This is a genomic window from Tumebacillus flagellatus (assembly GCF_000714935.1).
Taxonomy (GTDB): Bacteria; Bacillota; Bacilli; order Tumebacillales; family Tumebacillaceae; genus Tumebacillus; species Tumebacillus flagellatus.
In genome coordinates this window covers 1-47208 of sequence record NZ_JMIR01000036.1, presented here as the reverse complement: position 1 = coordinate 47208, position 47208 = coordinate 1, and the positions used below count along the sequence as shown (strand labels likewise).

At 57.4% G+C, this 47208-nt stretch carries 40 protein-coding genes, 1 pseudogene and 2 riboswitches; of the genes and pseudogenes, 15 read left to right on the top strand and 26 right to left on the bottom strand.

From position 1 onward, the window contains the following. The first annotated feature begins 332 nt into the window (after positions 1-332). Together EL26_RS24130 and EL26_RS24125 are read left to right on the top strand one after the other, a co-directional pair. On the top strand, positions 333-1985 hold the full coding sequence (locus tag EL26_RS24130; RefSeq protein ID WP_052036599.1) for a stalk domain-containing protein: 1653 nt from the start codon (positions 333-335) through the stop codon (positions 1983-1985). A 70-nt stretch (positions 1986-2055) separates the two neighbouring features. Continuing rightward, positions 2056-2541: a hypothetical protein gene (locus tag EL26_RS24125; RefSeq protein WP_052036598.1), complete on the top strand. Its 486-nt coding sequence runs from the start codon at positions 2056-2058 to the stop codon at positions 2539-2541. Between the two features lie 28 nt (positions 2542-2569). Here the strand turns inward: EL26_RS24125 and EL26_RS19345 are convergent, their stop codons facing one another. The 13 genes from EL26_RS19345 to purE all read right to left on the bottom strand — a co-directional run bounded on the left by EL26_RS19345 (position 2570) and on the right by purE (position 16698). Beyond that, a complete protein-coding gene (locus EL26_RS19345; protein ID WP_052036597.1) occupies positions 2570-3469 on the bottom strand; it encodes an EamA family transporter in 900 nt (299 codons plus the stop codon). Positions 3470-3597: 128 nt separating this feature from the next. Then, on the bottom strand, positions 3598-4518 hold the full coding sequence (locus tag EL26_RS19340) for an AlbA family DNA-binding domain-containing protein (RefSeq protein WP_038092923.1): 921 nt from the start codon (positions 4516-4518) through the stop codon (positions 3598-3600). Between the two features lie 145 nt (positions 4519-4663). Continuing rightward, positions 4664-5971: a glucose-6-phosphate isomerase gene (locus EL26_RS19335; protein WP_038092921.1), complete on the bottom strand. Its 1308-nt coding sequence runs from the start codon at positions 5969-5971 to the stop codon at positions 4664-4666. A 196-nt stretch (positions 5972-6167) separates the two neighbouring features. Then, positions 6168-7430: a phosphoribosylamine--glycine ligase gene (gene purD / locus EL26_RS19330; protein WP_038092918.1), complete on the bottom strand. Its 1263-nt coding sequence runs from the start codon at positions 7428-7430 to the stop codon at positions 6168-6170. 21 nt (positions 7431-7451) lie between these two features. Continuing rightward, entirely contained in the window at positions 7452-8999 is a 1548-nt protein-coding gene (gene purH / locus EL26_RS19325) for a bifunctional phosphoribosylaminoimidazolecarboxamide formyltransferase/IMP cyclohydrolase (protein ID WP_038092915.1), read from the bottom strand. Between the two features lie 53 nt (positions 9000-9052). Further along, entirely contained in the window at positions 9053-9652 is a 600-nt protein-coding gene (gene purN / locus EL26_RS19320) for a phosphoribosylglycinamide formyltransferase (RefSeq protein ID WP_038092912.1), read from the bottom strand. Then, on the bottom strand, positions 9649-10689 hold the full coding sequence (gene purM, locus EL26_RS19315) for a phosphoribosylformylglycinamidine cyclo-ligase (RefSeq protein WP_038092909.1): 1041 nt from the start codon (positions 10687-10689) through the stop codon (positions 9649-9651). The genes purN and purM overlap by 4 nt, the downstream gene beginning before the upstream one ends. A 16-nt stretch (positions 10690-10705) precedes the next feature. Beyond that, positions 10706-12154, bottom strand: coding sequence for an amidophosphoribosyltransferase (purF, locus tag EL26_RS19310; RefSeq protein ID WP_052036596.1), 1449 nt, complete (start codon positions 12152-12154; stop codon positions 10706-10708). Further along, positions 12139-14385: a phosphoribosylformylglycinamidine synthase subunit PurL gene (gene purL, locus EL26_RS19305; protein ID WP_038092906.1), complete on the bottom strand. Its 2247-nt coding sequence runs from the start codon at positions 14383-14385 to the stop codon at positions 12139-12141. The genes purF and purL overlap by 16 nt, the downstream gene beginning before the upstream one ends. Further along, the gene (gene purQ, locus EL26_RS19300; RefSeq protein ID WP_038092903.1) at positions 14366-15058 is read right to left on the bottom strand and encodes a phosphoribosylformylglycinamidine synthase subunit PurQ; all 693 of its coding nucleotides are present in this window, start codon (positions 15056-15058) and stop codon (positions 14366-14368) included. Before purQ ends, purL begins: the two co-directional genes overlap by 20 nt. A gap of 4 nt (positions 15059-15062) precedes the next feature. Continuing rightward, on the bottom strand, positions 15063-15311 hold the full coding sequence (gene purS, locus EL26_RS19295; RefSeq protein WP_038092900.1) for a phosphoribosylformylglycinamidine synthase subunit PurS: 249 nt from the start codon (positions 15309-15311) through the stop codon (positions 15063-15065). After that, positions 15308-16030, bottom strand: coding sequence for a phosphoribosylaminoimidazolesuccinocarboxamide synthase (gene purC, locus EL26_RS19290; RefSeq protein WP_038092898.1), 723 nt, complete (start codon positions 16028-16030; stop codon positions 15308-15310). Before purC ends, purS begins: the two co-directional genes overlap by 4 nt. A 155-nt stretch (positions 16031-16185) precedes the next feature. After that, positions 16186-16698: a 5-(carboxyamino)imidazole ribonucleotide mutase gene (gene purE, locus EL26_RS19285; RefSeq protein WP_038092894.1), complete on the bottom strand. Its 513-nt coding sequence runs from the start codon at positions 16696-16698 to the stop codon at positions 16186-16188. A gap of 195 nt (positions 16699-16893) precedes the next feature. Next, a riboswitch (purine riboswitch) is annotated at positions 16894-16995 on the bottom strand. 167 nt (positions 16996-17162) lie between these two features. Here purE and EL26_RS19280 point away from each other — a divergent pair. From EL26_RS19280 to EL26_RS26520, 6 genes are all read left to right on the top strand, one after another. After that, entirely contained in the window at positions 17163-17591 is a 429-nt protein-coding gene (locus EL26_RS19280; protein WP_038092891.1) for a hypothetical protein, read from the top strand. A gap of 288 nt (positions 17592-17879) precedes the next feature. Continuing rightward, the gene (locus EL26_RS19275) at positions 17880-18887 is read left to right on the top strand and encodes a hypothetical protein (RefSeq protein WP_038092889.1); all 1008 of its coding nucleotides are present in this window, start codon (positions 17880-17882) and stop codon (positions 18885-18887) included. A gap of 17 nt (positions 18888-18904) precedes the next feature. After that, positions 18905-19408, top strand: a complete 504-nt coding sequence (locus EL26_RS19270) for a hypothetical protein (protein ID WP_038092886.1) — start codon at positions 18905-18907, stop codon at positions 19406-19408. A 244-nt stretch (positions 19409-19652) separates the two neighbouring features. After that, positions 19653-20693 (top strand): hypothetical protein, encoded by a 1041-nt coding sequence (locus EL26_RS19265; protein ID WP_152559333.1) that lies wholly within the window; start codon positions 19653-19655, stop codon positions 20691-20693. Positions 20694-20806: 113 nt separating this feature from the next. Beyond that, positions 20807-21208, top strand: a complete 402-nt coding sequence (locus EL26_RS19260; protein ID WP_038092881.1) for a hypothetical protein — start codon at positions 20807-20809, stop codon at positions 21206-21208. 75 nt (positions 21209-21283) lie between these two features. After that, positions 21284-21406 (top strand): hypothetical protein, encoded by a 123-nt coding sequence (locus EL26_RS26520; protein ID WP_274518902.1) that lies wholly within the window; start codon positions 21284-21286, stop codon positions 21404-21406. A gap of 50 nt (positions 21407-21456) precedes the next feature. Here EL26_RS26520 and EL26_RS19255 read toward each other — a convergent pair whose 3' ends face one another. The 5 genes from EL26_RS19255 to EL26_RS19235 form a co-directional block, all read right to left on the bottom strand. Continuing rightward, complete coding sequence (locus EL26_RS19255; RefSeq protein ID WP_038092942.1) at positions 21457-22848, bottom strand: NCS2 family permease; 1392 nt, start codon at positions 22846-22848, stop codon at positions 21457-21459. A gap of 48 nt (positions 22849-22896) precedes the next feature. Beyond that, a complete protein-coding gene (guaA, locus tag EL26_RS19250) occupies positions 22897-24432 on the bottom strand; it encodes a glutamine-hydrolyzing GMP synthase (protein WP_173424632.1) in 1536 nt (511 codons plus the stop codon). Positions 24433-24545: 113 nt separating this feature from the next. Continuing rightward, positions 24546-24645, bottom strand: a riboswitch (purine riboswitch). A gap of 61 nt (positions 24646-24706) precedes the next feature. Next, positions 24707-26953, bottom strand: a complete 2247-nt coding sequence (locus EL26_RS19245; protein ID WP_038092878.1) for a transglutaminase TgpA family protein — start codon at positions 26951-26953, stop codon at positions 24707-24709. Then, positions 26937-28163, bottom strand: coding sequence for a DUF58 domain-containing protein (locus tag EL26_RS19240; RefSeq protein WP_038092875.1), 1227 nt, complete (start codon positions 28161-28163; stop codon positions 26937-26939). The genes EL26_RS19245 and EL26_RS19240 overlap by 17 nt, the downstream gene beginning before the upstream one ends. 2 nt (positions 28164-28165) lie before the next feature. Beyond that, the gene (locus EL26_RS19235; protein ID WP_052036595.1) at positions 28166-29158 is read right to left on the bottom strand and encodes an AAA family ATPase; all 993 of its coding nucleotides are present in this window, start codon (positions 29156-29158) and stop codon (positions 28166-28168) included. Positions 29159-29445: 287 nt separating this feature from the next. Between EL26_RS19235 and EL26_RS24120 the strand changes: the two genes are divergently transcribed. The 3 genes from EL26_RS24120 (at position 29446) to EL26_RS19220 (ending at position 35243) form a co-directional block, all read left to right on the top strand. Continuing rightward, positions 29446-33708, top strand: coding sequence for an S-layer homology domain-containing protein (locus tag EL26_RS24120; protein WP_161780758.1), 4263 nt, complete (start codon positions 29446-29448; stop codon positions 33706-33708). A 148-nt stretch (positions 33709-33856) separates the two neighbouring features. Beyond that, positions 33857-34765: a DMT family transporter gene (locus tag EL26_RS19225; RefSeq protein ID WP_038092872.1), complete on the top strand. Its 909-nt coding sequence runs from the start codon at positions 33857-33859 to the stop codon at positions 34763-34765. An 82-nt stretch (positions 34766-34847) separates the two neighbouring features. Continuing rightward, positions 34848-35243 (top strand): VOC family protein, encoded by a 396-nt coding sequence (locus tag EL26_RS19220; RefSeq protein ID WP_038092867.1) that lies wholly within the window; start codon positions 34848-34850, stop codon positions 35241-35243. Positions 35244-35272: 29 nt separating this feature from the next. On the opposite strand, the pseudogene EL26_RS19215 reads toward EL26_RS19220, so the two are convergent. Beyond that, positions 35273-35647: pseudogene (locus EL26_RS19215) on the bottom strand (aldo/keto reductase); the annotation flags it as partial. 152 nt (positions 35648-35799) lie between these two features. Between EL26_RS19215 and EL26_RS19210 the strand changes: the two are divergent. Together EL26_RS19210 and EL26_RS19205 are read left to right on the top strand one after the other, a co-directional pair. Continuing rightward, positions 35800-36162, top strand: coding sequence for a winged helix-turn-helix transcriptional regulator (locus tag EL26_RS19210; RefSeq protein WP_038092864.1), 363 nt, complete (start codon positions 35800-35802; stop codon positions 36160-36162). A gap of 104 nt (positions 36163-36266) precedes the next feature. Then, positions 36267-37643: a TIGR00366 family protein gene (locus EL26_RS19205; protein WP_152559332.1), complete on the top strand. Its 1377-nt coding sequence runs from the start codon at positions 36267-36269 to the stop codon at positions 37641-37643. Positions 37644-37741: 98 nt separating this feature from the next. Here EL26_RS19205 and EL26_RS19200 read toward each other — a convergent pair whose 3' ends face one another. From EL26_RS19200 to EL26_RS19190, 3 genes are all read right to left on the bottom strand, one after another. After that, on the bottom strand, positions 37742-38278 hold the full coding sequence (locus EL26_RS19200) for a hypothetical protein (protein WP_038092861.1): 537 nt from the start codon (positions 38276-38278) through the stop codon (positions 37742-37744). After that, on the bottom strand, positions 38275-39351 hold the full coding sequence (locus EL26_RS24115; RefSeq protein WP_052036593.1) for a murein hydrolase activator EnvC family protein: 1077 nt from the start codon (positions 39349-39351) through the stop codon (positions 38275-38277). Before EL26_RS24115 ends, EL26_RS19200 begins: the two co-directional genes overlap by 4 nt. Positions 39352-39460: 109 nt before the next feature. Beyond that, positions 39461-41434 carry a hypothetical protein gene (locus tag EL26_RS19190; protein WP_038092859.1) on the bottom strand — a complete coding sequence of 658 codons (1974 nt, stop codon included), beginning with the start codon at positions 41432-41434 and terminating at the stop codon, positions 39461-39463. Positions 41435-41539: 105 nt separating this feature from the next. Here EL26_RS19190 and EL26_RS26515 point away from each other — a divergent pair, with 105 nt between their 5' ends. Further along, positions 41540-41671, top strand: a complete 132-nt coding sequence (locus EL26_RS26515) for a hypothetical protein (protein WP_274518901.1) — start codon at positions 41540-41542, stop codon at positions 41669-41671. 175 nt (positions 41672-41846) lie between these two features. Beyond that, positions 41847-42884: an adenylate/guanylate cyclase domain-containing protein gene (locus EL26_RS24110; protein ID WP_238546152.1), complete on the top strand. Its 1038-nt coding sequence runs from the start codon at positions 41847-41849 to the stop codon at positions 42882-42884. 78 nt (positions 42885-42962) lie between these two features. Here EL26_RS24110 and groL read toward each other — a convergent pair whose 3' ends face one another. From groL to EL26_RS19165, 4 genes are all read right to left on the bottom strand, one after another. Further along, the gene (gene groL, locus EL26_RS19180; protein WP_038092856.1) at positions 42963-44591 is read right to left on the bottom strand and encodes a chaperonin GroEL; all 1629 of its coding nucleotides are present in this window, start codon (positions 44589-44591) and stop codon (positions 42963-42965) included. A 75-nt stretch (positions 44592-44666) separates the two neighbouring features. Next, positions 44667-44951, bottom strand: coding sequence for a co-chaperone GroES (groES, locus tag EL26_RS19175; protein WP_038092853.1), 285 nt, complete (start codon positions 44949-44951; stop codon positions 44667-44669). Positions 44952-45256: 305 nt separating this feature from the next. Beyond that, entirely contained in the window at positions 45257-46024 is a 768-nt protein-coding gene (locus EL26_RS19170; protein ID WP_038092851.1) for a DUF4230 domain-containing protein, read from the bottom strand. Positions 46025-46221: 197 nt separating this feature from the next. Further along, complete coding sequence (locus tag EL26_RS19165; RefSeq protein ID WP_038092848.1) at positions 46222-46782, bottom strand: hypothetical protein; 561 nt, start codon at positions 46780-46782, stop codon at positions 46222-46224. Positions 46783-47208: the final 426 nt, after the last annotated feature.

The window sequence follows — 47208 nt, the reverse complement described above, 5'->3', positions numbered from 1 at the left end:
CTTCTGGCTCGAATCGTTCTTCATCTATCACTCGTTTAGTTTTCAAGGATCAATTATCTTTCAAGCATCGCTCAGCGGCGACGTTTATTAGACTAACACGAAGCTCGTCCATTTGTCAACACCTATTTTCAAAACCACCGTCGCATCTCGCGGCGACAAGAGCAATCTTAGCATGCCCGCACACGCGCCTCAACTCCGCCGGCGAAACAAAACCCGGCAAATTCTCCCCCTCCGCCGCCTGTCTCCTACTTTTTTCTCACGCATAAAGGAGATTGCTCATATTCCGTTGAATTGGAAGTTACATCCACTTTACGAAGGAGTTTTCCTACTCTATGAAAAAAACCATCCCCGGCCTTCTGCTCGGGTCGCTGCTTCTGACCGCCGTTCCGAATGCCGCCGTCTACGCGTCCGTCCCGGATGCTGTCGGCATTACGATCAACAACAAAGTCGTCCATCTCACCACCATGCCCGTCCAACTGGACGGTCGAGTGCTCGTACCGTTGCGCGCCGTCTCCGAAGCGATCGGCGCAGAAGTCAAGTGGGACGCTGCCACGCAAACCGCCACGATCACCCGCGGACGCGACAAAGTCGAGATGACGCTCGGCAACACCACCGCCAAGAAAAACGAACAACCCGTCACCCTCGACGTCGCACCGCAGCTGATCGACGACGCGACGATGATCCCCGTCCGCTTCCTCGTCGAAGGGCTGAACCTGCAAGCGAAATGGGACGAAGCCACAAAAACGGTGATCATCGACACCCATACCGCTTCCGGCACCGCGCCGACGCCCGCGCCGAAGCCGCAAACGCAGCTCTCGATCAAGGAGATCGCCAAAAACTTCGACCGCGTCGTCATGATCAACATCTACGACAAAAAAGGAAAACTGCTCGGCTCCGGTTCCGGCATGGTCGTCTCCAATGACGGCAAGATTCTCACCAATCATCACGTGCTGGCTGAAGCGGCGACGGCGAAGGTCGTTTTTGACGACAACACGATGTTCCCGGCTACCAAAGTGCTGCTCGACGATGCCGACCGCGACCTCGCGCTGATGCAAATCGACGTCTCGAACTTGCAAGCCGTCTCGTTTGGCAACTCGGACGCGCTCGATGTCGGCGACAACGTCGTGGCGATCGGCTCCCCGCTCGGCATGCAAAACACGCTCTCTGCCGGCCTCGTCTCCGGCATGCACCGCAAATTCGACATCTCCAAGAAAACCGACAAAACCCCCAAGGAAGTGGAATTCCTGCAAACCAACGCTCCCTATACGTTCGGCTCCTCCGGCGGCGCGCTGTTCAACATGTACGGCGAAGTCGTCGGCGTCACCTCGAACTCCGCGGCGTATGTCGGCGGCGAGTTGAACTTGGCGATCCCGTCCAACGACGTCATCCGATTCTTGGCGCAACCGGAAGTCCCGCAAAGCTTCGCAGACTTTGAGGCTGCTCTTGCCGCGAAAGGGGCCAGCGACGAGAACCCCCTCAACGGCAACGATCCGAGCGACGAAAACGACCCGCCGGAATGGAACGCTGCCATCAAAGTCGAGGACGCGCTGAACAAAGACCACTCGAAATGGACCGACCCCGCCACCGGCCAAGAACTCAACGCCAGATTCATGGTGATGCCGTCCTATAACAAAGAAAAGCAAGTCATCGGTCAAAACATCGACCTCGATCTGCGCGACTACGACCCGTACGGCGCAACGGGCGAACTCAACCGCCAAGCGCTGTCCGACTTGCTCCAGCAAGCCGCTTCCTGGGCGCATGCGGCCGGGGCGACCAACCCGCTGATCAGAATCTTCACCTCGTTTGACGAGAAGACCTTCAACGCGCGCATCAAATCGCAGACGTACAATCCGCGCACCGACACTTACCGCGTTTCGGAACTGCAAATCGGCTGGGCTCTGCTCGACGACGCGACCGGCACGATCACGTACCAATTGGATCCGAACAACGACCACAGCAAACAAACCGTTCAACTGAACAAGTAAACAGACGTTTAGAAAAACTCCTCCCTGTCCATGCTGTTGTATGAATGCAGCACCAAGGAGGAGTTTTGTCATGTTTCACAAAAAAATGATCCGTCTGCTCGCCGTCCTCGCCCTGAGCGCCACCCTGTTCGGATGCTCCAAAGACTCGACTCCGAAAACATCGGACCCCATGGACGACATGGCGGGCATGGACATGAGCACACCGGAGCCGGCCGCTTCGGCCGCCTCCGCACCGCCGGCGTCCGTCGATTCGGTCGCAGCCGCTCAAAAACCGACGCTTCACATGAACGTCGACGTCAACAAAGACACCGCCACGGTGCACTTTGACGTCACCAACTTCAAAATCTCGCCGGAGCACTACAGCCAAGCGCCGGTGCCGGGCGAGGGTCACATCCACCTGTTCATCGACGGCTCGCCGACCAAAGTGGCGGTCAAGGACAAAGTCTATCAACTCGACGGTTTGTCCCCCGGCCACCACACGCTCAAAGCGTCGTTGCACACGAACAACCACCAGCCGTACAACGTGGAGGACACGGCGGAATTCGACGTCAAGTAACGCCGCCCAAGAAAAAAGAAACCCGACCTCAAGTGGCCGGGTTCTTTTTTCGTGCTCCCAGAAAGCGCAATTCCGTAACGACAATCCCCGCCAAAATCAACAGGATGCCCGCCCATTGCGCGCCAAACACTTCCTCATGCAACAGCCAAAACGCCGAAACCACCGCCACCGGCAGTTCCACCGCGCCGAGCACGGCCGCCAGCGGACCGCCGATTCTCGGAATGCCGACGTTGAAAAACAGCGGCGGGATGACTTGTCCGAGCCCGCCGATGATCAGCGCCCACACCCACAGCCCTTCCCCCAGCGACCCGTTCCAGAGGAACTTCGGCGGGAAGATCAAAAACACCGTCAGCGTCGAAGCGATGGAGATCACCGCCGAGTTCACAAACGGCGAGCTCCCCGGCCGCACGTACGACGTGAAGTACAAAAACGCGCTGTACGTCACCGACGAGAGCAGCCCCAGCACGATACCGAGCACCGAAACGCCCATCCACTGGGTGTGGAACAGGTCGACCGCCAGCAACGTCCCGATAAAAATCAACACCAACGCCGTCCATTTGATCGGCGTGGGCTTGTTGCGGGTGATGAGATAGTCGATCACCATCACCACCCACGTAAATTGAAACAGCAACACGATCGCCAGCGACGCCGGCAAATACGAGAGCGAAAGATAATAAAAAACAGAAGTCCCCGTCGAGAGCACCCCGAGGAACACGAGCAGCCCGAGGTCGCGCCCTGTCATCCCGCGCAGACGGCGCAATTGGAACAGCGCGATCAACACGAGGATCGACATCGCGGCGCCGTACTGCGAACTGGTCACATCCGCCGGAGAGAATCCTGCGTCATACGCCATCTTCACCGCGGGCGAGATCAAGCCGTAAGAGGCCCCTCCCAACAATACGAGGAGGATTGCAATCATGCGGTTCATGGTTTGTCCACCTTTGCTTATCATTTCGGTAACGCGTGCTGCATTTGGGTCATGAAGTAGTATACCCAGAAGGAGACGCACCCGCATAAAAAGGAAACCCGCTCCACGGTGGAGATCGGGTTTCTTTTTCATAAAAGACCCAGATTAGCGGCGGCATGCGTGCCGATGCGCCGCTTGATGTACAGCTCGGCGAGGTCGTACGGATCGTCGACCCACACCGATTGGTTGTTCTGTTTGACCGCCACGCGCCGGCGCTGCTGTCCGTTGCCGATCGACTCCAGCACCGCGTGCATCGTGTTGCCGACGGGCACCCAGATGTGCACGACCTTCTTGCCTGCCACGGTGAGCACGCGCATCTCGGGGAACGGCGTGAGCAGCGGGTAGATGCGGTTGTGCAACAGCGAAGCGATCGCCAGCAGGTATTTGTCTTCGTTGCCGTAGCGGGCGATCTCGTGGCCGATGCCGACGATTTTCTTGTCGTTGGCGACGCCGAGGTAGAGGTTGCCGTTGTTGGTGTTGGCAAACGCCACGACCGATTTGAGGATTTTCTCCTTGGAGTTCAGGAAGTCTTGCTTGAACTCGATCTCGTGGTTCTCGTCCACCGCGATGGCGCGGAACACGTTGTCTTGCCGCCCCAAGTACAAGTAGCGGGAAATCGCCTGCAACCGGTACGTGTACGATTCAAACACGTCCTCGTCCAGCATCAACGCTTCCAGCCGCGTCGTGCTCTCCTGCCAGAACGCGTCCAACTTGCTGTGAAAGCACAAGTCAAACGAGACACGCCGCCCCAGCGTCAGAATGTCAAACCCCACGACACACGGTGCGTTTTGGGGCCGGTAGCCGTCCATGTTGGGATCTTCCAGCACCAACACCCCGGTGCGGATCAAATGGTCAAAACACGAGCGCGGCAGAGAGCATCTCTTGCGAATGCGCTCTCGAAACAACGGCAGGTCTTCCCGCTCCACTTCATGAAACAGGCGGAGGGTCACTTCCTCGTCGTCGAGGCGCTGCACCGCGGCGACAAATCGACAAGTGATCAGCCGGTTCATAGGCGCCCTCCCGTTCGTCCAGACTCTTCCTGTACATCATACGCTTCCTTCTCCTGTTTGGGAAGCAAACGGGGTGCAAAAAAAAGACCCCGCCACCTGTGTGGAAGGGTCTCTTTTGGAAGTTGGACGTCCCGACCAGCCGAGACTATTTAGACGGTTTGCCCAGCAAGCGAAACATGTTTTTCTTGTACGCTTCCACGCCCGGTTGGTCAAACGGGTTGACGTCGAGCAGGTAGCCGGAGATCGCGCACGCTTTTTCGAAGAAGTAGAACAGGTGCCCGACGTTGTGTGCCGTCAATTCCGGAATGTGCAGGACGAAGTTCGGCACGCCGCCGTCTTGGTGCGCTTCGAGCGTCCCGAGCATCGCTTGTTGGTTGACGTAGTTGATCGACTTGCCCGCGAGGTAGTTCAGGCCGTCGAGGTCTTTCTCTTCGCGCGGCACGGTCAGTTCTTCGTGGCCTGCGTCGTCGACCCACAGCACCGTTTCAAACATGTGGCGCGGGCCTTCTTGGATGTATTGGCCCATCGAGTGCAGGTCGGTGGTGAACTGCACGGACGCCGGATAGATGCCTTTGTGCTCCTTGCCTTCCGATTCGCCGAACAGCTGTTTCCACCACTCGACGAACGTCACGAAGCGCGGCTCGTACGCGACCAACAGTTCAATCGCTTTGCCGTTTCGGTAGAGATGGTTGCGGTACGCCGCGTATTGGTAGCAGGAGTTTTCCTCCAAGTTCGGGTTGCTGTAGAGATCCTTTGCTTCCTGTGCGCCTTGGAGCATCGCTTGGATGTCGATGCCTGCCGCCGCCAGCGGCAAGAGGCCGACCGGAGTCAGCACGGAATAGCGTCCGCCGACGTCGTCCGGGATGACGAATGTGGTGTAGCCTTCCGCGTCGGAGAGTGTGCGCAGCGCGCCTTTGGCAGCGTCGGTGGTCGCGTAGATGCGCTCCGCCGCTTTGTCGCCGTACTTCTTGGTCATCCAGTCGCGCACGAGGCGGAACGCGATCGCCGGTTCGGTCGTCGTGCCCGACTTCGAGATCACGTTGACGGAGACGTCCTTGCCTTCGATCAGTTGGAACAGTTGAGCTATGTAGGTGGCGCTGAGGTTGTGACCGACAAAGTAAACTTCCGGGCCTTGGCGTTCGGCGGAGAATTGATTGCGGAACCCGTGTGTGAGCATCTCGATGCCCGCGCGCGCGCCCGCGTACGAGCCGCCGATGCCGATGACGAGCAGGACGTCGGAGTTTTTGCGGATGCGCTCGGCAGCTGCGAGCACGTTTTTCACAATCTCGCCGTCAACAGCAAGCGGCTCCAGCCAGCCCAAGAAGTCGTTCCCGCGTCCGGTGCCGTTGTGCACGGTGTCGTGTGCGCGGCGAACCTCGGCGGCCCAGTCCGTTTTTTCACCTTGTTGCAACCATTGATCGGCTGCTTTCGTATCCAGTTGGAATTGCGGCATGTGGTTCTCTCCTTTTTTCTACTGAATGCTTCTAGTCTGCCCAGTCCTTTCAAAATTGTACTCTGTTTCTTGAAGTGCCACAACCAAGATTTACATATTCGAAAGTATGACCTCCGTTGGAAAAAACGGATGTTTACATCTTGATTTCCTTGAAAAAAAGCCCCTGCCCACATCCGTGAACAGAGGCTGTATTCCCTTACTTCAACGCTTTGTCCGCAATATCCCGACGGTAGTGCATGCCCTCAAACGACACGCGCGCGACCGCTTCGTACGCCTGTTGCTTGGCAGCGCGAAGGTCCGATCCGAACCCGGTGACGCCGAGGACGCGGCCGCCGTTCGTGACGATGCCCGCTTCCGTTTGCTTCGTCCCGGCATGGAAGATCACGCTCTGTGCATGAGTGCTGTCCAACCCGTCGATCACATCGCCCTTGCGGTACGAAGCCGGATAGCCTCCCGCCGCGAGGACCACGCAGACCGCAGCTTGCTCCGACCAGGAAATCTCCTGCTCTGCAAGCGTCCCGTCCACCACGCTGTTGAAGATCTCCAACAGATCGCTCTCCAAGCGCGGCAATACCACTTGCGTCTCCGGGTCGCCAAAGCGCGCGTTGAACTCGATGACTTTCGGGCCTTGCTCCGTGAGCATCAACCCCGTGTAGAGCACGCCTCGGTACGGAGTGCCGTCTGCCGCCAAACCCTCCACAACCGGGCGGATGATCGTGCGCTCCACCTCGTCCAGCAATTCCGGCGTCACCACCGGAACGGGAGAGTACGTGCCCATGCCGCCCGTGTTCGGGCCTTGGTCTCCGTCGTAGGCAGGTTTGTGGTCTTGCGCGGGCACCATCAAGCGAATGTCGGTGCCGCAGACAAACGCCATCACCGTCGCTTCTTGCCCCGTCAGAAACTCTTCGACGACGACCTTGTGCCCGGCGTCGCCAAACGCGTTCTCCCGCATGATCATGTCGAGCGCCGATTCCGCTTCCTGAAGCGTCATCGCGACGATCACGCCCTTGCCCGCCGCCAACCCGTCCGCTTTGATCACGATCGGCGCGCCCGTCTCCCGCACGTACGCGCGGGCGGCTTCCGCATCCGTAAAATCGCGGTACGCCGCCGTCGGCACGCCGCGACGCTCCATCACCGACTTGGCAAACGCCTTCGATCCTTCAATCAACGCCGCCGCCCGGCGCGGGCCGAACACGCGCAGCCCGCGCTCTTCGAAATGATCGACGATCCCGGCGAGCAACGGAGCTTCCGGGCCGATGACCGTCAAATCGATGCCTTCGCGCTCGGCGAAGTCCGCCAGCGCCGCCACCTCTTCCGCTCCCACGCCAACAGAGGCCGCCAACGGCTCCGTGCCCGGATTGCCCGGCGCACAGTAGAGTTTCGGTTGTTGCGGAGATTGAGCCAGTTTCCACAAGATCGCATGCTCGCGACCGCCCGCTCCTACGACGAGAACCTTCATAGTTAAAAGTACCTCCGTGACCTAGTGTTTGAAGTGGCGAACGCCCGTGAAGACCATCGCAATACCGGCTTCGTCCGCAGCCGCAATCGATTCGGCGTCTTTGATCGAGCCGCCCGGCTGAATGATCGCCGTGACGCCTGCCGCTGCCGCCGCTTGCACCGTATCGCCCATCGGGAAAAACGCATCCGACGCGAGCACGGAGCCTTTCGCCAATTCGCCCGCTTGCTCAATGGCGATCTTCGCCGCTCCGACGCGGTTCATCTGACCTGCGCCGACACCGACGGTGCGGTCGCCGTTCGCCAGCACGATCGCGTTCGACTTCACGTGCTTGACGACTTTCCAACCGAACAGCAGTTGTTTCATCTCGTCCGGCGTCGGTTGACGCTTCGTGACGACTTGGACGTTTTCTTCCGTCAGCGCAAACGTGTCGAGGTCTTGAATCAACAGCCCGCCTTGGACTTTCAGCGTCGTGCGCGCAGCGCCGAGCACTTCGATGCCGCCTTGCGGGGTCATCGCCACCGTCATGACGCGGAGGTTTTTCTTCTTCGTCAAGATCTCCAGCGCTTCTGCGGTGTACGACGGCGCGAGGATGATTTCGAGGAAGAGCTCGCCCATTTTCTCCGCAGTCGGCGCGTCGACTTCACGGTTGAGCGCGATGATGCCGCCGAAGATCGAAACCGGATCGGCTTCGTACGCTTTCATGTACGCGTCGTAGATCGTCTCCGCCACGCCCACGCCGCACGGGTTGGTGTGCTTGATCGCAACGACCGCCGGTTCGCTGAACTCGTGCACGATGGAAAGCGCCGCGTTGGCGTCGTTGATGTTGTTGTAGGACAGCTCCTTGCCGTGCAGTTGCTTCGCGCCCGCGATAGTGTACAGGGCGGCACCCGGCTCCGCGTAGAACGCCGCTTTCTGGTGCGGGTTTTCGCCGTAGCGGAGGTCTTGGACTTTCTCATAGGTCAGCGTGAGTTTTTCCGGGAACTCCTCGCCGGTGACGTTCGAGAGGTATTGTGAGATCAGCGCGTCGTACGCGGCGGTGTGACGGAACACTTTGGTCGCGAGTTTGAGCTTGTCTTCGCGGGTCAACTCCACGCCGTTTTGCAGCGCCTCGATGACGAGACCGTAATCTGCCGCATCGACCACGACGGTGACGTCCTGATAATTTTTGGCCGCCGCACGGAGCATCGACGGGCCGCCGATGTCGATGTTTTCAATCGCGTCGTGGAATTCCACGCCCGGCTTCGAGATCGTCTCTTTGAACGGATAGAGGTTGACGATCACATAGTCGACCGGCTGGATGTCGAGGCCCTCAATCGCGCCCATGTGCTCCGGGTTGGAGCGAATCGCCAGCAACCCGCCGAAGATGTTCGGGTGCAGGGTTTTGACGCGGCCGTCCATGATTTCCGGGAACCCCGTGACGTCCGAGATGTTCGTCACCGGAATGCCGGCCTCCTGCAACAGTTTGTGCGTGCCGCCTGTCGAGACGATCTCCACATCATGTGCCGCCAGCGCTTGAGCCAGTTCCACAACGCCGGTCTTGTCCGATACGCTGATCAGTGCGCGTTTCATAGTTGGTTTCCTCCGCTCCGTTAGTTGGCTTCTCTCTATTGAAAAAAAACTCTCTATTCCATCCGCAACTCGCCGCTCACCAGCAGGCGGGTGACCTCCGGCAAGAGACGATGCTCGACTTCGTGAATTTTCGCCGCGAGCGACTCCAGCGTGTCGTCCGCCTCCACATGTACCGTCTCCTGCCGAAGGATCGGCCCGGTGTCCATGCCTTCGTCGATGAAATGAACGGTCACGCCGGTGTACTTCACGCCCGCTGCAAACGCGTCCGCAATCGCCGTCGCGCCCGGAAACATCGGCAAGAGCGACGGGTGCACGTTGATCGTCCGCCCGCCGTACGCTTCGAGAAACGTCGGGCCGCACAGCCGCATATACCCCGCCAGCACGACGAATTCCACGCCGCGCGCCCGCAGTTCGCGGACGAGTTCCGCTTCGTACGCCGCTTTGTCGGCAAAGTCGCGGGGACGGTAGACCAAGGCGGGCACGCCCGCTTTTTCCGCGCGTTCGAGGACGCCGGCGCCGGGACGATCGCAGACGAGGCACGCGACCTCGCCCGGAATCGTGCCGTCCGCCGCTCGTTCAAACAGGACCTGAGCGTTCGACCCAGATCCTGATGCGAAGATGGCAAACTTTCGTTTCTTGGCTGCGGCACTCATGCGAGTTTCCCTTTCAAGCGCACGTCTTGCGCGCCTTCCACGATCGAACCGATCACATACGCGCCTTCACCGAGCTCTTTCGCCGCCGCGACGACCGCGTCCGCTTGCTCGGCCGGGACGACGAGCACCATGCCGATGCCCATGTTGAACGTGCGGTAGAGGTCGGTGTCGCCGATGTTGCCGAGGCGCTTCATCACGTCAAACACCGGAAGCACCGGCCACGAGCCCAGCTCGATCTCCGCCGCAACGCCGTCCGGCAACACGCGCGGGATGTTTTCCAAAAAACCGCCGCCGGTGATGTGCGCCATCGCACGGATGTCAAAGCGAGACAACAGATTCAAAACCGTTTTCACATAAATCCGCGTCGGTGTCAACAGTTCTTCGCCGAGCGCTCGTCCGATCTCCGGGAACACATGCCCCAATTCAAACCCGCCGTCTGTAAAAAACAACTTGCGCACCAGCGAGTAGCCGTTGGAGTGGATGCCGCTGGACGCCAATCCGATCAGAGTATCACCCACACGCACATTCGCGGGATCGATCATTTTTTCTCTGTCGACAACGCCGACGGTGAAGCCCGCGATGTCGTATTCGCCCGCTTGGTACATCCCCGGCATCTCTGCCGTCTCGCCGCCGATCAGCGCGCAGCCGGAGAGCTCGCAACCGTCCGCGATGCCCTTGACCACGTCCTCGATCACGCCCGGCTCCACTTTGCCCGTCGCGAAGTAATCGAGGAAAAACAGCGGTTCCGCGCCCATCACGATGATGTCGTTGACACACATCGCCACCGCGTCGATGCCGATGGTGTCATGACGATCCATCGCAAACGCAAGCTTGAGCTTGGTACCGACGCCGTCGGTGCCGGAGACGAGCACCGGGTTTTGATATTTTGAAACGTCCAAGTGAAACCCGCCGCCAAAGCCGCCGAGCATGGTGGCCACTTCCGGGCGCATCGTGCGGGCGACATGCGACTTCATGCGGCGCACCGCTTCGTTGCCTGCGTCGATGTCCACGCCCGCTGCTTTGTACAGTTCGCTCATCTGTCGTTCCTCCGTCCTAGTGGCTCTCCAAGATCATCTTGGACAGGTCTTCGTAGATTTCCGTCGGGTACTTCCCGTTGAAACAAGCGTTGCAATGCCCGTGGTCGCTGCCTTCGATGCCGAACGCGCGCATCATGTTGCTCTCGCTCAGATACGCCAGCGAATCCGCGCCGATGTACTCGCGAATCTCTTCGACCGATTTGCGGGACGCGATCAGTTCTTCCTTCGCCGACGTGTCGATGCCGTAGAAGCAAGAGTGCGTGACCGGCGGCGACGCGATGCGCACATGCACTTGCACGGCCCCCGCCTCGCGCAGCATCGTGACGATGCGCCCGGACGTCGTGCCGCGCACGATCGAGTCGTCGATCAGCACCACGCGTTTGCCTTCGACGATCTTGCGCACGGCGTTCAGCTTCAGACGCACGCCGCGCGCGCGCAGTTCTTGGCTCGGCTGAATGAAGGTGCGGCCGATGTAGCGGTTTTTGATCAAGCCGATTTCATACGGGATGCCCGATTCTTCGGCATAGCCGATCGCCGACGAGATCGAGGAGTCCGGCACGCCGATGACGACGTCCGCTTCCACCGGGTGTTCTTGGTAGAGCAGGCGGCCGAAGTCTTTGCGGACGTGGTGGACGTTGTAGCCGTCGATGTCGGAGTCCGGGCGCGCGAAGTAGATGTACTCAAACGTGCAAAGCGCTTTCTTGGCTTGACCCGCAAAGCGGTGCGACTCTACACCGTCCTTGGAGATCACCAGCATCTCGCCCGGTTCGATGTCGCGGATAAACTTCGCGCCGATCGTGTCAAACGCGCACGATTCCGAAGACACGCAGTACGCGTCGCCGACTTTGCCCAAGACCATCGGGCGCAGGCCGTTGGCGTCGCGCATCGCGTACAGTTTGTCGTCCGTCAAGATCACAAACGCGTACGCGCCTTTGACGATGGAGAGCGCTTCCTTGATGCTTTCTTGCACGTCGTTGGAGTCGGCGCGCGCGATCAAGTGCGCGACGACTTCCGTGTCGGACGTCGATTGGAAGATCGCGCCGCGGCGTTCGAGAAACTGGCGCAGTTGGTGCGCGTTGACGAGGTTGCCGTTGTGCGCGAGCGCCAAGTTGCCGCGGATGAAGTTAAACACCAGCGGCTGCGCGTTGATCAGCTGCGACACGCCGGTCGTCGAGTAACGAACGTGTCCGATGCCCGCGTGCCCCTTGCCCAGACGCTCCATCGAGGCGGTGGGGATCGCCTCCGCGACGAGCCCCATGCCTTTCTGGTGGTACAGTTTCATGCCGTCGACCGTTGCGATGCCCGCCGACTCTTGACCTCGGTGTTGCAGGGCGACGAGCGCGTAATACGTCAACTCCGCCGCGTTTTCATGGCCGAAGATGCCGAACACGCCGCACTCTTCATTCCATTTATCAAAAATGTCGTCTTCACGCCATACGCCGGTTTCTTCTACTTCATGAGACATGGGATTGCCCCTCTCCAAGTCGATTCGAGATGAGTGACGGCGTCGGAAATCACCGCCTCCCCATTCACACGAATTTCGAGACGGTCGCCGCCGACGGTGCCGAGGACGGTGGAAGACACACCTGCTTTTGCAAAAAGCGCCTCCACGCCGGACAGTTGCTCCGGCGCGACTTCCACGAGGATGCGGGAGCCTGCTTCGCCGAACAGCACTTCGTCCAGACGCTGGGTGGAGTTCAGTTCAATCGTTGCGCCGAGTTTGCCTCCGATGCAAGACTCGGACAGCGCCACGGCGAGGCCGCCTTCCGCCAAGTCGTGCGCCGCGCGGATGCGGCCTTCTTGGATCGCGGTGAGCACGGCGGTTTGCAACGCTTTTTCCACGTTCAGGTCGAGCGCCGGCGCGTCGCCTGCGATTTGGCCGTGCACGACGCGCAGGTATTCAGAGCCGCCAAGCCCCGCCGTGTCGGACGGGCCGACGAGCAGGATGCGGTTCCCCGCCTGCTTAAACTCTTGCGTCGTGATGTGGTCGAGGTCTTCTACGAGGCCGACCATGCCGATGATCGGGGTCGGGTAGATGTCGAGGTCGTTCGTTTGGTTGTACAGCGAGACGTTGCCGGAGATGACCGGCGTTGCGAGCGCCGTGCACGCTTCCGACATGCCCGCGCAAGACTCTTCGAACTGGTAGAAAATCTCCGGCTTCTCCGGGGACGAGTAGTTCAAGCAGTCGGTCACCGCCAGCGGTTTGCCGCCGGAGCAGACGACGTTGCGCGCCGCTTCGGCGATCGCGTGTTGACCGCCGCGACGCGGGTTCAAGTAGACATAGCGGCCGTTGCCGTCGGTGCTCATCGCCAGCGCTTTGCGGGTGCCGCGAATCGCGACGACCGCTGCGTCGGAGCCCGGTCGGACGACGGTGGACGTGCGCACCATGTAATCGTATTGCGAGTAGACGTACTCCTTGGACGCGATGGTCGGCGTTCCGAGAAGCGTGTGCAGGGTTTCGGTGAAGTTTTCCGGAAGCGCAATGCTTGCCGGGTCGAACGAAAGCGTTTCGTCGAGGTACGCCGGGCGGGCGGACGGACGGTGGTAGACCGGCGCGTCGTCGACGAGGGTCGTGACTTCGATTTCCGCCACCACTTCGTCGCCTTCCGTCAGGCGGAGTTTGCCGTCGTCGGTGACTTTGCCGATCACGGTCGCTTCCAAGTTCCACTTGCGGAAGATCTCTTCGGCGATGTGTTCCTTGCCTTTTTCCATGACGACGAGCATGCGCTCTTGCGATTCGGAGAGCATCAGTTCATACGGGGTCATGCCTTCTTCGCGGCGCGGCACTTTCAGCATGTCGAGCTCCAAGCCCGAACCTGCGCGTGCGGCCATTTCCGACGAAGAAGAAGTCAAACCTGCCGCGCCCATGTCTTGAATCCCGACGACCGCCCCGGTGGCGATCAGTTCCAGGCAGGCTTCCAGCAGCAGTTTTTCCATAAACGGGTCGCCGACTTGCACGGCGGAACGCTCCTTGGAGTGCGGGTCTTCCGTCGAAGCGAACGTCGCGCCGTGGATGCCGTCGCGTCCGGTGCGAGCCCCGACCGCGAGCACGGGGTTGCCGACGCCGGATGCCGTGCCTTTGGCGATTTCGTCGTGCGTGAGGAGGCCGACGCACATCGCGTTGACGAGCGGGTTGTACTTGTAGCGGTCGTCAAACACCACTTCGCCGCCGACGGTCGGAATCCCGATGCAGTTGCCGTAGCCCGCGATGCCTGCGACGACGTTGCCGAACAGATAGCGGTTGTGCGCGTTGTCCGCGCCGTCGATCTCGCCGAAGCGCAGCGAGTTGAGCAGCGCAATCGGGCGCGCGCCCATCGTGAACACGTCGCGGATGATCCCGCCGACACCGGTTGCCGCGCCTTGGTACGGTTCGATGGCGGACGGGTGGTTGTGCGATTCGATCTTAAAGGAAACGGCGAGGTTGTCGCCGATGTCGATGATGCCGGCGTTCTCCCCCGGCCCTTGCAACACGTGCGGGGCTTGGGTGGGGAACTTTTTCAAAATCGGACGGGAGGACTTGTAGGAGCAGTGCTCCGACCACATGACGGAGTAGATGCCGGTCTCCACGTAGTTCGGCTTGCGGCCCATCAGTTGGACGACTTTGTCGTATTCTTCGTCGGTCAGCCCGAAAGTGCGGTAGATTTTCTCATCGGCGATCTGTTGCGGAGTCGGTTCGTTACGCACGTTGGTGGTCATGGACGCGGGCCTCCCAAGCTTTCAGAATCGAGGTAAAAAACGCCTTGCCGTCCGCCGAGCCGAGCAGGTCGGACACGGCGCGTTCCGGGTGCGGCATCATGCCGAGCACGTTGCCTGCTTCATTGCAGATCCCGGCGATGCGCTCCACGGAGCCGTTCGGGTTGCACTCGTGATAGCGGAACACCACTTGGTTGTTGGAGTTCAGGCGGGCGAGCGTTTCTTCGTCGGCGATATAGTTGCCTTCACCGTGCGCGATCGGGATGTTGATCACATCGCCCTTGCTGTACTCGCGGGTGAACGGCGTGTCGGCGTTCTCCACGACGAGCGGCGTGATGTCGCAGCGGAATTGCATGGTGTCGTTGTGGCGCAGCGCGCCCGGCAGGAGCCCGGTTTCCGTGAGAATCTGGAAGCCGTTGCAGATGCCGACGATAAACTTGCCCTTGGCAGCTTCGACTTTCACCGCTTCCATCACCGGCGAGAGGCTCGCCATCGCGCCGCAGCGCAGATAGTCTCCGTAGGAAAAGCCCCCCGGCACGATGATGCAGTCGTACTCGGACAGGTCGGAAGTCGTGTGCCACACAGTGTCGACCGGCTGTTGAAGCACGTCTTCCACCGCTTTGACGGCGTCGATGTCGCAGTTGGAACCTGGGAACACCAGAACGGCAAACTTCATGGGTTTAGGCCTCCACCAGTTGGAATTCGTACTTCTCGATGACGGTGTTTGCGAGCAGTTTTTCGCACATTTCGGTGATGCGCTCTTCGGCGACGGCGCGGTCGGTCGTGTTCACTTTCACTTCGAGGTACTTGCCGATGCGCACGTCCGCGACTTCGTCATAGCCCAGCGCGTGCAGGGATTTCGTGACGGCGCTGCCTTGCGGGTCGAGAACGGACGCTTTGAGGGTGACGTGGATGCGCGCGGTCATCATACGAGTTCCACCCCTCCGAGACGGCGAAGCATCTCTTGGTACGCTTCTTCCACACCGCCCATGTCGCGGCGGAAGCGGTCTTTGTCGAGCTTTTCCTTGGTGTCGGCGTCCCAGAAGCGGCAGGTGTCCGGGGAGATTTCGTCGGCGAGGATCAACTCGCCCGCCGGGGTGATGCCGAATTCGAGTTTGAAGTCGACGAGGATGACGTTGCGCTGCTTCATGAACTCGACGAGGATGTCGTTGATTTGGCGGCCGTACACTTCCATCTGCTTCACGACTTCCGGAGTCGCGAGTTCCAAGACGTCGATGTGCGAGTCGTTGATGAGCGGGTCGCCGAGGTCGTCGTTTTTGTAGTAGAACTCGACGACGGTTTTCGGGAGGATCGTTCCTTCTTCCATGCCAAGGCGTTTGGCGAGCGAGCCGGCTGCGACGTTGCGGACAACCACTTCGAGGAGCACGATTTCGACTTTTTTGACGAGCTGTTCGCGGTCGTTCAGCTTTTCGACGAAGTGAGTCGGGATGCCGCGCTCGTTGAGCATTTCCATAAAGATCGTGGAGATCGCGTTGTTCAGTTGGCCCTTGCCGGTGATTTGGCCTTTCTTCTCGCCGTTGAACGCGGTGGCGTCGTCCTTGTATTCCACGATGTAGAGATCTGCTTGGTCGGTGACGTACACTTTCTTCGCTTTGCCTTCGTACAGCATTTCGCCCTTGATAGCCATTGGTGTGAACCTCCTGAATGTTTGGGATTCTTAGACTTCACAAAAATTACGGGACCTTCCACCCCGTCCTTCCACGGTCAAGTAAGTTAGACGGCAGCAAGGAAGGTCCCCGGATTGTTTGGTTTTTTGCAGAGATCGTTTGGTTCAAGCGGTGCTTACTTGTTCAGGTACGCTTCCACGCCGATTTCTTGGAGTTTCTCGTCTTTCGCTTTGACTTCCGCCGCGAGGTTTTCGCGGAACGTCACGAGGCGCTCCGCGAGCGCTTCGTCGCCGGTGGCGAGGATTTGCGCCGCCAAGAGGCCGGCGTTGTACGCGCCGTTGACGGCGACCGTCGCGACCGGGATGCCCTTGGGCATCTGGACAATCGAGTAGAGTGCGTCCACGCCGTTGATCGCGCCGCCTTGGATCGGAACGCCGATGACCGGCAGGGTCGTGCACGCGGCGACGACGCCCGGCAAGTGCGCGGCGAGACCTGCGCCTGCGATGATTGCGCCGAAGCCGTTTGCTTTCGCCTCACGCGCGAGGGTCATGGTTTTGTCCGGCACGCGGTGCGCGGAGGAGATGCGGATTTCGGTTTCGACTTCCAGAGCGGCGAGCGCTTTCGCTGCGTCGTTCATAATTTTCAGGTCGGAGTCACTGCCCATCAGGATCAATACTTTTTTCGCCATGTTGTTGGACCTCCTAAAGTCGCTTGTTTGTAAAATGCATGCAAAAAAAGCCCAGCTGGGTAGACTTCAGCTCTTACTCACTACGCAAGAGTGAAACCTACCCGCCTGGGCTTTTGTCCCTTCGGTGTCATGTCCACAGGGTGCGGACATGCGAATCGCTCGGACCCACACAGAAACAGAACGGGTGCAGGAACCCTAGATTCGCTTTCAACTCGTAGTCCGGCAATTTCCGGTTGCCGGGTAGAGACGCTCGGGCCAGATCCCCAAGCATATACGAGACTATGAAATTTGGTGTTGCTTTCTAGAGCTAGAATACCACTCTGAAGAGAATGAGTCAACAAAAACCGAACATTCGATGGGAGCTTTTTGTGATCGTTCGATATTTCCTCGTGTTCCGAAATGTTCGTCATAGGAGTTTCTGGGGCTTCATAGACTGTAACATTACGCATTCGGAGTGATGAAGGATGATGCGCACGTTTCGCATTCGTGACACGCAACGGTTTTTGTTCTTGACGCTCTTGTTCCCGCTCATCCCCATGCTGTTGGCAATGATCCAACCAGCGTGGACATTCAATTTAATCGTATTGATTGCGTTCCTCGTCGTCCTCATGTTCCGCACCGTGATGAAAACGCGGGAGTTCGCGGTGGGTCGGGAGCAGATTCGGATCGACCGCGGGGTGTGGGAGCAGACGTACGGGCACGAGCAGATCTATGAGTTTTTTCTGATCAAAAACAACGGGTTGGCGATCCGCCTGGAGCAGCGGCATCGGGTCGTCCGGTTGCACGTCGATGATGCGGACGCCGCCCTGCGGGCGATTCGGGAGTTTGCCGACCGGCATGCGATTCCGTTGACTGACCGCAGGCCGATGCGGCGGGTGGAGTATTGGAGATAGCCAGGAGCAGAAAGCCGAGTGCTTTCTGCTCTTTGCTTTGCAATGGCTTAACTCTGCTCCTTTCACAAACGTCCCACATGATGAATATTGATTTTATTTTCTATTCAAATTAAAATATTACCTAAAATGGAGGTGTTCATTTTGAAATCAACAAGAAGAATCATTGCTGTTTTCCTAACGTTTGTTTTGCTCTTTTTGCTTGGCTTTCAGCCGAGTGCATAAGCAATAGAGGTAACGAACACTGAAATCCAAGTGATTTCTGACACTCCCGATTTAAGAGCAATCGAAATGAGGACGTTACATGGCGATACCTACTCGATTCAAGTTGCAAAAAAATCAGTTGGGTATGAATGGACATCGAAAATTGTTCACGATAAACAAGAACAGGTGTTGTCAAGCTACTCAATCGACGGTGTATCCTCTGATTTTTCAGCAAAAAAACTCGCGGATAGCCTCTCCAAAATAAAAAGCAACCAGGACTCCGAAGACCTTAAAGTTTTTTACACAAATCACTTGAAGTTCAAAACCAATCAAGTAGCGAACTCTACTCCCCCATCACTCGTATTCTTGGCGTTACCGATTGCGGTTGCTGGACTGACTGAAGCCGCTATTCTTGCTTTAGAAGCAGTCATGATTATTACCTTGGCTGTTTCGGCTTACAATGTCGCTTCTGATTCCCTGCGAGAGAAAAAAAATACGTCCGATATCACCTATGCAGCTGAGGAAACCCCCATTTATGTCCCGTACTGGGGGGAGTTTGTTGCTGGAAACTCGAATATTTCATTGGAAACGAAAGCAAATAAGCACATGGAAGAAGCAATTGTTACTGATGTACACAGCCGCATTCGTAATTACGGGAATGAGAGTAATACCCAAATCTTTGCGTCAACTCGCAGAACGAACAATATCATGGTTGTCATTGATATCAATTCTTCAATGGGCGGTATTGTCAATCGCCACCTTGGCAATTATGTTGATGGTGCACGAACCCCTATGGATGCCAATTTTAAAAATGAATGGATGGATCTGTCCGGCTACTCGATCTTCTTAATCTACAACCGTACAAATAAATCCATTTTCCATGCTCATTTCACTCCTAAGCGCTTGCGTAATGCAGAGATTGAATACAACAGATACTTAGGTGAGTTTGATCTGAAAATTTACCCTTCATTCTCCCAAGATTCCAAGTACACTTCGCTTTCTTCCACTTGGGAATCCCAAAGGAAAGCCGCCCGAAACAACCGCGGACTCTTGTTAGATACGAAAGGGAATCGTTCTGTTATACCTTATAAGTAAAAACGGGGGTTACTTACTTGAGTTGGATATCCTTTATTTCCCAAGATGAAGATCGTGACCTTGAAATTGAGAAATTGCGTCAGGAGTTAATGCCCCATATCCAAGCGGAATACGGATATTCTCTGGACGATGTATCTGTAACACTTTCGCAGTCAAATCATTCGCAACTGGATGTTCAGATTATTTCGCACGGTGTGCCTAAGCTACAATTCAAGCTTACAGACGTAAAAAGCATCCCTGCGCTCTACGAGATTTGCAGGAATCAGGGGAGTCCTTCCGTACTGTTGATAGCTGATCTCAACATCCAAACCGCAAGTTCTGAAACGCTTGCTTACTGTCATTTCCTATGTATGTTACTTATACGATGGGCAGAATGTATTCTCATCGAATCAACGGACGCCTTACAAGCCCCTGAAGAATTTCGAATCATTTGGAAGGACATGTTTGAATTCCATGAGTTCCTCTGGGATGACAAGTCCTTTTGGAAAGGCGACGACCCTGCAGCTTTTACAAGTTGGTAAGCAAGATGACCCATCTCTATATAGAGGTTGGTTATTTTTTCGCAGCGCGTGTAAGGTCTAGAGCTTGCCTCTCTTCAGTAACTTGGCAGCGGGTGGAGTATTGGAGATAGTCGACTGTCAAAAAACGCCCCTTGCGCGGAATCGGTCTGCGTGAGAGGGCGTTTTTTATCAGAATTGATTGTCGAATCCTGCGGGGAGGAGGTATGCTGGAGACAAGCAGACTGATGTATTGGAGTGATCTTCGATGGTTCACCAGACAGTTGCTTCACGACGGGCAGCCAGCACCGAAGCCAAGAGTTCGACACGTCCGTTGCAAGCGCGGCACAACACCGTGATGGCCCAACTGATGAGCATGCAACAGATGTACGGCAATCGCGCGGTTTCCCAGATGATGAAGTCGTTCGGCGGAAGCGCGAAGCCGATTCAGCGATTGACGAAGTATCACTCCTTTGCGCAAGGGGCGCGCCCCGGCACCAAGCCCGCCGTCATCATCTTGGACTATCTCCGCTTCCTGCAACGTGTTGCCGAGGGAATGATGGGCCGTGCCGCCAAAGTGGAATACGTGTTTCGGGATGTCGATCGGGTTCATACGGATATTGAAAAGAGCGATCTCCAAAACTTGAAACCGGGCGATGAGTTGAAAGCAGAGGACATCAAGAAACTCCGCAGCGTCCTGGACGACTTCCACGCACAGCTGGAGAACCTGTCGTATATCGTTGACGACATCGAGGGTGTCGAAGTGGACGACCCCTACGCCCAGCCGGAGCGAGCCGCCAAGATGGAGCCGGAAAAACAGATCGGTTTCAACAAAAACAAGTCCTTCCTCAAGCTCTACCGCAAAATGCACAAAGACGAAGCGAAGAGCATCCTGGATAAGGGCCTCCCCAAAGCGATGCAGTTCAACACCAGCGACAGTTACAAAAAATACTTCACCACGTCCCTCACTCATACGCAAGAATTCGAGAACGCCAATTCCACCGACGCCAGCGAAGAAGTGGTCATGGAGTTTGTGGTGGACTGGGATTCGTACTGGTTGTACGTCCAGAAATTCGCCAAGCCCAACCAGCAGACCGGCGTGATGGACGACCGCAAAAACTCGATCATGAACCAAGAACGGCTGGTCAAGGGTTCCGGCGCCAACTTCACCAAGCAATCGCAAGTGGAAGAGGTGTTGGCAAACAAGGAACACCATAACATCGGTGTTGGACACGACAACGTGGACGTGTTCAACAGCTTCATTCTCTCCGCCCGCGTTATGAAAGAAAGCGAGTGGAAAAAGAACTAAAGCATCTCCCTTACCGGTAACGGAAGACGCCTGCGGGCCGCTTCCGTTTTTTCGTCGTTCTGGTCGGTGCGGGGTCTCCATACCTTATACCAAGGAAGAGGAGGCGACGGCCGATGATGCTTGCGGAGTACCTGCACACGTTGTCGTTGTACCACTTGGCCGACCTGTACGACACGCTGTACCAGCCGGATGTGCCGCACTTCTATACGGAAGACGAGTATCGGAACGCGGTGGCGGCGTATTGGAGCAACCCGCAAAATTGGGACAGGATGATCGCGTCGTTATCGCCCGGCGAACGGCAGACGTTGACGAGGTTGGCGTTGCAGGAGCGGTGTGAGATCGATGCGTTTTTGGAAGAGTTGAGCTCTTTGGGGTTGGTGATCTTGCATCGGGAGGTCAATCGGTTTCAAGTGCCGGACGATGTGAGGGTGGAGCTCTTGGAGCGGCTGCCGAGTTTGCAGGACCGCTTGGCAGGACTGGAAGAAGAGGCAGAAGATGGCGGCGCTCCGGTGTGACGAATCGGGCTTTCGATGCGTCTAAGTAAGTAGAGAGACAAAGAGAGTTTCAGGGAGAGAGGAAGAGTACGAGAAATGAATCGCTTCGTGTTTGTGCTGGCGTTTCTGGTAGTGATCGTAGCGGCAGTGTTTACGTTCTACAACCCTTCCGAGTCGTTGCCCGGCACCACAGTTGAAAAACAAAACGCAGATGCGTAACAGCAAAAAAGCGGCGCACCCGGTGGGGGGGGCGCCGCTTTTTTCTGCTTTTATCGTCCGTGCAAGAACACAAACCGCGCGACTGCGAGGATCGCGATGACCCACATCAGCCAGTGCACTTCCACTTTCTTATCCTTGGAAACGAGGTTGCGAATGCCGTTGAGGATGACGTACGCCACCGCGCCGACCGAGATGCCGTTGGCGATGGAGTAGGTGAACGGCATGATCGCGATCGTCAGGAACGCCGGCATCGCGATGCCGAAGTCTTCCCACTCGATGTTACGAACGGAGCTCATCATCAGCACGCCGACGATGATCAGCGCCGGAGCGGTCGCCGCGTCCGGAATGATCGCGGCAAACGGTGCCAGCACCACAATCGCCAGCAAGAACAGAATCCCCGTGGTCACCGCCGTCAAACCGGTGCGGCCGCCGGACTCGATGCCCGCCGCCGACTCGATGTACGCCGTCATCGGCGTCACACCCAAGAGCGCACCGATCGAAACCCCTGCCCCGTCGACGAACATCGCGCGGGAGAGACGCTTCTCCCCGTCCGGGCGGTTCATCAAACCTGCGCGTTGCGCCGTGCCGACGAGCGTCCCGAAGGAGTCAAACAGTTCCACGAACACCATGACGATGACAACTTCCCAGAACAACCCGCTGCCAAGCATCGAGAAGTCCACTTTGCCGATCGCCAAGTCGCTGAAATTCGGGAGGAACGGGGTCTTCGCCCAGTTTTCCGTCGGGGTCACGCCCATCGGAATCCCGATCAACGTCGTCAACACGATCGCGATCAACAGACCGCCGCGCACGCGAAGCGTCGTCATGATCCCCGCAAGCAACAGCCCGATCACGGTCAGCGCCGCCGCTTTGTTCACGACGAAATCGGCAATGCCGATGTTCCATTCAAAAAACTGCAACGTCACAGCCGGAGCTCCGCCCGAAATCAGAGCGGTCGACGGGCCGCCGGTGAAGGTTGCCGTCGTGATCTGGCCGAGTTTCAAACCGATGAACGTGATGAAGAGACCGATACCGACCGTAATCGCATACTTCAAGGAATCCGGCAACGCTTTGACGAGCATCTGACGGAAGCCGGAAATCGTCAGCAAGATGAAGATGATCCCGGAAACAAACACGGCTCCCAGTGCCACTTCCCACGTCATCGTGCCGCCCTTCGCCGCCGCAACAACCGCAAAGTACGCGTTCAACCCCATGCCCGGTGCCAAACCGACCGGGAAGTTGACGAACAGACCCATCATCAGCGTGACGAGACCCGCCCCCAGGGCCGTCGCCACGAACACGGCGTTCTGACTCATCCCCGTCCCCGCCAGAATCGACGGGTTCAGGAACAGAATGTAAGCCATCGTCACAAACGTCGTGATGCCGGCAATGATCTCGGTACGCGGGTTCGTCCCATGCTCACCGAGTTTGAAATAGCGCTCCAACATGTGCGCAATCCTCCTCCAAGGTGTCTCTCTCTCGTTGTTTTTTTCCTATTCCCACTCAATCGTCGCCGGCGGCTTCGACGTGATGTCGAGCACGACGCGGTTGACGTTGCCCACTTCATTGACCAGTCGCGTGGACAGGCGTTCCAGCACTTCGTACGGAATGCGCGCCCAGTCCGCCGTCATCCCGTCACGCGAGGTCACGGCGCGAATCCCGATCGTGTACGCGTAGGTCCGCTCGTCCCCCATGACGCCGACCGATTTGATGTCCGGCAGCACCGCGAAGTATTGCCAGATCTCACGGTCCAGACCCGAACGCTTGATTTCGTCGCGCACCACCCAGTCGGCGTCGCGCAGAATGTCCAGCTTCTCCGCCGTCACGTCGCCGATGATGCGAATCGCAAGACCCGGACCCGGGAACGGTTGACGCCAGACGATCTCGTCCTTGATGCCCAATTCCGTGCCCGCCGCGCGCACTTCGTCTTTGAACAGCTCGTTGAGCGGCTCGACCAGTTTGAACTGCATGTCTTCCGGCAAACCGCCGACGTTGTGGTGCGACTTGATCGTCGCCGCCGTCGCCGTGCCGGATTCGATGATGTCGGTGTAGAGCGTGCCTTGCGCGAGGAAGTCGAAGTGTCCCAGTTCCTTGGACTCCGCTTCAAACACGCGGATGAACTCTTCGCCGATGATCTTGCGCTTGCGCTCCGGATCGGTCACGCCTTCGAGACGTCCGAGGAAGCGGTCGCGCGCGTCGATTTTCACAACGTTCATCTTGAACTCGCCCGCAAACATCTCCATCACTTGCTCCGCTTCGTCTTTGCGCAGCAGCCCGTGGTCGACGAACATGCAAGTCAAGTTGTTGCCGATCGCCCGATGCACCAGCACCGCCGCCACCGAAGAGTCCACGCCGCCGGAGAGCGCGCAGAGGACTTTTTTGTCGCCGACTTGCTGGCGGATTTTCTCAATCGCCATTTCCACGAACGAGGCGGACGTCCAGTCCCCGGAACATTCGCAAATGTCGTAGAGGAAACGGCGCAGTTGCTCGTTGCCGTATTCGGAATGGTTGACTTCCAAGTGGTATTGCACCGCGTAGAGCTTGCGGCCCGCGTCGCTCATCGCCGCCACCGGGCAGGTTTCCGTGGTCGCATCGACGCGGAAGCCGTTCGGAACGGTGACGACTTTGTCCGAGTGGCTCATCCAGACTTGCTGGCTTTGCGGCTGTTCGGTGAACAACGCCGAGTCGGACGCGACGGAAATCATCGACTTGCCGTACTCGCGGACGGCGGCGCGTTCGACTTTCGCTTGGAAGTGGTGCGCCATCAACTGCATTCCGTAGCAGATGCCGAGAATCGGCACGCCGAGTTCAAAAACGGCCGGGTCGACTTTCGGCGCCCCTTCTCCGTACACCGAGTTCGGGCCGCCGGAGAAGACGATGCCCTTGAGGTTGTATTTCTTCAACTCTTCCGCTGTCGTAGAGAACGGCAGCAACTCCGAGTACACGTTCAGTTCGCGAATGCGGCGCGTGATCAGTTGGTTGTATTGCCCTCCAAAGTCGAGAACAACAACGATCTCACGGTTTTCCATGAAAGTCATCTCCTTCTGCAAATAAAAAGCACCTGTTCTTCCTCTTTCCCCCTTAGTATGGAGTACCTCCACAAGGGTATACGAGGAAGAACAGGTGCACGTGTCCAGTCTGCATGCACGATGTCGAACCTCGTAGTCGGCACTTTACGGGAGCCGGTAGAAACTGCCGGGCCATATCCCCGGCTTTATACGAGAGCAATTCCGTGTTCGACATCATTCTACTGCAAAAGACGAACATTCGTCAACTCAATTTGTCGTATCGTTCGTTTACTGCTTACTTGCGGCGCTTTTGGCGTCCCGCTTTGCGGACAAGTCGTGTCCACAGGTCACGGATTTGATGGCGATCTTTGTCCCCCACCGACGCTTGCCCGTAGCGCACGCGCTCAAAAATTTTCGCCAGCGGCACCATTTCCCGCCCGCTCAATTCTTTGGCGCTCGACAGTTGCTGCGCGTATTCGCGCAACGTCATGTCGCTTTGGCGACGCCAGCCGAGTTTTTCCAAGACGAGAAACAGGCGGACGACCGCGTTCAACACCACGTCTCCGTCGCCTCGGTAAGCGCGGCGCAAGTAGTACGCCGTCATCAACTTGCGGCGGTTGAACAGCGCGAGGATCAGCGCGGCGATCGCCGCATAGCCGACGTATTGCCCTACAGCTTTCCAGTTGATCTCGATGCTGTACGAGGTCTTGGTCGGATGGTCTTGCGTTTCGTTTTTGTCGCGCTTGGCCGGGTCGGTCGGAACCGGCAGCGGCGCGACCGTTTCTTGGTCCTGCTTGTAGTTGCGCTGCATGTTGAACGTCGCCGTCGGCTCAAACGCAACCCAACCGATTTTATCAAAGTAGATCTCCGGCCAGGAGTGTGCGTTTTTGTTTTTGACGACGTACTTGTATTCGCCCTCGACCGGGCTCTTCCAAGAAAGATCGGGGTCGCCCATCGTGAAACCCTTGACCCAGCGCGCCGGCATGCCGAGCGCGCGCGCCATCACGACCATCGACGACGAGAAATGGTCGCAATAGCCGCGTTTGGAATCGAACAGAAACTGATCGACAAAGTCCTGGTCCGCTTTGGGAACCGGGACGTTTTGCGTGTCATAGATGTAGTTGGAGCGCAGGTACGATTCCAGCGCCAACGCGCGTTCATACGGCGTCTTGGCGTCCTTGGTGATCTCTTTCGCCAAGTCTTTGACCCGCTGCGGCAGGGTGGTCGGAAGTGAAACATACGGCTCCATCCCGCGCGTGATCGTCGGGACGTTCGCCCCTTTCAGCGCCTTCTCGTCAAAAAACGGAATTTGCGAGACGACGGTGTAACTGTCGCCCTTGTACAGCGAGGTCAAATCAAAGCGCGAGTCGATGCCGCTGTAGCGGGTCTGATCGGACGCATTTTGGATGTCCGCAATCCCCGTCATGCGGTATTGGTTGAACACGACCGGCACCATGTTTTGCTCAAACGAGAACGTCTGCTTGATTTCCTTGGTGTCCAGAATCGTGTCTTTCGCCTCCGACACGGACGTGTTGGCCAGCATCCCGCCGACATCGAGCAAGCTCAACTCGTCCATGTTGCCCGCTTCGTAGTTTTGGTACGGCTTCAAGTTCTGCTTGACGCCGACCGGGATGCCCAGCGACCCGGACAGCCAGCCTTTGCCGGTGTAGACCGTTTTCGCCTCGCCTCGGAAGTAGCCTTCTCCCGCCGTCGTGACGGTGAACACCACCGAGTCGTCCATTTCAAACGGCCCGCCGAGTTGGCGGTCGTCGTTGCCGTAGCCGATTTTCTGGTGCACGGGGCCGTCCCCGCTCTTGCCTTGCAAAAACGCCACCGGGTCCGGCCAAGACGGCGCTTCGTGTTTCGGCGCCGCCGACGCCGTGCCGACGACGACCAGCGAGAGCGCGATCGTCCAGAGCAGCCATTCCGCCGGCCAGCCCTTGATCTTGATCGGCATGCGCGCCACGCGCTCGATGAGCGGCAGTTGCATGAACGCCAGCATCACCAAGCCGACCAACAAAAACTGCACGATGTGCCACTTCGCGTCCTCCACAAAAAACGTATCGAGCACGCCCAGCCCCACCGTCCCCAAAATCAGGAACAGAAACATCCAAACCCGATGGCGCAGCGCCTGCCGGAACGTCGTCTGCAGCAGCAGCAACGCCACGAAAAATCCGGTCGTACGCGCGCCTTCCGACAGCATCGGAAGCGACACGGAAAACGCGCTGGAAATCGCGAAGTACAAGTCGAGCAACCACGCACTCACCCAACCCGGATCGTAAAACGGCACGTTCGGATAGTACAAGATCTTCAAAAACACCAAGACCAGCACCAGTTTCAGAAGCGACCGCCACGCCCAGTGGCGAAGCGCGTAATCAATGACAAACAAACATCCGACAAACAAGGCAAACGGGAACACAGACGGCATCCGGGTCGCTTCGCCGAACGGGAGCAGGAGCTGGAGCATCCAGTACCAGATCAGCGCGAACAACACCAGTTCCCGGGCTGCGCTGCCCGTGACCCATCTAGCTGTTCGAAGCATAGCCCACCGGCCCCCTTAACACGTCGTCCAATTCGTTTTCGTCGCGAATCAGGTGCGTGACCACCCCGAACGTGGTCATCTTCCCGATGCGCGCATGGTCGGCTTCTTCCAGTTGACGTCCGCCGACGAAGTAGAACACTTCCGCTTTGATCTTGCGGTGTTCCAAAAAACCGATCAGTTGCACAAGTTTGTCGTCCAGCACCGGCGTCAGCAACACGGCGGTGCTGCCGCGGCTCAAGTAATTCACTTCGCGCAAGATCGTGTCGGTGAAATCGTCCGCTCCGTCCGGCTGCACGATCGCCAAATGCTCGATGATCCGCATGTATTGCTCCAAGTTGCGGCTTTGCGGGATGCTCATGCGTTCGCGGCCGTACGAGACGAGGCCGACGGAGTATTTTTTGGTGATCGCGTACTTGGCAAGCGATGCGCAGGTGGTGACCGCCGTTTCAAACAGTTGGTTCGACGTTCCGAGGTACGCCGCTTCCGAGCGGTTGAGGAAGAACATCAAGTCATTGGTGACGTGCAATTCGAACTCCTTGGTCTTCAACTCGCCCGTTCTTGCCGTCGCCCGCCAGTGAATGCGCGAGAGGCGGTCGCCGGGCGCGTACTCGCGCACGCCGATGACGTTGCTCGAATCCTCCGACATGCGGTTTTGCGCGTAGGAAGAGCCGGCGTTGAACTTGTTGACGGTGTGCCAGTGTTTGATCGGGATCACTTTCGGGTAGACGGTGATGTCGTCAAACCGGCGATGGACGATTTCTTTTTTGAAGAGTCCGAACATGTCGCCCGTCGTCAGGTACGTGTCGCCCAATTGGAACTTGCCGCGCGGCATGTTCGGCAGGGAGTAGGTGAGGCGGAGTTTTTTGTTGAAGCCGGGGAAGTGCAGTTCGCGGTTGGTGCCGCTTTGCAGCAAGAGACGCGTCGGCAGCGAGTCTTCGAGCACCAGCCACGGCAGGGGCCAGCGGCCTTGGACTTCCACGAGGATGTCGACGTCGAGCGTCTGTCCCGCCGAGAGCTTATGCGACGAGAGTTTGCGCGTGGACGTCGAGCGCCGCAGCGCGAACCGCGCCGTGCCGAACTCGTACACGGCGAGCAGAATCACGGCATAGAACAAAAACCACGAGGCGAACCCGCCCTGGAACTTCCCGTACGCAAACGTTGCAAACAGCAGGGTGAGCCAGAGAATGTATCGTCCTGTCGTCTTCCACACGCTTATCTCACCTGCTCACGGGTGACCGGCACCGGAATGCCTCTCAAGATGTCGGACAGCACTTGGTCGACCGATTGGCCGCCCAGACGCGCTTCCGATTTTAAGATGATGCGGTGTCCGAGCGTCACCGGCACCAGTTGCTTCACATCGTCCGGCACGACGTAGTTGCGGCCGAGCACGAACGCCAGCGCTTGTGACGCGCGGAAGAGCGCGAGCGAACCGCGCGGAGAAGCCCCGAGGTAGACCGCTTGGTGTTTGCGGGTTTCCGTGGTGATCTTGACGATGTACGAACGCAGCGATTCGTCGACGTGCACTTCGCGGACTTTGCGCTGCATCTCTTGCAGCGTCTCCAAGTCGGTCACTTGCTGGATCGCTTCGATCGGGTGCGCCATCTGCTGGCGGGAGAGCATGTCGATCTCGTCCTCCTGCGACGGGTAGCCGAGGTTGAGTTTGAGCAAGAAGCGGTCGAGTTGCGCTTCCGGCAGCGGGAACGTTCCTTCGTACTCGATCGGGTTTTGCGTCGCCATCACGAGAAACGGAGACGGCAGCTTGTACGTGACACCGTCGACGGTCACGTTGCTTTCTTCCATCGCTTCGAGCAACGCCGATTGCGTCTTCGGCGACGTGCGGTTGATTTCGTCGGCGAGCACGACGTTCGCCATGATCGGGCCCGGACGGAATTCGAAGTCGGCGGTTTTTTGGTTGTAGATGGAAATCCCCGTCACGTCGGACGGCAGCAAGTCCGGCGTGAACTGGATGCGCTTGAACGAGCAACCCAAAGTCTTGGCGAGCGAGCGGACGAGCATCGTCTTGCCCACGCCCGGCACGTCTTCGAGCAGCACGTGCCCGTCGCAAAGCAGCGCCACCATGCACAGCTGCACGGCGCGGGACTTGCCGACGATCACTTGCTCCACGTTGCTCACGACTTTGTTGAGCACGTCATGCGGGTTATCGAAATCACGGTTGATCAAGTCTTTTTCGGTATATTGCATCATTCGAACAGTCCTCCACTTCGAGTTTGAAAACTTCCAATATCATCCTGTTGTATTTCGGCACCGATGGAGGCAATTCCTTTCCTATCAGCGTAGCAGATTTCCCGCGCCCCTGTCGTTGCACAAGTATTGGATACTAGTTTGCCGCAAAAGTTACACGAAAATTCGAAAAAACGGAACAGGAAGTGAAAAAATTATTCGACAGATTGCACTCTTCTGTTTTTTCCCAACTACTCCCATGCTATACTGATGTTCGCAATGTAAATACATATAAAAGGGAAGGATAAATGATGATGACCCCCACTCATAAATGGCTTGCCGTCACGCTCGCGCTGACGATGACCCTCACGCCGCTTGCGGCGTCTGCTTCCTCGACGACCTCGTACCGCGACTTGGGACAAGCGGACTCCTGGGCGCAAGACGCGATCCAAACGGCGCTGTCGCTCGGGCTGATGAGCGGCGACGGAGACGGTCAGTTCCGTCCGCTCGCCGCGATCACCCGCCAAGAAGCGGCCGCTGTGCTGGTCCGTACGTTGAACCTGCCGACTCCGGCGACCGAAACGTCCTCGTTCCAAGACGTGAGCGTCTCCGATTGGAGCCATGCCTCGATCGAAGCGGCCGTCAAAGCCGGCCTGATGAACGGCGACGGCAACCGCACTTTCCGTCCACAAGACGAGATCACCCGCGAAGAGATGGCGGTATTGCTCGTCAAAGCGTCCGGCAACCAAGCGGCAGCCGGAGACAATCTCTCCGTTGCCGACCGCGACAGCATCTCGCCGTGGGCGAAAGGCTACGTCCAAACCGCTTTGGAAAAAGGGCTTCTGCACGGCGACGGCACGAACTTCAACCCGCACGCCCACGCGTCCCGCCAAGAAGTCGCGATGATGGCGGTCACTCTCGCGAAGCAGTTGGCGGACACCCAAAGCCCGTCTGCCACACTTGACAAAATCACCGACTCCTCCGTCGTCCTCGACGGCAAGTCGTACCGAGTGGCGAAGTCCCTCCAAGGACTGCTCTCACTCGCCAACCAAAACGCGCTCGCGGGCGCCAAACTGCGCTTCCAAGCGGACGGCGACACCGTGACGAAATTGACCTCGCTTGAACTGAACGCCGCGGGTGTTGCGGCCGCTTCCGGGAAAGCGGAATTCAGCGGCAACGTCGTGCTTGACGGACAGAATGCGTTGCTCGACGGCAACCTCGTCGTCAACTCCGACTACGTTTCCGTGCAAAACCTCACCGTCCAAGGCGACCTTCGCCTGAACCCGACGGTCCAAAACGACTTCTACGCCAAAAAGCTCCACGTCCAAGGCAAAACGCTCATCGCGGGCGGCGACGCCAACACCGTCGAGTTTGAAGATGCAAGCCTCGGCTCCGTCACCGTAAGCAAAGACGGCGTGCACGTCGACTCCAAAGGCACGACGAGCATGTCCGACGTGGAAGTTTCGGCGAACGCTTCGATCACCGGCACCGGCAAGATCCCGAAACTAAGCGTGGCCTCCACCGTCACGAACTTGCAGCTTGACCAACCGGTGCAGACGTTGGAAGTTGAGGGCGCGTCGACGAAACTGACGCTCGGCACGCACACCAAAATCGACTCTCTAATCCTGCCGAAGGGCGCAAAGATCAGCGACATCGTTTCAAACTATGAGTCCGTCAAAAACAACATCACCAACATTCTGGAGAAACAAGCGGACGGCACGACCGCTCCGTTTCAACAAACACCTCCTGTCGTCACAGGCGGCGGTGGCGGGTACATCCCGGTTCCGACGCCGACTCCGACTCCGACCCCGGCGGAGGTTCCGGCGGTGCAAAGCGTTCGCTCCATCGACACCACCACCGTGGAGATCACGTTTACAAAACCGCTGACAAGCGCGGTTGACGTGTCGTTCACGAACGGTTTGAAAGTCTACTTCGTGCACGGCCCCGACAGCAATAACGTGATTGGGCTTAGCACGATTAAAGTCGTGACGGCACCGCAAACGACGAACGCTTATGAAGTCCTGCTCTCCGGTCAACACACCGGCAAGACCTTCACGGGCACGGCGGTCCAACTCAAAAGCCGCGTCACGTACTCCAACGGTGATCCTGCCGTCGGCAAACGCGTTCTGCTCTTCGATCTGCAAGCCAAGACGCAACGTACGGAAGTTTCGTACACCGACCAAAACGGGGAGTATGCGTTGAGCGGTCTGGTCGCGGGCCATATGTACATCTTGCGAACGGACATTGACCCGGAGGACCAAGAAGTTCCGCCAGCAGAGATCGATCTGATCTACCAGGCTGGCGCTCCGCTCCCGGAACTTCGCTACACTGCCGCAGAGGCCGTAGGTCGCCTGACCTACCCGAATGGAACGCCCGTCAAGAATCGACAACTCACCTTCGAATCTCCTGCAAATCAACTCGTATTGGGCGGGATCACCGATACCAACGGGTATTTCCGAGTCGCGAATCTGGTTCCTGACGAAACCTACAAGATTTCCGTCCGCTCCCAATCCGACCCGAATTCGCCGTACGTCGAACCTTTCCCGTTCACATGGACGTATGCTCCGAGCCGAGGAACGCAAGGTCCGGTCAAGATCCCGGAAGTGAAAATGGTCCTGCCGAACCTGACCGGCACCTTGACCGATGCGACAGGCGCCGGGTTGACGAGCGGCTGCCTCATCCTGCGGTACCAAGGCGTTGGGTACCAACCGCCTGTCAACAAGTACTCCCCTATGGATTTTAGTGGAAATTATCGAATTTACTTGCCGGACGGTTCCTACACGTTGGAACTTCATGACCAATCCCATAGTAACGGCGATCCGCAACCGGTGAATATCAACGTGTCCAACGGCGAAGTCACGACATCCAAGCAGCTGGATTTTGCAGCGTCTGCCTTGCAGCTGACAGGCAAGATTGTCGATGCCAACGGAGACCGAATTCCGTACGCACAACTTCACCTCGTGAAAAACGGGCAGACAGTTTATCAAGGCATCTCCCGCGAGGACGGCACCTATGGGATCGGCGGCAACTGGCCCGATGGGACCTATACCCTGACCGTGTTGGACAACACGTCGGATATTGTGAACACCAGCCAGTTAACGTTGAAAACCGGCGAAATCCTCACCCACGACATCCCGCTTTTCGTTCAAAAACCGACCGTCACCGCCAAAACCGGCTGGACGAACTTGCGTCGCGGAGAACCGTTGCTCGCCCAATCGAGCATGCCGGGCTTCCTCTATCTCGTTTCTTCCGACGTGACGGTCACCGACGCCGTCTCTCTGCAACAAGCGGTGGAGAACGGACAAGCGTACCTGCACTCGGAGGTCATGCCGGACCACGTCTACAACTTCGATACGTCCCATGTAACGCCGGGCTTTTACAGACTCTATGCGATGAATAACGGTCACATCTCCGAACCCTCCACCGAAGTTTTCGCGATCGACGATTCCACTCCGGTGCAAACGTTGCTCGACACCTCCATCGGCCAACTGAAAATCGACGACAGCGCAGACGAACCGGTGCAAGGCATCGAGTTCATCCCGTCAGGCACAACCGCCGGACAGCTGCTCGCCGCCGTGCAAACCGTGCCGGGCGTCACCGCCAAAATCACCGACTTTGGCGGCAACGCAGTCGCGGATGAAACACCGATCAACGCGAATATGCAATTGCAAACAAACAGCGACGGCGACTTCAAAACCTACTCGCTCGAACTCGCGCCGGAAGTAAGCCCGTATTACGTCCAAGCTGTCGACAGCTCTGTCGGGGAGCCGATGTACAGCAAATACGGCAATATCGAATCACTCTCGATCCAAGCGGGCACGACGGTGCAACAACTGATCGGCGCGGTCACGCTCGCAGACGGCGTCACCGCCCGAATCGTCTCGGTTGCGGGCGGCACCCGCCAACCTGTCACCGACACGACGACGGTGATCGATCCTGCCACCATGAAACTGGAAGTCAACAACATGGGAGAGCGGGTTCTCACCGACCTCGTCACGTCTTCCGGCGTGATCGACAAATCGATCGCCGGCACGAACATCGGCAACCTCGATCTCGACGGCCAAGGTCGAGTGGCTGGCATCAAAAACATCCCGTTCGGCACAACCGTTGACGCCATCAAAACAGCGATTCACACCGCAACTCCGAACGTGGGAGTCCAAGTGCTCGACCGTTCGATGGGCTCTGAAATCACCGACCGCTCCAAACCGCTCAACGAGCACATGCGTCTCGCGTTGATCGCGTCCGACAACACGGTCAAGGAATACACCCTGTCCCTCGCCGATTCGGAAGCGTCGTTGATCGTACTCGCTCCGTTCCGCCATGCGGGCACGACCGCTTCGGACACTGACGGCGTCGTCACGGGCATCGTCAACGTTCCGCAACACACCAAAGCCACGCTGCTGAAGCTGGCGGCGATCGTGCCGGACGGCTCCCGCGTCGACATCCTCGAAGGACCGGGAGGTCAACCGGTGCTCGACCCGGATCACACCGACGTCACCTCCGGCATGGTCCTGCGCGTCACCTCGCGTCTTGGCGTCACCAAGGAATATACGATCACCCTCTCGGACAAATAAGCAAAAAAGAGAAGAAGCCGTTTACATCGGCTTCTTCTTTGTTTTCTTGCTCTTGCGCGTTCTCCAAGGGTGTACTACAATCGGAAATTAAGCATATATACATTCCGCTGTTCACCCAATTTCATAAAGAGGATCGTGAAAAAAAACCATGTCTGAGCGAATCATCCTGTTGCGACTGTTCAGTGTCTCCCTGTTGTGGGGCAGTAACTATGCGATCAGCGCGTACTTGCTGCGCGACTTTTCACCGATCTTCCTGTCGTTTGTCCGGATCTGCATGACGTCACTGTTTTTGATTTCCGTCGGAATGATCAACGGCGGGTTGCGCAAGCCGACCAAGAAGGAATGGGGCTTGTTGGCGGGCGCCGGGATTTTTGGCACGTTGCTCAACCAAACGTTTTACTTCACGGGCCTGCATCACTCCACCGCGGGCAATGCCGCGCTGATCCTGGCGCTCGCACCGATTTGCACAACGATCTTGGCTCGGATCTTCCTGAAAGAGAAGTTCAACGTGTTCAAGATCAGCGGTGCCATCATCGGCTTGGCGGGCGTGGTGATCATCGTCGTGATGGGCAAGAGCAGCGAATTCGGGCTCTCCATCGGCGACCTCTATCTCTTGCTCGCCATGCTCACGCTCTCCACGTCGCTGTTGTTCATCCGCCGCTTGACGGAATCGCTGTCGTCGTACGCGGTGACGATCTTCTCGACGGTGTTTGGCAGCGCGCTGATGGTCATCCCGTTCACCGGTGAAGCGGTCGCGGGCAGCACGGTGGTCTCGCACAGCATCTGGCTGTGGATCTTGCTCGCCGCAGCCGGGATTCTCAACCAAGGCTTGGCGGGGTTCTGGTGGAACTCCGGCGTGTCGGTCATCGGGGCTTCGCGCGCGGCGATGTTCATGAACGTCCAGCCGTTTATCGCGTTGCTCGCCGGTCACTTCCTGCTCGGCGATCCGATCTTCGGCAGCCAAATCATCGGCGGCATCCTCATCCTCGGCGGCGTCGCCGTCGCCAACAAAAAACCAACCTCCAAACCCGGCGGCACCGTCTCGGCAACCGCCTGATTCCCAAACCTCTGCTCGCCCTCGCGCGACAGAGGTTTTTTTGATAACAGGAAGAATTTAGAAAGTAAAAGGAGTGATTCCCATGTCCGCTGGAGTCAAAAATTTTGCTGTCATTCAACTGCCCGTGAGCCATCTGGAGCGTTCCGTCCGCTGGTACCGCGATGTGCTCGGGCTGCCGTTTTCGTTTGAGTATCAGCCGGAACACACCGAAGCGTGGATGAACGTCGGCGGCGTCGGCCTCGGCTTGATTCAAAGCCCGCAGGTCCCGAATCTCGACTTCCTCGACGCCAAAGGCGTGCCGCAGACGATTTTTCAGTTGCAGGTGGAAGACATCCACCGTGCGTATGACGCGCTGAAGTCGCAAGGCGTGGAAGTCAGCGACATGCGGTTCTTGCCCGGCGGCGGGCACAGCTTCACGTTCCGCGACCCGGACGGTCACCTCGGCGGTCTCTGGGGCGGCTGGCCGAAACAGGAGTAAGAAAAAAGCGACCTGCTCCGGGCAGGTCGCTTTCGGTACAGGCCCGCTTTCGGCCAGTGGATGAGGTAGAGGTCGAGGTAGTCCAAGCCGAGTTTGTCCAAGCTGGTTTGGAACGCTGCTCTCGTTTGTTCGTAGCCGAGGTCGGCGTTCCAGACCTTCGAAGTCACGAACAGATCTTCCCGCGAAAGCCCGGTGGCGGCGAGACCTTCTCGAATCCCTTGGCCCACGCCTTGCTCATTGCCGTAGATCGCGGCGGTGTCGATGCTGCGGTAGCCTTTTTGAATCGCGGTCTTCACCGCGCGGACCAGTTCGCCCCCTTCTGCTACTTTGAACACGCCGAGGCCGAACCAAGGCATTTGCACTCCGTTCGACAACGTGGCGGTCGATTGCAGATTCATCGTCATGTATCGAAGTACCTCCTCGGGTTACTGGTATTGTTCGTTCATGCCTTGTATTATGGGGTATAGAGTTCCCGAAGAGTAGAACGTACTTTTTTGTGAGATAGGTACCTCAATGTACCCTTACACCGACGCCCCAGCGAGCAGGAGGTTCTGTCATGACCGAAAAAAAATACAACATCTCCGTCGAAGCCACTTTGGAAGTCATCGGCGGCAAATGGAAAACCGTCATCCTCTGCCATCTCACGCACGGCACCAAACGCACCAGTGAATTAAAACGCCTCATGCCCAAGATCACGCAGAAGATGCTGACCCAACAACTGCGCGAACTGGAGCACGACGGCGTGATCAACCGCATTACGTACAATCAAGTTCCGCCCAAAGTCGAGTACGAACTCAGCGAGTACGGACGGAGTTTGACCGGCATTCTCGACTCGCTGTGCGCGTGGGGGGAAAAGCATATCATCCGAGTCTACGGCGATAAGCACGCCGTGCTGGAAGACAGCGTTTTAAACAAGTAACAGAAAGTCCCCGCTCCGATTACGTGAGCGGGGCTCTTTTATTTGATCGATTTTTGCTGTATTATACATATGTAAATATTCCGATATTCAAGGAGGTCAATCTCTTGTTCGCGAGACTCACGAACTTTTTTGTCCGGTATGTGCAACGGTTTATGCCGGACCCGTACCTGTTCGCCATCATCCTCACGTTCTTGGTTGTGGTGCTGAACTTCTGGTTGGTTCCGCAGGCTTCGATGTCGGGCCTCATCAACGCGTGGTATGAGGGTGTCTGGGGCAAGTCGAATATCTTTACGTTTGCCTTGCAGATGACGTTGATCCTCGTCTGCGGCACGACGCTGGCGCAAGCGCCGCTGATCAAGCGCGGTCTGGTCCGCCTCGCCGCGTTGCCGAAAAACCAAGTGCAAGCGGCGATCCTCTGCTTCCTGACCGGTGCGATCGGCTCGCTGATCAACTGGGGCCTCGGCCTCGTCATCGGCACGATCTTGGCAAAGGAAATCGCCAAGCGCTTGGAAAAAATGGACTTCGGCTACGTCGTAGCCGCTGCGTACATGGGCTTCATCGTCTGGACGTCCGGCTTCTCGTCGTCGATCGTGCTGGCAAACGCCGACGCGTCGTCGTCGCTGAACATCATCTACAAAATGACCAAACAAACAGTCGGTGTCGGGGACACGGTCTTCAAAGCGTACAACCTCATCCCCGTGTTGCTGACGTTGGTAACGTTCCCCTTCATCTTGAAATTCATGGCTCCGAAAAACATCAAGACGGTCAACCGCGACCTGTTGATGAAAGCGGATGCAGAGGCGGCGGCGGCGGCAGAGCAAGCCGCGAACGCGCCCAAGACGTTTGCAACCCGCGTGGAAGGTTTGTGGATTTTCAACCTCTTGCTGGCGGCGGCGGGTCTGTATGAGTTCTTCGGGCCTCTGAAAGGGCAAGTTACGATCAACACGATGATTTTGCTGTTCACGGTGCTGGGGTTGCTGTTCCACTGGACGCCGATCCGCTACGCCCGCGCGTTTGTGGATGCGGCGAAATCGGCAGGTTCGTTGCTTCTGCAGTACCCGCTGTACGGCGGCATCATGGCGCTGATGGCGTACGTTCCGGCGAAAGGCATCGACCCTCTGGAAACGGTGCTCGCCCGCGACCTCGTCTCGGCGGCCTCCGTGCATACGCTGCCGTTCTTGAACTTCATCGGTTCCTGCCTGATCACGATGTTCGTCCCGTCCGGCGGCGGACACTGGGCGGTGCAAGGCCCGATCTCCATCGAAGCGGCGATGGCGTTGAAACAGACCGCTCCGGAGTACTTGGGCAAGATCTCGATGTCCGTCTCGTTTGGCGAAGGCGTGTTCAACATGGTGCAGCCGTTCTGGGCGCTGCCGGTCATCGCCCTCGCCGGGCTTACGATCCGCGACATCATGGGGTATTGCTTGATGGCGCTGATCTTCGGGTTTGTGTTCTTCGGCGGGTGTTTGTTGATCTTCTAAGCAAGTTTCCAGAGCCTCTCGAATCTTCGTCGGTAATGGGAACGCTTGTCGCCTTACTCCAAAAAAATCCCTCCTGCTCGTAAGCGGGAGGGATTTTCTCATGGTGCCGAAAACTTTTTCGCCGAGATGACGGCGTTTTGAAGGGAGGCGGATTTGATGTCGCCGGTGTTTGGATTGCTGGTTCGAAACACTTCAAACACGCCGTCTGAAAGTTCCCGGATGTTCTTCAATCTCTGCTGTTGATCTACGGTCAACGGTTTGTTGTCCTTGATCTGGCTGTTGAGCTCGAAGACTTGTTGCATGGCGCGGTCGAGTCCTTGGTGGATGACCTCCCACGACTCTGTGTTGGGATTCGCTCCGGTCAAATTGCTCGTTAAATCCAACGTGCGTTGATTGGCACCGTCCATGTGCGCCGTCAGCAACCCCATTTGAAAACTCACGGAGGCCGGGTCTTTCAGCATAGAGTCAATGGAGGAGCTTACTTGCAACAGGTCTTCGCCCGCCGCCGTGAAAGTTCGGGCAAGATAGTATCGCTCCGCTGCCTTGTGTTGGTTGAAGAGATAGACGTTGGTCCCAACCGAACCCAGGAGCGCGAGTATCGCAACTCCGAGGATCGCAGTTTTTGTTTGGATCATTGCAAATACCCCATCGGGTTGATGTAGTTCATGCGGCCGCCGGAGACGCCGTTGGCGATCGCGAAGTGCAGGTGCGGGCCGGACGATTCGCCGTCGTTGCCCGTCGCGCCGATCACTTCGCCCTGTTGGACCCGCTGCCCCGCATGCACATAAACTCCGTTGCCGAACATGTGGCCGTAGACCGACATCAGGCCGTTGTCATGCAAGATGACGATCCAGTGCCCGAAGCCTTCCGCCGTTCCCGCCGCCCAGACCGTGCCGTCCGCCACAGCCGTGATCGGCGTGCCCACCGGGGCTCCGATGTCGATACCCTTGTGGAATTCGCCGCCGCTGCGCAGTCCGTAACCGGACGTGATTATGTGCGAACTCGGCACCGGCCACGCAAACGTGCCGCCGCCCGAGGGCGGGATGATCGTCCCCGCCGCCACGCCGTCCGCGTAGCTTTGGTACGCCGCCACGCCCGCCGCTTCCAGGTCGGCAATCTCTTCGTCCTTGACGGCGATCTGGTTTTGCACGTCTTGCGCTTTGCTTTGCAGGTCCGCTTCCATCGCGTTCAATTCCGCCTGCTTGCTTTTGCGCAGTTCGTTTTGCGCGTTGAGGTCGGACTGCTGTTGCTTGAGTTGGTTTTGCGTGTTTTTGTAGTCCTCGATGATCGAGTTGTCTTGCTGTACGATCATCGACAACAATTGCATCCGATCCAGGAAGTCGCTGAAATTGGTCGCATCCATCAACACGCTCCAAAACGAGACGTCCCCGCCCTCGTACATGGTCTTCACGCGGCCTTTGAGCTTGACCTTCTGCTCTTCCAGTTTCTGTTGCGTCGAAGCGATTTGCTTCTGCAGATCGGCGCTCTTCTCCATCGCGGCTTGGATGTCTGCCGTCAATTTGTCTATATCTGCCTGTGTGGCTTGCAGTTGTTGGTTGATTTGATCCTTCTGTGCGCGCAGTTGATCCGCTTGTTGCTTCGCGGTATCCAGCGCCTCGTCTGCCCATGCGCCGTTCGGGGTACTCCCCGTGACCAGCAACACAGCAAGCAGACCGGTCAGCAGCTTGTGCAGGTTTTTTGGTTTCACTCCAATACTCCTCTCCGGCTGTCGAAGTCTGTCGGAACCTCTTCGTCGACATAACGTGATTGTCCTGCCGGGAGTTAGGAGTTGAAACAGTTTGTTCACATTGATGGAACTATTTGTACGTGATCTGCAAGTCGGTCGGGCCGCCGTATCGCGTCAGCACCCAAGCTTCTGCGCCGTCATGCCGCACGCTCCAGCCCGGCGTTTCCACCTGCAAACCGGACGGGGCCCAGAACTTCAACTGCTGCAAGCCTTTGCTCTTCACTTCAACTGTGACGCGCAATCCGTTCTGGCGAACGGTGACGGGGAGATTGGCGCGCAGGAGGTGCGGCGGGTCGGTCGGCCTTTTCGGGAGCCCGATGGTGAACGCGGCTTTTTGCCACACGCCGAAGTAGATCGAATTGCCGCGCCGCGTGTAGATGTCCGCATCGGTCGACACGCCTTCGTTGGCATAGCGCTCGCCAAGCAGCACGTGCACGCCCAACACCTTCAGATCATCCCCCAGCCCCTTCGAATCGGCGGGCGGTGTCACGGTCAACGTGTACACCCGCGCGTCGCTGCTCGTGTCCGGCACGAGCTCCACGCGCGAGCCCAGCACCGTGCGAAACGTGCGGAACATCTGCTCTTCCGTCATGAAATTGTAGTCGTGCCCGCGACGGAACCGATCGGCGGACAGGACGGTTTTTTCCGCATCGGAGAGGTTGCTGGGCAGTCGCAGGCTGAGCGGCAGGTCGTGCCTTGCGAGCGACGGGTCGGGGTTCGAAATCGGGTTGAACACCAGCAGCGGCAACGTCTCGTCTCCCTTCGTCCAGAAAAAAGGAACGTTCCACGCCGTCTGTCGCTCCGGCCGAATCCCTGAATTCCACGCGATGCCGCTCTGTACTTCAAGAGACAGAATCTGCGTCGGGTCGGGCGGGAGGGGCGTCTGCTGATTGGCGCCGATGTGCTTCCACGGAAGCCCGTACGCGGCAAACGCCCGGCGGTGCAGGGAAAGTTCTCGTTGCGTGTCCGCGGGAGAGGCGGGCGGCGTGAACAGACGGGCTTGGATGTCGAGACCGGCGTTTTGCATGTTCTGAAGCGTGCGCTTCAACTTGTCACGCTCGGGAAACGCCGGCGAGTCGATCGGCGGGTCCATGCGGTACTCCGCCAGATTGACACTCTCCATCGTGCGGGCGAGCGAGAACGACGGGATTTCGTCGTGCTGAATGGCTAGGTCGAGGAGGCGGTCCATCGTGCCGTTCTTGACGTCGGAAGTTCGTTGGATCGGCGTTTGCATCGCCATGGCGGGTCGCCCGTAGGTGCCGAGGACTTTTTTGACGACGAAGCCGGTGTATTCCAAGGCGGCATAGGCGGCGAACTCATTTTGCAGGAGGTAGTTGCCCGCCGCGAGAAAGCCGCTGCCGTTCGCACGGGTTGGCAACAGCGCGTTTGCGAAAAAAACCGCCCCTTCCCCCACTCGGTTTACAGTAAAAAGCGAGAGGTCCTGCGCGCTCGCCAGCGTCTCGGCGGTGGAAGGCACCAGACCTGTGCCGCACTGGTTCTTGGCGACGGAAGGACCCGCACCTGTGCAGCTTAGCGAAGCGTCGGGAAGTGCGTCGAGTAGTTCCCGGTAGTCCTTGACGACACTTTGCAACCCGCGCAGGTTCTGGCGGACTTGCGGGAAGTCGAGGCTGTGCGGGGGTGCGGAGAGCGCACGAAATTCCTTCGCCCCGAGGAAGTCGGGCGCAAACGCTTCGTGCACGGCGTCCTCGACGAAGAGGAAGCCGCCGTGTTGGACAAAAGTCTTCAACTGGTCGGCGATCCGGGCGCGGTCGGGGTCTTGCAACAGCGTCGGATCGACGTAGACCAGGCGGTAGGTGGAAAGCGGCACGCGCTCCAGTTCGGAGAACGGTGCGCTCGTGACGGTCAGATTGGCGATGAGCGATTGTTTCCAGTTTTGCAAGGCGTCTTGGTAGCCGGTCGTTCCCGTTTCATACAACACCAACGCCCGCAACTCGTCCCGTTCCTCGCCGTAGACAGACGAATACAGACACACGCTGGCGACGAGCGAGCAGACGAGGGTGATGAGCAGTAGTTTTTTCTTCATGCTGGCACCACGTCCTATACCCTGTATTTCCTTCTAGAGTTTCCTACTCTTGGGCGGGTATGCGATAAGAAAAAAGCGAAAGCCGTGTGCGAGGCTTTCGCTTGGATGGGAGCGGATGCAGTTAGCAATGTCGGGAAGAAGCGTTTCATCAGCCAAGTGATCAAGAGAATCCCGACGATCACCAACACAAAATTCACGAGGTTCATCCAATGCCCGGCCCCGATCATCATCGCATAAACCAACGCGAAGAGCCCCTAAAAACCAAACTTCCACACTTGATTCATCGAGCTCGCCCCTTGAAAATCTAATAATTCCCATTTATCACACTTCATAAGGAATTGCTTGCACATCCACCCAAACGACATTTAGAATTAAAGAAATGTCTGTTGTAAAGGTGACGATCATTTTGAAGGTGAACAACTCATTTCGCAACCGCGAGCTGTGGAAACGCGACCTCCGCTTGATGTTGGTCAGCGGTTTTTTTGGTGTTATGGTCGGGGTCATGAACTCGTTTCTCCATGAAGACATACTGATTTGGAACGCCTTGACGGGAGCGTTGACCGGCATGGTGACGTCGTTGTGCATCACGTCGGTGGAGCTTCATGTGTTTGCCCGCTATTTGCGCAGGACTCGATTTCTGGTGGCCGTGTTCATTCGGACGGTGTACTACACGGTGACCGTTACGTTTTGGTTGACGATGTCGTACGGGTTTGAGCAGTTTTTGAAATCGCATCACTTTCAGATCGAGATCGACCGCTCGTTTTACGTGATGGCGCTGCTGATCTTGGTGGTGGCGTTTCTGTTGAACGTCTATGTCATGCTCAACCGGCTGTTGGGACGTCGGGTGCTCGGGTACTTTCTGACGGGGAAGTATCACCGGCCGGTGGAGGAAGAGCGGGTGTTTATGTTTTTGGACATTCAGGGCTCAACGCAGATTGCCGAGCAGTTGGGCGATCTTCGGTATCAGGACTTTCTGAATGACTTTTTCTACGACATCACCGGGAGCATCCTGCGCTCGCACGGTGAGATTTACAAATATGTGGGCGATGCGGTGATCGTGTCTTGGCCGGTCAAGCTCGGCGTGAAGCAGGGCAATTGCTTGAAGTGCTGCAAGTCGATCTACGAGGTCTTCCAGCATGTCGAAGGGCGCTACCAGCAGAAGTACGGCTTGGTTCCGAAGTACCGCATCGGGTTGCACGGCGGTCCGGTGGTGGCGGCGGAGATCGGCGACAACAAGCGCGAGATCGCGTTCCTCGGCGACACCGTCAACACCGCCGCCCGCCTGCAGGAAGAATGCAAAGTTCAAGGCGTCGAATGCCTGATCTCCGGCGACCTGTTCCAGCGCATCCACGCCCAGCCGGACGGGCGCTGGTTTCAGTGGGCGCGCATCGGCGACGTGAAACTGCGCGGGAAGGAACAGGATACCGAGTTGATTCGGGTGTGGTTTTAAAACAACGCCCGCAAAAACGCAAAAAAAGAAGGCCCCGCGCGGGAGCCTTCTTTTTCATTGTGCCGTACGGCGGGCAGATTACATCATGCCGCCCATACCGCCCATGCCGCCCATATCCGGCATGCCGGCTGCTTTCTTCTCCGGCTTGTCAGCGATGACAGCTTCGGTGGTGAGGAAGAGAGCTGCGACGGATGCCGCGTTTTGCAGTGCGGTGCGGGTGACTTTCGCCGGGTCGACGATGCCGGTTTGCAGCATGTTCACCCATTCGCCGTTCGCCGCGTTGAAGCCGATGCCGATTTCCTCTTTCTTGAGGCGCTCGACGATGACCGCGCCTTCGAGACCTGCGTTGGTCGCGATTTGACGGATCGGAGCTTCGAGAGCTGCGCGGACGATCGCGAGGCCGGTCGCTTCGTCGCCTTCGAGTTCTACTTTGTCGAGGGCGCGGATGACGTTGACGAGCGCGGTGCCGCCGCCGGAGACGATGCCTTCTTCAACCGCAGCGCGGGTTGCGTTCAGGGCGTCTTCGATGCGCAGTTTCTTCTCTTTCAGTTCGGTTTCGGTCGCAGCGCCGACTTTGATGACCGCTACGCCGCCGGAGAGCTTCGCGAGGCGCTCTTGGAGCTTCTCTTTGTCGAACTCGGAAGTGGTTTCTTCGAGTTGCGCTTTGATTTGGTTGACGCGTGCGGTGATGTCGTTTTTGTCACCGGAGCCGTCGACGATGATGGTGTTTTCCTTGGTGACGCGAACTTGACGCGCACGGCCGAGTTGATCGACGGTGGTCGATTTCAGGTCGAGGCCGAGCTCTTCGGTGATCACTTGACCGCCGGTGAGAGCCGCGATGTCTTGGAGCATCGCTTTGCGGCGATCGCCGAAGCCCGGAGCTTTGACCGCGACGCAGGTGAAGGTGCCGCGCAGTTTGTTGACGATGAGGGTTGCTTGCGCTTCGCCTTCGACGTCCTCTGCGATGATCAGGAGCGGACGGCCGGATTGCACGACTTTCTCAAGAACCGGCAGCACTTCTTGAAGGTTGGAAATCTTCTTGTCGGTGATGAGGATGTACGGCTCGTCGAGAACCGCTTCCATTTTGTCAGCGTCGGTGACCATGTACGGAGACACGTAGCCGCGGTCGAACTGCATGCCTTCGACCACTTCAACTTCGGTCAGGAAGCCGCGGGATTCTTCGACGGTGATGACGCCGTCTTGGCCGACTTTCTCCATCGCTTCTGCGATTTGTTGGCCGACTTCTTCGTCGCCTGCGGAGATCGCCGCAACGTTTGCGATCGATTCTTTGCCGGAGATCGGGGTGGAGATCGCTTTGATCTCTTCAACCGCCGCGCGAACGGCTTTCTCGATGCCGCGACGCAGACCGATCGGGTTTGCGCCTGCGGTGACGTTCTTGAGGCCTTCGCGGATCAGCGCTTGTGCCAGAACGGTCGCGGTGGTGGTGCCGTCGCCCGCTACGTCGTTGGTTTTGGTGGCAACTTCCTTCACGAGTTGCGCGCCCATGTTCTCGAATGCGTCTTCGAGTTCGATTTCCTTCGCGATGGTTACACCGTCGTTGGTGATCAGCGGGGAACCGAATTTCTTCTCCAGAACGACGTTGCGGCCGCGCGGGCCGAGGGTGACTTTCACCGCGTCAGCCAGGATGTCAACACCGCGCAGCATCGCACGGCGTGCTTCTTCGTTGAACTTAATTTCCTTTGCCATGTTCGAAAACCTCCTACCGTTGTTGGTTTACGTATTGGGAAAAGCGGGTTGGTGTTCTATGTGGGGTCGTACGGTTTAGCGCTCTACGACTGCGAGAATGTCCGCTTCACGCAGGATCAAGTATTCCACACCGTCGTACTTCAGTTCGGTGCCTGCATACTTGGAGTAGATCACGCGGTCGCCAACGTTGAGTTCGAGCGGCACAACAGCGTTCCCTACGATCTTGCCGGAGCCAACGGCGATCACTTCGCCCTCTTGCGGCTTTTCTTTGGCGGTGTCCGGCAGGAACAGCCCGGATGCGGTTTTCTCCTCACGTTCTACAACTTTGATGACGACGCGGTCACCGATCGGCTTAATCATGAAAAAAACCTCCTCGAGAACGTTATTGTTAGCACTCACTAGACCAGAGTGCTAATTCCAATTCTTATGATAGTCAAACCTGAAATTCTTTGCAAGAGTCTCGCGCAAAAAATTTTTGTAAACATTTTTTGACCACACAAGTATTCAGGGTCTCCTCGGACACTGCCCATTATACGGGTTGTCCTCGTTGGAATCTATGAGAGACTTTCGCGAATGAGAACGAATTTTTCACCAATCGCCGGACAAAAAAAGACAAGGCCCGTGGAAGGTCTTGTCTTTTTGACGTCTTGGAGGTGAGTCGGCGGTTAGTCGTGGTACGTGACGATCACGTGGTAGCCGAATCGGTCGTAGAGTTTTTGCAGCGCCTGCGTTGCGTTGTCCTCTGCGGTTTTGATCAGGCCGGCGTCCTTGGCTTGCTGGTTGAGGCGCTCCTTGACGGACGCCTGCGAGATCAGGTTGACGCCCTCCTCGGCGCTGTAACCCGCGCGAAGCAGCCCCTGATCGGTGTAGACTTTCACGTCGTTCATCTGGATGCTGTCGTCGAGAATCTTGGCGTGCGGGAGGGAGATCTCGACGGTCTTGGCGCTGTCGTCGAGCTTGATGTCGGAGTCTTGGACCGCTTTCAAGTCGACGCCGGACGTGATCTTGGCGGGAACGATGATCATATAATGGCGTTTCGTGCCGGGGATGTCCGCCGAGATGTCCATGCCGAACAGCTTGTTGTCCGAGCCTTCGATGGTGGTCATCACGTACGCTTGGGCGGTCGCGAGCTCCGCCATGCCTTGCACGCCGGTGACGAAGGATGAAATCGTCGGTTTGTTCTCTTTGCCGAAGTACGCGTACACTCCGCCGCCGATCAGCCCGAGGGCGAGGATTGTCAGGACGGAGCGGAAGACGAAGCGCTTGACGCGCTTTTTGACGCTCCGTTTCGGTTTTTTGAACGCGGGAAGAGAAAGTCCCTGCAGAAGATCTGCCGCCAGCGCAGCCGACGCTTCCGTATGGCCTTCTCGAAGCTGTTCGAGGACGGTCTCCAGTTCGCGGATCAGTTCCTCTTGATTTGTGATCGTCTTCATCGGCTCTCCTCCTTCCTCAACGGATTGTGCGCGATCTATCTCTAGATGTATTTATGTCACCTTTGGAGTTTCATTCTAACATGATCTTGACCGACACAACAGAGTCCCAGTCACAGCATTCCATATGTACACGAAAAACCGCACTGGTTGCTCTTGCGGTCAGTACGTTTTTCCTCCGATTGAATCTAAGGACAGCATTAAGAAAGCGCCTTGCGGATCTTCCCCTTAATCTCATCTGTAATTTCTCCTGTGTGGTGCAACGTCTCCAACTCTGGGATCGATAAAACCATGAACCCTTGACGGACAACAGAACAGGTCGACAAAACTTCGTCATAAACGATCTGCACTTGGAGTTTCGTGTCTGCTTCGCCCGATTGACCTACTGCATAATCGTATATCACGCTCTTGTTCCCAACCGAACTTACCAAATAACATCCACCCCCGCTCTCCCACCAGCTGTAGAAGGTAAGAAAGCATTCTTTTAACGCCTCTTCGGAGTCAAAGAACTCCCGATAAAATTTCTCATACCCATAAGGAAACGTGTCCATTTCTTTAATTTGTAAAAAAGAAAGTGTTTCTTCCCATGCATATGTGAGCTGCTTAAACTTCTCATCCAGTAAGCCGATTGGCTTCAATCGGGGAAACTTCGGCCTTCCTTGGGACACAGGAAGCAAAGCATTTTGCAAATACACCATGAAATTCAACGCCGCTGATGTGTCAAAAGAAACAATCAGTGAAGAGGAATTAGTGATTCTCATTGTGACTTCCTTTCTAAAAAAGGGACGTTTGCTTTCACAGCGAACGTCCTTTTCATCCTTAGTAGATGTCAATCGGAATCGTACAACCGGGTTCAACCCCCGCAGTACCCGGATCAAAAATAAAATCCCCAGTCAGCGTAGCATAATACCTCCCAGGTGCCAAATTGTAACCGAAACTGCTGGTCACTCCAGTTTTCGTTCCATTCAGACATAATCCCGAAAAATCTTGCTCAAACGCCCAAGAGCCATCCATTCTTGTAACCGTTACACTAAGATTATAGTAATAAGGGCCTACAAAAGTGGGTTTTACACTCCACGAAACGGAGCGGTTTGACGACATCCAGTTGATCGTTGCAGTTCCACCATTGACGCAGCACGCAACTTCATAAAAACTCACCCGCAAAAATTATTTTTATATTATAAAAT

What these genes read in the sequence shown, in the direction of transcription:
- EL26_RS19275 (WP_038092889.1), top strand. Translation starts at nt 17,880, where the DNA reads ATGAGGACGTTACATGGCGATACCTACTCGATTCAAGTTGCAAAAAAA.
- EL26_RS26515 (WP_274518901.1), top strand. Translation starts at nt 41,540, where the DNA reads ATGGGAGCGGATGCAGTTAGCAATGTCGGGAAGAAGCGTTTCATCAGC.
- EL26_RS24120 (WP_161780758.1), top strand. Translation starts at nt 29,446, where the DNA reads ATGATGACCCCCACTCATAAATGGCTTGCCGTCACGCTCGCGCTGACG.
- EL26_RS19265 (WP_152559333.1), top strand. Translation starts at nt 19,653, where the DNA reads ATGGTTCACCAGACAGTTGCTTCACGACGGGCAGCCAGCACCGAAGCC.
- EL26_RS19225 (WP_038092872.1), top strand. Translation starts at nt 33,857, where the DNA reads ATGTCTGAGCGAATCATCCTGTTGCGACTGTTCAGTGTCTCCCTGTTG.
- EL26_RS19340 (WP_038092923.1), bottom strand. Translation starts at nt 4,518, where the DNA reads ATGAACCGGCTGATCACTTGTCGATTTGTCGCCGCGGTGCAGCGCCTC.
- groL (WP_038092856.1), bottom strand. Translation starts at nt 44,591, where the DNA reads ATGGCAAAGGAAATTAAGTTCAACGAAGAAGCACGCCGTGCGATGCTG.
- EL26_RS19345 (WP_052036597.1), bottom strand. Translation starts at nt 3,469, where the DNA reads ATGAACCGCATGATTGCAATCCTCCTCGTATTGTTGGGAGGGGCCTCT.
- EL26_RS24130 (WP_052036599.1), top strand. Translation starts at nt 333, where the DNA reads ATGAAAAAAACCATCCCCGGCCTTCTGCTCGGGTCGCTGCTTCTGACC.
- EL26_RS19165 (WP_038092848.1), bottom strand. Translation starts at nt 46,782, where the DNA reads ATGAGAATCACTAATTCCTCTTCACTGATTGTTTCTTTTGACACATCA.
- EL26_RS19210 (WP_038092864.1), top strand. Translation starts at nt 35,800, where the DNA reads ATGACCGAAAAAAAATACAACATCTCCGTCGAAGCCACTTTGGAAGTC.
- EL26_RS19335 (WP_038092921.1), bottom strand. Translation starts at nt 5,971, where the DNA reads ATGCCGCAATTCCAACTGGATACGAAAGCAGCCGATCAATGGTTGCAA.
- purC (WP_038092898.1), bottom strand. Translation starts at nt 16,030, where the DNA reads ATGGCTATCAAGGGCGAAATGCTGTACGAAGGCAAAGCGAAGAAAGTG.
- purN (WP_038092912.1), bottom strand. Translation starts at nt 9,652, where the DNA reads ATGAGTGCCGCAGCCAAGAAACGAAAGTTTGCCATCTTCGCATCAGGA.
- purH (WP_038092915.1), bottom strand. Translation starts at nt 8,999, where the DNA reads ATGAAACGCGCACTGATCAGCGTATCGGACAAGACCGGCGTTGTGGAA.
- purM (WP_038092909.1), bottom strand. Translation starts at nt 10,689, where the DNA reads ATGAGCGAACTGTACAAAGCAGCGGGCGTGGACATCGACGCAGGCAAC.
- EL26_RS19200 (WP_038092861.1), bottom strand. Translation starts at nt 38,278, where the DNA reads ATGATCCAAACAAAAACTGCGATCCTCGGAGTTGCGATACTCGCGCTC.
- EL26_RS19280 (WP_038092891.1), top strand. Translation starts at nt 17,163, where the DNA reads ATGATGCGCACGTTTCGCATTCGTGACACGCAACGGTTTTTGTTCTTG.
- purE (WP_038092894.1), bottom strand. Translation starts at nt 16,698, where the DNA reads ATGGCGAAAAAAGTATTGATCCTGATGGGCAGTGACTCCGACCTGAAA.
- EL26_RS19170 (WP_038092851.1), bottom strand. Translation starts at nt 46,024, where the DNA reads ATGAAGACGATCACAAATCAAGAGGAACTGATCCGCGAACTGGAGACC.
- EL26_RS26520 (WP_274518902.1), top strand. Translation starts at nt 21,284, where the DNA reads ATGAATCGCTTCGTGTTTGTGCTGGCGTTTCTGGTAGTGATCGTAGCG.
- guaA (WP_173424632.1), bottom strand. Translation starts at nt 24,432, where the DNA reads ATGGAAAACCGTGAGATCGTTGTTGTTCTCGACTTTGGAGGGCAATAC.
- purF (WP_052036596.1), bottom strand. Translation starts at nt 12,154, where the DNA reads ATGTCTCATGAAGTAGAAGAAACCGGCGTATGGCGTGAAGACGACATT.
- purL (WP_038092906.1), bottom strand. Translation starts at nt 14,385, where the DNA reads ATGACCACCAACGTGCGTAACGAACCGACTCCGCAACAGATCGCCGAT.
- EL26_RS19220 (WP_038092867.1), top strand. Translation starts at nt 34,848, where the DNA reads ATGTCCGCTGGAGTCAAAAATTTTGCTGTCATTCAACTGCCCGTGAGC.
- EL26_RS24125 (WP_052036598.1), top strand. Translation starts at nt 2,056, where the DNA reads ATGTTTCACAAAAAAATGATCCGTCTGCTCGCCGTCCTCGCCCTGAGC.
- EL26_RS19245 (WP_038092878.1), bottom strand. Translation starts at nt 26,953, where the DNA reads ATGCTTCGAACAGCTAGATGGGTCACGGGCAGCGCAGCCCGGGAACTG.
- EL26_RS19235 (WP_052036595.1), bottom strand. Translation starts at nt 29,158, where the DNA reads ATGATGCAATATACCGAAAAAGACTTGATCAACCGTGATTTCGATAAC.
- purD (WP_038092918.1), bottom strand. Translation starts at nt 7,430, where the DNA reads ATGAAGGTTCTCGTCGTAGGAGCGGGCGGTCGCGAGCATGCGATCTTG.
- EL26_RS19190 (WP_038092859.1), bottom strand. Translation starts at nt 41,434, where the DNA reads ATGAAGAAAAAACTACTGCTCATCACCCTCGTCTGCTCGCTCGTCGCC.
- purQ (WP_038092903.1), bottom strand. Translation starts at nt 15,058, where the DNA reads ATGAAGTTTGCCGTTCTGGTGTTCCCAGGTTCCAACTGCGACATCGAC.
- purS (WP_038092900.1), bottom strand. Translation starts at nt 15,311, where the DNA reads ATGATGACCGCGCGCATCCACGTCACCCTCAAAGCGTCCGTTCTCGAC.
- groES (WP_038092853.1), bottom strand. Translation starts at nt 44,951, where the DNA reads ATGATTAAGCCGATCGGTGACCGCGTCGTCATCAAAGTTGTAGAACGT.
- EL26_RS19260 (WP_038092881.1), top strand. Translation starts at nt 20,807, where the DNA reads ATGATGCTTGCGGAGTACCTGCACACGTTGTCGTTGTACCACTTGGCC.